Annotated in this window: 56 protein-coding genes and 2 tRNA genes (2 of these 58 running past the window's edge); 25 read left to right on the forward strand and 33 right to left on the reverse strand. The window is 66.0% G+C overall.

The annotated features are described in order from the left end of the window. From ppc to JAO74_RS09955, 8 genes are all read right to left on the reverse strand, one after another. A protein-coding gene (gene ppc / locus JAO74_RS09920; RefSeq protein WP_199037513.1) for a phosphoenolpyruvate carboxylase crosses the window boundary here: on the reverse strand, positions 1 to 1,769 show its 5' portion. Its footprint begins 901 nt before the window's first position; 1,769 of the gene's 2,670 nt are visible here — the first part of the coding sequence; the start codon lies at positions 1,767 to 1,769; the stop codon falls past the left edge of the window. Between the two features lie 149 nt (positions 1,770 to 1,918). Further along, positions 1,919 to 2,269, reverse strand: a complete 351-nt coding sequence (locus JAO74_RS09925; RefSeq protein WP_199037515.1) for a hypothetical protein — start codon at positions 2,267 to 2,269, stop codon at positions 1,919 to 1,921. Positions 2,270 to 2,533: 264 nt separating this feature from the next. Further along, a complete protein-coding gene (locus tag JAO74_RS09930) occupies positions 2,534 to 3,391 on the reverse strand; it encodes a flagellin (protein WP_199037517.1) in 858 nt (285 codons plus the stop codon). Between the two features lie 293 nt (positions 3,392 to 3,684). Beyond that, a complete protein-coding gene (locus JAO74_RS09935) occupies positions 3,685 to 4,542 on the reverse strand; it encodes a flagellin (RefSeq protein ID WP_199037519.1) in 858 nt (285 codons plus the stop codon). A gap of 182 nt (positions 4,543 to 4,724) precedes the next feature. Continuing rightward, complete coding sequence (gene flgH / locus JAO74_RS09940) at positions 4,725 to 5,462, reverse strand: flagellar basal body L-ring protein FlgH (protein WP_199037521.1); 738 nt, start codon at positions 5,460 to 5,462, stop codon at positions 4,725 to 4,727. 17 nt (positions 5,463 to 5,479) lie between these two features. Next, positions 5,480 to 5,920 (reverse strand): flagellar basal body P-ring formation chaperone FlgA, encoded by a 441-nt coding sequence (flgA, locus tag JAO74_RS09945; protein ID WP_199037523.1) that lies wholly within the window; start codon positions 5,918 to 5,920, stop codon positions 5,480 to 5,482. After that, on the reverse strand, positions 5,917 to 6,705 hold the full coding sequence (gene flgG, locus JAO74_RS09950) for a flagellar basal-body rod protein FlgG (RefSeq protein ID WP_199037525.1): 789 nt from the start codon (positions 6,703 to 6,705) through the stop codon (positions 5,917 to 5,919). The genes flgA and flgG overlap by 4 nt, the downstream gene beginning before the upstream one ends. Before the next feature lie 26 nt (positions 6,706 to 6,731). Beyond that, entirely contained in the window at positions 6,732 to 7,475 is a 744-nt protein-coding gene (locus tag JAO74_RS09955; protein WP_199037526.1) for a flagellar hook-basal body complex protein, read from the reverse strand. Between the two features lie 128 nt (positions 7,476 to 7,603). Here JAO74_RS09955 and JAO74_RS09960 point away from each other — a divergent pair, with 128 nt between their 5' ends. From JAO74_RS09960 to JAO74_RS09975, 4 genes are read left to right on the forward strand one after another with little or no spacing between them, the layout of a single operon-like run. After that, on the forward strand, positions 7,604 to 8,158 hold the full coding sequence (locus JAO74_RS09960; protein WP_332908776.1) for a flagellar basal body-associated FliL family protein: 555 nt from the start codon (positions 7,604 to 7,606) through the stop codon (positions 8,156 to 8,158). Beyond that, positions 8,155 to 9,177, forward strand: a complete 1,023-nt coding sequence (gene fliM, locus JAO74_RS09965; RefSeq protein WP_332908777.1) for a flagellar motor switch protein FliM — start codon at positions 8,155 to 8,157, stop codon at positions 9,175 to 9,177. The genes JAO74_RS09960 and fliM overlap by 4 nt, the downstream gene beginning before the upstream one ends. 10 nt (positions 9,178 to 9,187) lie before the next feature. After that, entirely contained in the window at positions 9,188 to 9,538 is a 351-nt protein-coding gene (locus JAO74_RS09970; protein WP_199037530.1) for a DUF6468 domain-containing protein, read from the forward strand. After that, positions 9,535 to 10,080, forward strand: a complete 546-nt coding sequence (locus JAO74_RS09975; protein WP_199037531.1) for a MotE family protein — start codon at positions 9,535 to 9,537, stop codon at positions 10,078 to 10,080. The genes JAO74_RS09970 and JAO74_RS09975 overlap by 4 nt, the downstream gene beginning before the upstream one ends. A gap of 100 nt (positions 10,081 to 10,180) precedes the next feature. Here JAO74_RS09975 and JAO74_RS09980 read toward each other — a convergent pair whose 3' ends face one another. The 15 genes from JAO74_RS09980 to JAO74_RS10050 form a co-directional block, all read right to left on the reverse strand. Then, positions 10,181 to 10,807, reverse strand: a complete 627-nt coding sequence (locus tag JAO74_RS09980) for a PilZ domain-containing protein (protein WP_199037533.1) — start codon at positions 10,805 to 10,807, stop codon at positions 10,181 to 10,183. Positions 10,808 to 10,826: 19 nt separating this feature from the next. Beyond that, positions 10,827 to 11,258, reverse strand: coding sequence for a hypothetical protein (locus JAO74_RS09985; RefSeq protein ID WP_199037535.1), 432 nt, complete (start codon positions 11,256 to 11,258; stop codon positions 10,827 to 10,829). 6 nt (positions 11,259 to 11,264) lie between these two features. Beyond that, a complete protein-coding gene (locus tag JAO74_RS09990; protein WP_199037537.1) occupies positions 11,265 to 12,146 on the reverse strand; it encodes a flagellar motor protein MotB in 882 nt (293 codons plus the stop codon). Then, positions 12,146 to 12,436, reverse strand: a complete 291-nt coding sequence (locus JAO74_RS09995) for a hypothetical protein (RefSeq protein WP_199037539.1) — start codon at positions 12,434 to 12,436, stop codon at positions 12,146 to 12,148. Before JAO74_RS09995 ends, JAO74_RS09990 begins: the two co-directional genes overlap by 1 nt. A gap of 25 nt (positions 12,437 to 12,461) precedes the next feature. After that, complete coding sequence (locus JAO74_RS10000; RefSeq protein WP_199037541.1) at positions 12,462 to 12,977, reverse strand: chemotaxis protein CheD; 516 nt, start codon at positions 12,975 to 12,977, stop codon at positions 12,462 to 12,464. A gap of 2 nt (positions 12,978 to 12,979) precedes the next feature. Further along, positions 12,980 to 13,369, reverse strand: a complete 390-nt coding sequence (locus tag JAO74_RS10005) for a response regulator (protein ID WP_199037543.1) — start codon at positions 13,367 to 13,369, stop codon at positions 12,980 to 12,982. Between the two features lies 1 nt (position 13,370). Then, positions 13,371 to 14,420, reverse strand: coding sequence for a protein-glutamate methylesterase/protein-glutamine glutaminase (locus JAO74_RS10010; RefSeq protein WP_199037545.1), 1,050 nt, complete (start codon positions 14,418 to 14,420; stop codon positions 13,371 to 13,373). Beyond that, the gene (locus JAO74_RS10015; RefSeq protein WP_416194301.1) at positions 14,417 to 15,307 is read right to left on the reverse strand and encodes a CheR family methyltransferase; all 891 of its coding nucleotides are present in this window, start codon (positions 15,305 to 15,307) and stop codon (positions 14,417 to 14,419) included. The genes JAO74_RS10010 and JAO74_RS10015 overlap by 4 nt, the downstream gene beginning before the upstream one ends. After that, a complete protein-coding gene (locus tag JAO74_RS10020) occupies positions 15,304 to 15,798 on the reverse strand; it encodes a chemotaxis protein CheW (RefSeq protein ID WP_199037547.1) in 495 nt (164 codons plus the stop codon). Before JAO74_RS10020 ends, JAO74_RS10015 begins: the two co-directional genes overlap by 4 nt. Next, positions 15,795 to 17,978 carry a chemotaxis protein CheA gene (locus JAO74_RS10025; protein ID WP_199037548.1) on the reverse strand — a complete coding sequence of 728 codons (2,184 nt, stop codon included), beginning with the start codon at positions 17,976 to 17,978 and terminating at the stop codon, positions 15,795 to 15,797. The genes JAO74_RS10020 and JAO74_RS10025 overlap by 4 nt, the downstream gene beginning before the upstream one ends. After that, the gene (locus JAO74_RS10030; RefSeq protein ID WP_199037550.1) at positions 17,975 to 18,340 is read right to left on the reverse strand and encodes a response regulator; all 366 of its coding nucleotides are present in this window, start codon (positions 18,338 to 18,340) and stop codon (positions 17,975 to 17,977) included. Before JAO74_RS10030 ends, JAO74_RS10025 begins: the two co-directional genes overlap by 4 nt. Continuing rightward, on the reverse strand, positions 18,337 to 18,681 hold the full coding sequence (locus JAO74_RS10035) for an STAS domain-containing protein (protein ID WP_199037552.1): 345 nt from the start codon (positions 18,679 to 18,681) through the stop codon (positions 18,337 to 18,339). Before JAO74_RS10035 ends, JAO74_RS10030 begins: the two co-directional genes overlap by 4 nt. Beyond that, positions 18,656 to 19,540 carry a flagellar motor stator protein MotA gene (gene motA, locus JAO74_RS10040; RefSeq protein ID WP_199037553.1) on the reverse strand — a complete coding sequence of 295 codons (885 nt, stop codon included), beginning with the start codon at positions 19,538 to 19,540 and terminating at the stop codon, positions 18,656 to 18,658. The genes JAO74_RS10035 and motA overlap by 26 nt, the downstream gene beginning before the upstream one ends. An 86-nt stretch (positions 19,541 to 19,626) precedes the next feature. Next, positions 19,627 to 20,454 carry a class I SAM-dependent methyltransferase gene (locus JAO74_RS10045; RefSeq protein WP_199037554.1) on the reverse strand — a complete coding sequence of 276 codons (828 nt, stop codon included), beginning with the start codon at positions 20,452 to 20,454 and terminating at the stop codon, positions 19,627 to 19,629. Next, complete coding sequence (locus JAO74_RS10050; protein WP_199037555.1) at positions 20,451 to 22,850, reverse strand: HAD family hydrolase; 2,400 nt, start codon at positions 22,848 to 22,850, stop codon at positions 20,451 to 20,453. The genes JAO74_RS10045 and JAO74_RS10050 overlap by 4 nt, the downstream gene beginning before the upstream one ends. A gap of 126 nt (positions 22,851 to 22,976) precedes the next feature. Between JAO74_RS10050 and JAO74_RS10055 the strand changes: the two genes are divergently transcribed. Next, positions 22,977 to 23,336, forward strand: coding sequence for a flagellar biosynthesis regulator FlaF (locus JAO74_RS10055; RefSeq protein WP_199037556.1), 360 nt, complete (start codon positions 22,977 to 22,979; stop codon positions 23,334 to 23,336). 348 nt (positions 23,337 to 23,684) lie between these two features. Here the strand turns inward: JAO74_RS10055 and JAO74_RS10060 are convergent, their stop codons facing one another. Next, the gene (locus JAO74_RS10060; RefSeq protein WP_199037935.1) at positions 23,685 to 25,544 is read right to left on the reverse strand and encodes a methyl-accepting chemotaxis protein; all 1,860 of its coding nucleotides are present in this window, start codon (positions 25,542 to 25,544) and stop codon (positions 23,685 to 23,687) included. A gap of 219 nt (positions 25,545 to 25,763) precedes the next feature. Between JAO74_RS10060 and JAO74_RS10065 the strand changes: the two genes are divergently transcribed. The 7 genes from JAO74_RS10065 to JAO74_RS10095 all read left to right on the forward strand — a co-directional run bounded on the left by JAO74_RS10065 (position 25,764) and on the right by JAO74_RS10095 (position 32,174). Then, positions 25,764 to 25,919, forward strand: coding sequence for a hypothetical protein (locus JAO74_RS10065; RefSeq protein WP_233150872.1), 156 nt, complete (start codon positions 25,764 to 25,766; stop codon positions 25,917 to 25,919). Positions 25,920 to 25,934: 15 nt separating this feature from the next. Beyond that, complete coding sequence (locus tag JAO74_RS10070) at positions 25,935 to 26,681, forward strand: 16S rRNA (uracil(1498)-N(3))-methyltransferase (RefSeq protein ID WP_199037937.1); 747 nt, start codon at positions 25,935 to 25,937, stop codon at positions 26,679 to 26,681. Between the two features lie 75 nt (positions 26,682 to 26,756). Then, entirely contained in the window at positions 26,757 to 28,130 is a 1,374-nt protein-coding gene (locus JAO74_RS10075) for a glutamate--cysteine ligase (RefSeq protein ID WP_199037557.1), read from the forward strand. A 43-nt stretch (positions 28,131 to 28,173) separates the two neighbouring features. After that, positions 28,174 to 28,247 (forward strand) — tRNA-Gly (locus JAO74_RS10080). A gap of 392 nt (positions 28,248 to 28,639) precedes the next feature. Beyond that, positions 28,640 to 29,527 carry a phosphotransferase gene (locus JAO74_RS10085; RefSeq protein WP_199037939.1) on the forward strand — a complete coding sequence of 296 codons (888 nt, stop codon included), beginning with the start codon at positions 28,640 to 28,642 and terminating at the stop codon, positions 29,525 to 29,527. A 189-nt stretch (positions 29,528 to 29,716) separates the two neighbouring features. Then, positions 29,717 to 30,835 carry a glycosyltransferase gene (locus JAO74_RS10090; protein ID WP_199037558.1) on the forward strand — a complete coding sequence of 373 codons (1,119 nt, stop codon included), beginning with the start codon at positions 29,717 to 29,719 and terminating at the stop codon, positions 30,833 to 30,835. 349 nt (positions 30,836 to 31,184) lie between these two features. Further along, positions 31,185 to 32,174, forward strand: a complete 990-nt coding sequence (locus JAO74_RS10095; RefSeq protein WP_199037559.1) for a class I SAM-dependent methyltransferase — start codon at positions 31,185 to 31,187, stop codon at positions 32,172 to 32,174. Positions 32,175 to 32,246: 72 nt separating this feature from the next. Here the strand turns inward: JAO74_RS10095 and JAO74_RS10100 are convergent. Further along, positions 32,247 to 32,332 (reverse strand) — tRNA-Tyr (locus JAO74_RS10100). A gap of 132 nt (positions 32,333 to 32,464) precedes the next feature. Between JAO74_RS10100 and JAO74_RS10105 the strand changes: the two genes are divergently transcribed. The 3 genes from JAO74_RS10105 (at position 32,465) to JAO74_RS10115 (ending at position 35,298) form a co-directional block, all read left to right on the forward strand. Beyond that, positions 32,465 to 34,072 (forward strand): M20/M25/M40 family metallo-hydrolase, encoded by a 1,608-nt coding sequence (locus JAO74_RS10105; RefSeq protein ID WP_199037560.1) that lies wholly within the window; start codon positions 32,465 to 32,467, stop codon positions 34,070 to 34,072. Beyond that, positions 34,072 to 34,818, forward strand: a complete 747-nt coding sequence (gene rlmB / locus JAO74_RS10110) for a 23S rRNA (guanosine(2251)-2'-O)-methyltransferase RlmB (RefSeq protein ID WP_199037561.1) — start codon at positions 34,072 to 34,074, stop codon at positions 34,816 to 34,818. Before JAO74_RS10105 ends, rlmB begins: the two co-directional genes overlap by 1 nt. Before the next feature lie 123 nt (positions 34,819 to 34,941). Further along, a complete protein-coding gene (locus tag JAO74_RS10115; RefSeq protein WP_332908787.1) occupies positions 34,942 to 35,298 on the forward strand; it encodes an endonuclease domain-containing protein in 357 nt (118 codons plus the stop codon). Between the two features lie 14 nt (positions 35,299 to 35,312). Here the strand turns inward: JAO74_RS10115 and JAO74_RS10120 are convergent, their stop codons facing one another. Next, the gene (locus JAO74_RS10120) at positions 35,313 to 35,630 is read right to left on the reverse strand and encodes a 2Fe-2S iron-sulfur cluster-binding protein (protein ID WP_199037941.1); all 318 of its coding nucleotides are present in this window, start codon (positions 35,628 to 35,630) and stop codon (positions 35,313 to 35,315) included. 75 nt (positions 35,631 to 35,705) lie between these two features. On the opposite strand from JAO74_RS10120, the gene JAO74_RS10125 reads away from it, so the two are divergent. Continuing rightward, positions 35,706 to 36,341 (forward strand): DNA-3-methyladenine glycosylase family protein, encoded by a 636-nt coding sequence (locus JAO74_RS10125; protein WP_199037563.1) that lies wholly within the window; start codon positions 35,706 to 35,708, stop codon positions 36,339 to 36,341. Between the two features lie 152 nt (positions 36,342 to 36,493). Here JAO74_RS10125 and JAO74_RS10130 read toward each other — a convergent pair whose 3' ends face one another. The 3 genes from JAO74_RS10130 to JAO74_RS10140 are packed head-to-tail and all read right to left on the reverse strand — an operon-like array spanning position 36,494 to position 38,244. Next, positions 36,494 to 37,261 carry a hypothetical protein gene (locus JAO74_RS10130; protein WP_199037564.1) on the reverse strand — a complete coding sequence of 256 codons (768 nt, stop codon included), beginning with the start codon at positions 37,259 to 37,261 and terminating at the stop codon, positions 36,494 to 36,496. A 53-nt stretch (positions 37,262 to 37,314) separates the two neighbouring features. Continuing rightward, on the reverse strand, positions 37,315 to 37,773 hold the full coding sequence (locus JAO74_RS10135; protein ID WP_199037565.1) for a hypothetical protein: 459 nt from the start codon (positions 37,771 to 37,773) through the stop codon (positions 37,315 to 37,317). A gap of 48 nt (positions 37,774 to 37,821) precedes the next feature. Then, positions 37,822 to 38,244: a DUF2147 domain-containing protein gene (locus JAO74_RS10140; protein ID WP_233150873.1), complete on the reverse strand. Its 423-nt coding sequence runs from the start codon at positions 38,242 to 38,244 to the stop codon at positions 37,822 to 37,824. Between the two features lie 97 nt (positions 38,245 to 38,341). Here JAO74_RS10140 and JAO74_RS10145 point away from each other — a divergent pair, with 97 nt between their 5' ends. From JAO74_RS10145 to treA, 8 genes are all read left to right on the forward strand, one after another. Beyond that, positions 38,342 to 39,640, forward strand: a complete 1,299-nt coding sequence (locus JAO74_RS10145) for an Nramp family divalent metal transporter (protein ID WP_199037566.1) — start codon at positions 38,342 to 38,344, stop codon at positions 39,638 to 39,640. Positions 39,641 to 39,655: 15 nt separating this feature from the next. Further along, positions 39,656 to 42,151: a glycogen/starch/alpha-glucan phosphorylase gene (locus JAO74_RS10150; RefSeq protein WP_199037567.1), complete on the forward strand. Its 2,496-nt coding sequence runs from the start codon at positions 39,656 to 39,658 to the stop codon at positions 42,149 to 42,151. Beyond that, positions 42,148 to 44,316, forward strand: a complete 2,169-nt coding sequence (gene glgB / locus JAO74_RS10155) for a 1,4-alpha-glucan branching protein GlgB (RefSeq protein ID WP_199037568.1) — start codon at positions 42,148 to 42,150, stop codon at positions 44,314 to 44,316. Before JAO74_RS10150 ends, glgB begins: the two co-directional genes overlap by 4 nt. A 109-nt stretch (positions 44,317 to 44,425) precedes the next feature. Continuing rightward, positions 44,426 to 45,688: a glucose-1-phosphate adenylyltransferase gene (gene glgC, locus JAO74_RS10160; protein WP_199037570.1), complete on the forward strand. Its 1,263-nt coding sequence runs from the start codon at positions 44,426 to 44,428 to the stop codon at positions 45,686 to 45,688. Between the two features lie 113 nt (positions 45,689 to 45,801). Next, entirely contained in the window at positions 45,802 to 47,238 is a 1,437-nt protein-coding gene (gene glgA, locus JAO74_RS10165) for a glycogen synthase GlgA (RefSeq protein ID WP_199037571.1), read from the forward strand. Continuing rightward, positions 47,235 to 48,848: an alpha-D-glucose phosphate-specific phosphoglucomutase gene (locus tag JAO74_RS10170; protein WP_199037572.1), complete on the forward strand. Its 1,614-nt coding sequence runs from the start codon at positions 47,235 to 47,237 to the stop codon at positions 48,846 to 48,848. The genes glgA and JAO74_RS10170 overlap by 4 nt, the downstream gene beginning before the upstream one ends. Positions 48,849 to 48,901: 53 nt before the next feature. After that, the gene (glgX, locus tag JAO74_RS10175) at positions 48,902 to 50,734 is read left to right on the forward strand and encodes a glycogen debranching protein GlgX (RefSeq protein WP_199037945.1); all 1,833 of its coding nucleotides are present in this window, start codon (positions 48,902 to 48,904) and stop codon (positions 50,732 to 50,734) included. Next, positions 50,731 to 52,254 carry an alpha,alpha-trehalase TreA gene (gene treA, locus JAO74_RS10180; protein ID WP_199037573.1) on the forward strand — a complete coding sequence of 508 codons (1,524 nt, stop codon included), beginning with the start codon at positions 50,731 to 50,733 and terminating at the stop codon, positions 52,252 to 52,254. The genes glgX and treA overlap by 4 nt, the downstream gene beginning before the upstream one ends. 9 nt (positions 52,255 to 52,263) lie before the next feature. On the opposite strand, the gene cyoD is transcribed toward treA, so the two are convergent. Genes cyoD through cyoA form a run of 4 tightly spaced genes read right to left on the reverse strand, consistent with a single transcriptional unit; the run spans position 52,264 to position 56,171 of the window. After that, positions 52,264 to 52,659 (reverse strand): cytochrome o ubiquinol oxidase subunit IV, encoded by a 396-nt coding sequence (gene cyoD, locus JAO74_RS10185; protein ID WP_199037574.1) that lies wholly within the window; start codon positions 52,657 to 52,659, stop codon positions 52,264 to 52,266. After that, complete coding sequence (locus JAO74_RS10190; protein ID WP_199037575.1) at positions 52,656 to 53,300, reverse strand: cytochrome (ubi)quinol oxidase subunit III; 645 nt, start codon at positions 53,298 to 53,300, stop codon at positions 52,656 to 52,658. Before JAO74_RS10190 ends, cyoD begins: the two co-directional genes overlap by 4 nt. Continuing rightward, the gene (gene cyoB, locus JAO74_RS10195; RefSeq protein WP_233150875.1) at positions 53,297 to 55,354 is read right to left on the reverse strand and encodes a cytochrome o ubiquinol oxidase subunit I; all 2,058 of its coding nucleotides are present in this window, start codon (positions 55,352 to 55,354) and stop codon (positions 53,297 to 53,299) included. Before cyoB ends, JAO74_RS10190 begins: the two co-directional genes overlap by 4 nt. Next, a complete protein-coding gene (gene cyoA / locus JAO74_RS10200; protein WP_199037947.1) occupies positions 55,293 to 56,171 on the reverse strand; it encodes a ubiquinol oxidase subunit II in 879 nt (292 codons plus the stop codon). The genes cyoB and cyoA overlap by 62 nt, the downstream gene beginning before the upstream one ends. A gap of 105 nt (positions 56,172 to 56,276) precedes the next feature. Between cyoA and JAO74_RS10205 the strand changes: the two genes are divergently transcribed. Next, positions 56,277 to 56,952 carry the 5' portion of an HpcH/HpaI aldolase/citrate lyase family protein gene (locus JAO74_RS10205; protein ID WP_233150876.1) on the forward strand. 176 nt of this gene lie beyond the right edge of the window, so 676 of the gene's 852 nt are visible here — the first part of the coding sequence; it begins with the start codon at positions 56,277 to 56,279; its stop codon lies beyond the right edge, outside the window.

Consider the following 56,952-nt stretch of genomic DNA (forward strand, 5'->3'; position numbering starts at 1 on the left):
AACAATTGCATGCCGACGCCCGCCGCCTCGAACACCGGCGTCAGCGCGGTCGATCCCTTCGACAGGCCCCAGGTCGATGTCAGGTAACCGCCGTCCTTGTTGGAATCGGAATAGCCGATCATCACTTCCTGATGGCCGCGCCCCTGCGTGATCGCGGCGATCTCCGGCAACGCCAGCCAGTCGCGCATGATTTCGGGCGCGGCATCCAGATCCTCGATCGTCTCGAACAGCGGCACCGCCATGATCGCCGCCTCGGGCGAGTCGCCGGGGCGGTACAGACCCGCTTCCTTCAGCAGCAGGTTGACCTCCAGCAGGTCGGACACCGACTTGGCCATCGACACGATATAGACGCGGATCGCCTCCACCCCGAACCGGCGATGCGCCGCCGCCGCCGCCTCGACGATCGCCAGTTCGGACGCGGTCTCGTCGGAATATGACTGGAACCGGCTGGTCAGCGGCCGCGCATTGGCCAGTTCGCGCCGCAACAGCGCCACGCGCGCGTCCTCGTCCAGCGCCAGATAATCCGCCTCGACCCCCGCCGTCTTCAGCAGTTCGGCGACGACGCGTTCGTGCACCGCCGAATTCTGGCGCAGGTCGAGCGTGGCGAGATGGAACCCGAACACGTCGACCGCCCGGATCAGCCGCGCCAGCGCGCCGCTCGACGCCAGCGCCCCGCCGCCCCGCGTCGCCAGCCCGCGCGCGATCGTGACCAGATCCGCGCGGAACGCCGCCGGATCGGGATACGCCTCTCCCTGCAACCGCCCCGGCCGCGCCGCCGGCCGGCCGCTCAACGCCTCGTGCGTCGCGGCGAGCCGTGCATAGACGCCCGACAGCGCCCGGCGGAACGGTTCGTCGCGCCGGCTCGGCGCATCGTCGCCGCTCGCCTCGGCCAGCGCCTCGACCCCCTCGTCGACACCCACCCGGGCAGAGGAGATCGACAGCTCGGCGCCCAGCGCATGGACGGTATCCAGATAATGACCCAGCACCGCCTCGGCCGACCGTTCCAGCGCCAGCGTCAGCGAGGCGGCGGTCACGTTGGGATTGCCGTCGCGATCGCCGCCGATCCAACTGCCCGGCTTCAGGAAACTGGGGCAGCGCCGCCCGAGCGCGCGGTCCCATCGCTGATACAGCGCCGGCACGGTCGGCAGGAACACGTCGCGCAGATACGACAGCGCGGTTTCCACTTCGTCCGCCACGCCCAGCCGCTCGCGACGCAGCACCCGCGTCTGCCACAACAGCGCGACCTGCCGGCGGATGGCGTCCTCCACCGCATCGCCATCGGGCGTCTCGATCATGCCGGTATCGCGCACCAGCATCAGTTCGGCGATGCGGTTGCGGTGATCGATCATGCTCTTGCGGCGCACCTCGGTCGGATGCGCGGTCAGCACCGGTGCGACGAGCGCCCGGTCGAGCAGCGCCACGACCGCGTCCTTGTCGACCCCCTCGGCCGCCAGCCGGTCGAGTGCCGCCGACAGTTCCGCACCTTCCTCCATCGAAAAGCCCTGACGATCCTCGGCCAGATTGGCGAGCATCGAGAACAGCATGAAGCCGCGTACGAATTCCAGCGTATCGTCCAGATCGAGCTGTTCGAGTTCCAGATCGATCGCCGCACCGTCGCCCAGCCCGCGATGCCGCTCGACCGAGGCGCGCCGGATCGTCTCGGTCGCCGCGAACAGCTTCTCGCCGCCATAATCGCGGATCACGTCGCCGAGCAGGGCGCCGAGAAACCGGATGTCGGGATTGTTCGCGATCGGAGGAAGAGTAGCCATCCCGCAATGCTGCGCTGCGGCACCGTGCAGGTCAACCGGCTGCTGGTATAACCAGATCAAGCGTGCGGTTTTTGTCGGTCGCCCCGACTGGTCGAGCTGTCTGGTCGGGCTGTCCGGTCGCCTGTCGGATGGTCCGGCGCGGGAACCGATCAGATCTGGATGGCGCGCGTCATCGCCGGCGGTGCCTTGGCGACCATGCGACCAAGCCCGTCGATCACGCGGCCGGCGCCCTTCCGGATCGGTTCAATGCCACCAGTATCCGCGGTGGTCACGGGCACGCAAGAGACATGCTGGACAACCCCGCCCGGCAGGGTCGGCGGCAGCAGCAACGTCGTCAGGCAATCGGCCAGATTGGGTGCTTCGCGGTGACCGAGCGTATCGGTGATATCCTCATCCGACAGTGTCGGTGCCAGTGCTGCCAGCGCGGTGGCGGCAGCCTGCCAGAGCGCGTCATGGTCGGTGACCGACACCGAGAGGTTCAACACGAAATCGGAATGCACATCGCTTCCTGTCTTCAATTGTCTGGAGAGACGCGAAAGCGATGCCGCGCGATACTGCGGCTTCTTCTCCTCCTCGGCGGACCCACCCTTCGACTGTTACAACCGAAATGGCATCATCTTTTTACGACGATGGATATATTTAATACCATATTAACCTTGGTATATTTTTCGATGCGTTGGTTCATCGAAAAATGGCCGGGGTGACACGGATGGTCACTCCGGCCATGACCGCCGGGGATCGAAATCCCCGGCGGATGCAGTTCCTTAACGGAACAGCGAGGTGATCGTCTGCGGCGCCTGATTGGCGATCGACAGCGCCTGCACGCCAAGCTGCTGCTTGACCTGCAAAGCCTGCAGCTTCGCCGATTCCTTCGCCAGATCGGCATCGACGAGATTGCCGATACCGCTCTCGATCGTGTCCGACAGCTTGCTGGCGAACGTCGACTGCGCGTCGATCTTGCGCGAAGCCGAACCGAGGTCGCTGAGTGTGACCTTGATGTCCTTGCTCAGCGTATCCAGCGCGCCGACCATATTCTTGGCCTTTACAGCCGTGTCGATTTCAGAGTCCTTCCCCACCGCGGTGGTGGAACCCGTTGTCGCCAGATCCATGGCCTGGTTTTCGACGCTCAGCGTATCGGGCGTGTACGTGCCACCGCTGGAAACGCTGCCCAGCGACTGCAATGCACTGACCGTACCACCGCTCGTCTTCAGCAGATTAGTACCGTTGAACTCGGACGAGTTGACGATCGTGGTGATCTGGTCGCGAAGGGCCTTGAAGTCCTTGTTGTACGCAGTGCGACTTGCGTCATCGACACCCGTATCCGATGCCTGCGTCGCAAGCGTCTTCATCTGGTTGACGACGTCGGAAATCTGCTCTGCGCCCGCTACCGCAACGTCGGTGACGCTCTTCGCCCGGCTGAGCGACGAGGACACCGCCTTCAGTCCGCCCAGATCGCCGCGAAGTTTCTCGGCGATCGTGTAGGCGGCTGAATCGTCCTTGGTCGAACTCACGTTCATGCCGCTGTTGATGCGGTTCTGAACGGTCGAAAGACCCTTGCTGGTGGAATTGAGCGCCTGAAGCGCGGCCATCGCACCAGTGTTCGTGTTTACGGACATTGCCATCGTATGTTTTCCTTCTGGAAAGTTCGGCTGCTTCTGCGGCCGTGGACCGGATCGGCGGTCCCCCGGCGACCCGCCTGAAAGGCAGCTCGCCCTTCATCATGGAAAGAAACATCGGCGGCCGGGCGCGGGCACGAAGATTATTGATGGTTAGCAATGGCTTAACGGGTAGGCGCGGAGGATTTTACCGGGATATCAGGCGGATGGTCCCGGTCCGACGACGGCGCCCAGACGCCAGAAAACCGGGGCGGAGGATGTTCCGCCCCGGTTTCCGGGTCGCCGGGTGATGGCCGGGCTTATTTGAACAGCGACGTGATCGTCTGCGGCGCCTGATTGGCGATCGACAGGGCCTGCACGCCAAGCTGCTGCTTGACCTGCAACGCCTGCAGCTTCGCCGATTCCTTGGCCAGATCGGCATCGACGAGGTTGCCGATGCCGCTTTCGATCGTATCGGTCAGCTTGCTGGCGAAGGTGGACTGCGCATCGATCTTGCGCGACGCGGAACCCAGATTGCTGAGGTTGGTCGAGATCGCCTTGCTCAGCGTGTCCAGCGTGCCGACCATCGTGGTGGCATCAGAGGGGGACGAGATCGTCGACGTCGTGTTCAGCTTGCCCGCCGTACCGGCCGCGGCCAGGTCCATTTCCTGATTGGGCACGGTCAGCGTATCGGGGGTATAGGTGCCGCCGCTGGAGATACTGCCCAGCGACTGCAATGCCGACACCGTACCGCCGCTGGTCTTGAGCAGGTTGGTCCCGCTGAATTCGGACGAGTTGACGATCGTGGTGATCTGGTCGCGAAGCGCCGTGAAGTCCTTGTTGTAGGCATCGCGGCTGGTCTGGTCGACGCCGGCATCGGATGCCTGCTTGGCCAATGTCTTCATCTGGTTGACGACGTCGGAAATCTGCTCGGCACCCGCGACCGCGACGTCGGTAACGCTCTTGGCACGGCTCAGCGAGGTGGTAACGGCCTTCAGCCCGCCCAGATCGCCGCGCAGGTTCTGCGCGATCGTGTAGGCGGCCGAATCGTCCTTGGTCGAGCTGACGTTCATGCCGCTGTTGATGCGGCTCTGCGTCGTCGCCAGACCCTTGCTCGTCGCGTTCAGGGCCTGAAGAGCGGCCATCGCGCCGACATTGGTGTTTACGGACATCCCCATGACGTGTGTTCCTTCTGGAAAGTTCGGCAGCTTCTGCGGTCGCGGACCGTGACGGCGGTCCTTCGGCGGCCGTTCAAAAGCGCTGGCCACATCCTTATTCTGGGAAGAAATCCGGGCCGGCGGACAGAGATTGCGAAATTATTCACGCCAATGGTTACCGGCGTGTTTCCCCTGTTTTCCGATCAGAACGGAAACAGCGCGTCATAGATCTGCTGGCCCCAACGCGCCTGTTGCGCCTGCGTCAACTGGCCGCGCCCGCCGTAACTGATGCGTGCCTCCGCGATCTGGGTGTGGCGGATGCTGTTGTCGCGGGCGATATCCTGCGGCCGGACGATGCCGGTGACGATCAGCTCGCGCAGCTCGTAATTGACGCGAATCTCCTGCCGGCCGCGGATCACCAGATTGCCGTTGGGCAGTACGTTGGTGACGATCGCCGACATCGTCATGTTGATCGTCTCGCTGCGGCTGATCGTGCCGCCGCCATTATATTGGGACTTTGAATTGCCCGCGACCAGCTTCGACGGATCGCCGCCCGGCAGCTTCGTCTCCAGCCCGAGCAGCGACGACAGGCCGGCGGACTCCGACCCGCCCCGCGTGCGGGCGGTGTTGTTGCCCATGTCGGCCTTGTCGGCGACGTTGATCTTCACGGTCAGGATGTCGCCGTTCCGCGCCGCCCGCTGGTCGCCCAGAAACGCGCCAGCCCCCGCCCGGAACAGCGAGGCACCCGCCGGTGGCGGCGCCGTCGCCTCGCGACGCTGGACGATGCCGGGGCGGCCGAGCGACTCCTCGATCGACGGCGCATCGGCGGTATCGATCGCGGTCATCTTCGGCGCCTTGCCGACCTGAGCCAGCCGGTCGGTGACGGCGCAGCCGGACAGGGCAACCGCCCCGACAAACAAGACGGGAATGGTGGATTTCATCGAATTTCCCCGTCCGATCATGGTGCCGTCACCCGAACCGCGCCGGAGCCTTCGACGACGCCGTCCAGCGTCCGGTTGGTCGATGCGGTGACGACGCGGACCAGATCGCCCATCCCGCCGCTGGTCAGGGCGCGGGCACCGGTGGCGATCACCAGCCCGCCGCTGCGCAGCGTCACGGTCACCGGCTCACCGCGCCGCACCAGTCGCGGCGTCATGACGTCACCGGCGCGCACGACCGCGCCGATCGCCAGATTGCGCACCGCCTCGCGCCCCGCCGCCTGCCCCGGCGGCAACGCCCCGCTGGCCAGACCGGGGCTGCGCGGTTGCAGCTCGAAATCGGTGGTGGACAATATCTCGCCGCGTTCGATCGGGCGGACCAGCACGGGCGCGGGCGGCGGCTCGACCGCCGCCGGGGCGGCACTGGCAAGCGCCAGCAACAGGGAGGCGACGATGCTCACCGCAACTGGCTCGACGTGGCGAGCATCTCGTCCGCCGTCTTCACGACGCGGCTGTTCATCTCATAGGCGCGCTGCGCGGTGATGAGCGAGGTGATCTCCGCCACCGGATTGACATTCGACGCCTCGACGAAGCCCTGCAACGTCGTGCCCAGCCCCGGATCGCCCGGCGCCCCGACCGTCGGCTGGCCCGATGCTGCGCTGGCGAGCAGGATGTTCTGCCCCTGCGCCTCAAGCCCCGCCTCGTTGACGAAAGTGGCGACCTGCAACTGACCGACCGTCTGCATATCGGTGGCGCCGGCGGTCTTCACCTGCACCTGTCCGGTCTTCGAGATCGCGACATCGACCGCGTCGGCGGGGATGGCGATGCCCGGCTGCACCGGATAGCCGTCCGACGTCACCAGTTCGCCCTGATCGGAAAGCTGGAACGACCCGTCGCGGGTATAGCCGGTCTCTCCGCTCGGCATCGTCACCTGAAAGAATCCGCGTCCCTGGATCGCCAGATCGTACCGGTTGCCGGTCTGGTTGGGGGCGCCCTGTTCGGTGATGCGGTACACGCCACCCGTCCGCACGCCCGCGCCGATCTGGATGCCGGTCGGCACCTTGGCCTCGCTCGCGCCGCCCGCCGAGGTGCCGGGGCGGGTTTCCTGCTGATAGAGCAGGTCCTGGAACGCCGCCCGCTGCCGCTTGAACCCGGTGGTGTTCATGTTGGCGATATTGTTCGAGATGACATCGACATTGGTCTGTTGGGCCAGCATCCCGGTGCTGGCGATCGAAAGCGTCCGCATCGCGCAATTCCTATTCTAGAGTGAAATCAGCCGAGCTTGCCCAGGCGGTCGATCGCGCGCCGGCGCAGATCGTCCATGTCCTGCGACATCTTCATGCTGGATTGGTAGGCGCGCAGGATCTCGACCATCTGCGTGGTCTCGACGATCGGCTCGACGTTCGATGCCTCGATCCCGCCGTTGCGCAACCTGGTGTCGGCCGCCGCCAGTTCACGGCCGTTGCTGGCGGTCATCAGGCCATCGCCGCGCGGCGTGACCATGCGTTCGTCGTCGAACACGGTCACCGCGATGCGGCCGACCGGGCCATCCTTGGTTGCGACGGTGCCGTCGTTGCCGATGGTCAGCGTCGCCAGCTGGTCGGCCGGCACCGCGATCGGTCGCCCGCCCTCGCCCAGGATGCGCTGCCCGCCGGCGGTGGTCAGTTCGCCCGCCTGATTGGTCTTCACGAAACCGGCGCGGGTATAGGCGGTGCCGCCGTCCGGCGCCTCGACCGCCAGATAACCGGGGCCGTCGATCATCACGTCCATCGGATTGCCCGTCGACTGGAACGATCCGGCGGCGGTGTCGTGCATCGCGCCGTAATCCAGCACGAACGACGTCTTGCGCGCGGCCTCGACCGCGTTCTCCGTCGATTGCTCGACAAACTCGCGAAACACCGGCCGCTCCCGCTTGAACCCGGCGGTGCTCATATTGGCCATGTTGTTGGCCGCCACGTCCAGCTTGCGCCGGAGCGCCTGCTCCTGGCTCAGCAATACATAGGAGGATATGTCCATCCCGGCCTCGTTTCCCTCGACGTCGCTTTTCCGTCGCTAGGCAAAAACTGCCTGCCGACCGTCCTATAATAGGTGGGAGAATGGGGAGCCGGTCGGTCGCCCCATGGTTTCGGAAAGGGAATGGCCCAGTGTCGAACGGACTGGATATCGAGGAGGTGGACGGTGCAAAGCCACCGCCGGCCAGGAACAGGAAGAAGCTCGTCATCATCGGCGCGGCGGCGGCGGTCCTGCTGCTCGGCGGCGGCGGTGGCGCGTATATGATGATGGGCGGCACCCCCGCCGCCGCCGAGGAAGGCGGCCATGGCGACGCCAGGAAAGAAGTGGCCGCCAAGGAGGACGGCGGCGAAGGCGGTCATGGCGGTGGCGAGGGCAAGGACGCCGACACCCCGTTCGATGTGCCGCCGCTGCTCGTGAACCTGCGCACCGCCGATGGCACGCCGCACTTCCTGAAGGTGCACGTCATGCTCGTCCCCGGCCCCGACAGCTCGCTGGAGGGGATGAAGGACAGCCTGCCCGTCCTGCTCGACGCCTATCAGCCGTTCCTGCGCGAATTGCGACCGGAGGACCTGTCCGGGTCCGCCGCCGTGTTCCGCATCAAGGAGGAACTGCTGGTCCGGTCGCGCGCGGCGATCGGCGAGGGCAAGGTCAAGGAAATTCTGGTACAGGACCTGATCCAGCAGTGAGCGATCCCTTCGAAGAATTCGACGATTTCGCCCTGCCCGAACCGCCGATCGCGGCGATGGGCGACGGCGTCCTCGATCAGGCCGGCATCGACGCGCTGTTCGGCGATGTCGGCGGCCCCGCCCGCCCGCGCAGCGGCCTGAAGGCGGTCATCGAATCCGACGTCATCAGTTACGAACGACTGCCGATGCTGGAGGTGGTGTACGACCGGATGATCCGCTCGTTCGCCACGTCGATGCGCAACCTGACGTCCGATGCGATCGACGTCAGTCTGGAAGAGATCACCTCGATCCGCTTCGGTGACTTCGTCAATCGCATCGCCCTGCCGGCGATGATCGGCGTGTTCCGGGTCGAGGAATGGCGCAACTATGGCCTCATCACCGTCGAATCGAGCCTGATCTATTCGGTGGTCGATGCGCTGCTCGGCGGTCGCAAGAGCAGCGGCCGGACGATGATCGACGGTCGCGCGTTCACGGGGATCGAGGTGGGGCTGGTCGGCCGGATGCTGACGCTCGCGCTGTCCGATCTCGGCCAGTCGATGGCGCCGATCACGCCGGCGACGATGGAGCTGGAACGGATCGAAACCAGCCCCCGCTTCGCGTCGATCGCCGGGCCGACCAACATCTGCGCGGTCGCCACCTTGCGCGTCGACATGGAGGGACGCGGCGGGTGTTTCAGCGTCCTGTTGCCCTATGCCACGATCGAACCGGTCCGCCGCGTGCTGGGCCAGCGCTTCATGGGCGAGAAACAGGGGCCGGAAAATATCTGGGGCGCACACATGGCCACCGAGATCGCCAAGACCGAGGTGTCGGTCGAGGTCGTGCTGGGCGAAACCCAGATGACCCTGGGCGAGGTGCAGGCGTTCCAGGTCGGACGCACGCTGACGCTGGGCAAACGGCCCGATGATCCCCTAGAGGTCCATGTCGGCGGCATCCCGCTCGGCCTGGCCCAGATCGGCCAGCGGAGCAGCAAGGTGGCCGTCCGGCTATCGACCGACATCGCCAAAGGCCCCCTGACATGAGCTTCCTGCCATGAATTTCGCGACGCTCACCAACCTCGTCACCATCATCCTGTGCGCCGCCGTGCTGGTGCAGAGCGTGCGGATGATGAAATCGCTGAAGGTGGTACAGCCCAGCGCGCTGGCCGAAATGGTCGGCGCCCTCGACAACAGCACCGCGCAGGCGCGCACGGTGCTGGCCGAACTGCGTCGCGCGCTCGCCGAATGCTCTGGGTCCGCGCGCGTGCTGACCGACGGCAAGGCGATCTGCGACGAGCTGACCGTGATGGTCGGCATCGCCAATGCCTCCGCCGACCGGATGGCCGATGCCGCAGAGGCCGCGCGCCGCGCCCGTGCCGACGATCAATCCGGCGGCTGGGCATGAGCCGGCGTCCCTCGCTCCTGCTGCTCACCGCCTTTTCGGCGGCGGTCGCGACGGTGGGCAACACCGTCGGCCTCGCCGCGACCGCGCCCGGTATCGGCGATGCGCCGACCTCGCGTCTGGGCGTGGCGATCGGCGACGACATGAAGGCGCGCGATCAGGCGGCGGCCCGCCGCGGCCGCGCGCTCGACCTGCGCGAACAGGCGGCACGCGCGGCGGAGGCGCGGCTGAAACCAGCCGACGGCACCACTCCCGCCGCCGCCCCCGGCACCGCCCCGCCCCCGACGGGCGAGGCCGCGAGCGCGGGGCCGGACCAGTATGACGACCTCGCCCGCATCTATCAGGTGATGAAGCCGACCGCCGCCGCCGTGGTGCTGGAACAGCTCGATCTCGACGTACAGATGCGCGTCGCGCAAAAGATGCGCGAACGATCGACCGCGATGATCCTGGCGGCGATGACGCCCAAGGGCGCCGCCGCCCTGACCATGGCCATGGCCCGCCGCCGCGCCGCCCCCACGGTCGCGGCCGTGCCGGCCCGCCGCTAGCCCGACCCGTCATTGCGAGCGTAGCGAAGCAACCCAGAGTACCGCACGGCGCCCCTGGGTTGCTTCGCTACGCTCGCAATGACGGGTGACTAGACCGCCGTCACTCCGCCGCGAAGCGCGCGGACAGATCGGCCTGCCACGCCGACAGTTCGTCGAACGACAGCATCTCGGTAAACGCGAACCCCGCCTCGCCGTCGCAAGACCAGCGCAGCGTCGCGTGGCGTGCCGCCAGACCGGGGATGGTGACGCGCACCTGCGTGCCGACCGGCGGCGGCGACGTGATGCCCAGCCGGCATCCCGATTGCGACAGGTCGCGCAACAGCGGCACCGTCGTCTGGCCCAGATGCCACAACAGCACCGGGCAGGTCGCCGACAGTCGCGGTGCGCGGGGTCGCCGCTCCGGGTCCTGCGCGCCGCCATGCAACAACGTGGGCACGTCGATGGGATCGGAGAACATCATCCCCGCCCGCCGTGGCTGGGTCCAGGTCACCGCGCCTTGCAGTACGCTCAGGTTGCGCAGTTCGATGCGGACATGCTCGCCCACGGTCAGCGGCGCATCGCATTCCGCCATCAGCCCGCCCGACGACAGGTTGCGCACGCGGCATACCCAGTCGCCGCCCGCCGTCACCATCCGCCCCAGCAGCAGGATGGTCGTCAGTCGCGGCTCCCGCGCCACGGAGACGGGACGCGGGACATAATCGTCGTCGGCGGCGGTGAAGGTCGTCATCGGCCTGTTTCCTGTGTCGTCACGCCGGCTCGGCACGGGTGATGGCGACGCGCCTGACCACGCCCTTGCCCATCGCCTCGGGGGCGGCGGCCTGCACCACCCGGCGCAGGCCATCGATATTGGGGAGCATCCCGTCCGGCCCGGCGGCCAGCGGCGTCCGGTAAGTCCGCATGTTGATCGCATGCAGCAGCAGCGGCAGCTTCAGCGTGACCGCGGCGACCTGATCCTCCGGCACCTCCAGATCCAGGTCGAACGACACATATCCGGCCAGCCGGCCATCCTGCAGCACCATCGGCGCGCTGATCTTCTGCGCCGGCACGAACGCCATCACCGGCTCGACCGGGGCCCTGGGCGCCGGCGGCCCGAGCACGCGCAGCGTCGCCACCGCCGCCCCGCCGCCGACACCGCCGCCCAGCACCAGCATCACCAGATACAGGATGATCTTCTTCATCGCCGGTCAGAACCGGAAACTGGCATCGATCGGCAACGACGGCGCCGCGCCCTTGGCCACGATCGTGATGCGGCGGTTCTCCGGCCGGTCGGGCTGGTCGGGATAGACCGGCCGCGTATCCGCCATCGCCACCATCTCGGCAAAGCGACCCACCGGCAGGCCCGCCGCGATCATCGCGATCCGCGCGGCCAGCGCGCGTTCGCCCGACAATCGCCAGTTCGCCTCGTCGCCGCCGTTGCCGACGCCGTTGGTATGCCCCTCGATCACGATCTGCGCGTCGGACTTGACCAGCTTGCCCGCCACCCGCGCCAGCATCTCGCGCGCGAAGGGGTTCAGGATCGCGGTGCCGTCCTTGAACATCGACCGCGCGGCGGTGTCGGTCAGGCTGATGCGCAATCCGTCGCGATCCTCCTCGATCCGCATCTGGCGGCGGCCCTGATCGTCGGGCGGCAGGCTGTCGATCGCGACGCGCAGTTCCTGCGCCGCCACCCGCAGCGACGCATCGGGGATGTTGGCGCTGCCCCCGCGCGATGTACCGGCGGTCGCGGCCTTGGTGCTCGGCTGGCCCTTGGGCGCCTGCACCGATTCCGATTGCGCGCGCCGGCCATGGCCGCCCGCGCCCGGCATCCCGCTGACGCCGCTGATCGACGACGACGCATCCGTGGTCTGCGACAGCGACGTGGCCGACGATGGCGAGAAATACTCCGCCAGCCCCTTTTGCCGCTGCTTGTCGGGATTGCTGATGAGCCACAGCAACAGAAAGAACGCCATCATCGCCGTCACGAAATCGGCATAGGCGACCTTCCACGCGCCGCCATGATGCCCGCCCACGATCTTCTTGACGCGGCGGATGACGATCGGGCGGGTGTTGGCGCCGGTCGCGGCCATTATGCCGCCGCGGCCAGCGCGACGCGCAGGCGTTGCTGCACCGTGCCCAGCCGTACCGAATCGACCGCGTCATGCGGATCGCGGCCGACCGCCAGCCGGTCGAGCAGCGCCGCGCTTTCGTCGGTGCACTGGACCAGCATGTCGAACGCCTGGAACTGTTCCAGATAGCGGTTCACGAAATCCTCGTCACCGACGAGCATTTCCGCCAGCCGTTCGATCGCCGTGCGGACATGGCGAAGCTCGGCCGCGATGGCGGCCTGCAGGGGGGCGACGAGATGCGGGTGAGCCATGGGTTGCGGGACCATCACGGGGGTTTCAGAAGAGTTCGAGTTCGCCGCCGTCGACCGGCTGCGGAACACGGGGTGGCGGCAACGGCTCGGCCACGAACGTGGCGCGGGCCTTGCCGTCGAACGGCAGGAATTCGACCTTGCGGGCGCGGGTACCGCCGACATCGACATGGCCGATCGCGATCCCCTCGGTCTCGATGAAGCGGCGCGCGAAGGCGGCATTGCCATGGCCGATACCGCCCAGCCCGGCGATGATGTTCGCCCCGCCATAGATGTGCGCCCGCAACCGCGATCGCGCCGCCCCGCGCTGCATCATCGCGTTGATGAGCAGTTCCATCGCATGGACGCCGTATCGCTGCATGTCCTGCGCGCACACCTGTTGCCCGGCATCGGGCTGGCCGAGCAGGAAATGGTTCATGCCGCCGACATGCGCCACCCCGTCGTGCAGGCACACCGCGATGCACGATCCGAGCAGCGTCGACAGCAACGTGTCCGGCCGATCGGTGGCTAGGTGTTCGCCCTGGACCAGGTTGATGCGCCGCATGGTCAGGACAGCTCGCCGAAGACGCGTTCGATCTTGTCCTTCAGCGCCGCCGGCGCGAAGGGTTTCATCAGGTAGTTGTTGACGCCCAGCGCCGCCGCCTTCTGCACCACTTCGCGATCGGCCGATCCGGTCAGCATGATGAACACGGTCTTGCCGATCACCGGGTCCTTGCGGACTTCCTCCAGAAACTGGAGGCCGTCCATGTCGGGCATGTTGTAATCCGATACGATCAGGTGGACGCGATCGGATTTCACGGACGCCAATGCATCGACGGCGGCACCCTTGTCGCGCACGTCCTTGAATCCCAGGTCCTGCAACGAACGACGGATCATTGCGCGCATGCTCGCCTGGTCGTCGACGACCATCACCTTGATCTGAGCCGCAGCCGGCATCTTACGCTCCCACTCTTGCTTGGCGCATGCCGCATGCTGCGAGGATCGCCTCGGGCATCGCCGACAATGTCATTTCCTTATCGACCGCGCCCAGTTCCATCGCCGCGCGCGGCATGCCGTACACGACGCAGCTTTCGCGCGACTGGCCGAAGGTCCGGGCGCCGGCACGACGCATCGCCAGCAACCCTTCGGCCCCGTCCGATCCCATGCCGGTCAGGATCGCACCCACCGCCGCCGGTCCCCGCCTTGTCGCGACCGACCGGAACAGCACGTCGACCGACGGGCGATGGCCGCTGGTCAGCTCGCCGGGGCGCACGCGGATCGACGATCCGGCCGCGCCCACCAGTTCCATGTGCTGTTCGCCGCCCGGCGCGATGTACGCATTACCCATCGCCAGCGTCATGCCGTCACGCGCTTCCTGCACATGGATGCGGCATTCGCGGTCCAGCCGGTCGGCGAAGCTGCCGGTGAAGGCGCCGGGCATATGCTGCACGATCAGGATCGGCGGGCAATCGACCGGCATCGCGCCCAGCAGCGCGAACAGCGCCTCGACCCCGCCGGTGGACGATCCGATCGCGATCACCGCATCTTCGCGCGCCTTGCCCGTCGTCGTCGCCACCACCGGCGGACGCGCGCTGCGGCTCGGCCGCACCGCCGATCGCGCCGCCGCCTTCACCGTCGCGCGCAGCAAGGCGCCGTTGCGCGCCAGTTCCTCGGCGCTGCCCTTGGGCTTGGCGATGCAATCGACCGCCCCCAGCCGCAACGCCTCGATCGTCACCGCCGCGCCGTGCGCGGTCAGCGTCGAACACATCACGACCGGCATCGGCCGCAGGCGCATGATCCGTTCCAGAAAGGACAGGCCGTCCATGCCCGGCATCTCGACGTCCAGCGTGATGACGTCCGGCTCCAGGTCCTTTATCATCTGGCGCGCGGTGTTCGGCTCGGGCGCCTGTCCGACCACCTCGATCTCGGGATCGACGGACAGGATGCGGGTCAGCACCGCGCGGATCGCCGCGCTGTCGTCGACCACCAGGGCGCGTATCGGTGTCATCGCGTGCCACCTTCCTGCTTGACGTAGATGGTCTGGCCGCAGCCCTTCATGACCGCCGCCGCCGGCCCGACCAGTCGTTCGGAATGGCCGATATACAGATGGCCGCCGGGGGCGAGCTGATCGACCAGCCGCGCCTCCAGTTCCGCCTTTGCGCGATCGTCGAAATAGATCATCACGTTGCGGCAGAAGATGGCGTCATATTGCTGCCGCATCGGCCACGCCTCGAACAGGTTCAGGACGTGCGCGGTCACCAGCGCGCGCGCTTCCGGCGCCATCTCGTGATCGCTGCCGGCGGCGGGGCGCAACCACGCCTTGCGATAATCGGCCGGAATCGCAGCCACGACATTGTCCGGATAGGTCGCCTGCCGAACGCTGTCGACGACATGCGGCGCCAGATCGGTCGCCAGCAGCTTCAGGTCGGCATCGCGCAGCCAGCCGGCCTGACCGCGATCCTTGCCCAGCAGGCACATCGCGATCGTATAGACCTCCTCGCCGCTCGAACAGCCTGCGGACCAGATCCTGACCGGCCGGCGACGCACCGCGTCCTTCAGCGTCGGGATCACCTTCTCGCGGAAATGCTCGAAATGGTGGTTCTCGCGAAAGAAATGCGTGTGGTTGGTGGTCAGCGCCACCACCATCGCCGCGCGTTCCTCACCCGGCGACTGCACCATCCGCACGTAATCGCGAAAACTCGTCAGGCCGTGCATCCGCAACCGGCGCGACAGGCGGCCATGCACCAGCGTCTTCTTGATATCGGTCAGGTGGATGCGGGCGTCGCTCTGCATGATCGCGGCGATCGCGGCGAATTCGGCACTGCCGAGCGGCGGCCCGTTGGCGCCGCTCTCCACCGACCCGTCCGGTCCCGCCAGGACGGACGCTGTGCTCACGCGGCCATATCCAGCTGACGGGTCAGGCCCAGCGCGTCGAGATCGAGCAGCAGCACCATGATGCCGTCGGTGCTGCCATGCGCCGCCTCGATCGTGCGCGACGTGGTCTTGACCAGACCGGCGATGACGCTCGCCTCGCCGATCTCGACATCGGGAGCGGGCCGAATGTCGGAATCCTTGATGAGCACGATGTCGGCGACCTCGTCGACCAGAAATCCCGCCTGCTTGCCGTCGACGTTGACGACCAGGATGCACGACCGCGCATGGACCACGCTCGGCGCCCAGCCCAGCCGCTCGGCCAGGCCGACGACGGGAACGACGGTGCCGCGCAAGTTCGTCACGCCCTTGATGTACGATGGCACGCCCGGCAGCGGGGTCGGCTCGTCCCATTCGCGGATTTCGATCAGCGCGGACATGTCGATCCCGAAGATCTGCTGGCCGAGCGAGAAGGTGACGATCTTGCGCTCGTCGGAATTGTCGATGCTGCTCATGCGGCCAGTCCTTTCGGGGTATAGCGGGTAAGGGGGGCGGAGGGGCCGACCAGCGCCTCGATATCCAGGATCAGCGCGATCGATCCGTCGCCCAGGATGGTGGCGCCGCCCAGGCCCCGGATCGGGTGGAGATTCTGGTCGAGGCTCTTGATGACCACCTCGCGGCGGTCGTCGATCGTGTCGACCATCAGGCCGACATGGCCGGCGGTCTCGCTCTCGACGATGATGACCAGCGACTCCTCGGGCGTCAGCGCATCGTTGTCGGCAAGGCCGAAGGTGCGGGTCAGGCGACGCACGGGCAGGTAATCGCCGCGCAGTTCGATGACCTCGCCGGTCGTCGTGGTCGGGCGGACCTGACCCGGCTCGGGTTGCACCGTCTCGATCACATTGGCCAGCGGCAGGACGAAGCGCTGTCCGGCCAGCCGCACGATCATCCCCTCAAGGATGGCGAGCGTCAGCGGCAGCACCATGGTGAAGGTCGTGCCCTTGCCCGGCACCGACGATATCTCGACCCGGCCGCCCAGCGCCTCGACGTTGGATCGCACCACGTCCATGCCGACGCCGCGGCCGGAGATGTTCGATATCGTCTCGGCGGTGGAGAATCCCGGCGCGCAGATCAACTGATCGATCTCCTCGTCGGTCAGCACCGCGTCGGCGGCGACGATACCCTTCTCGATCGCCTTGGCTCGCACGCGGGCGCGGTCGATGCCGGCGCCGTCATCGGCGACCCGGACGAAGATGCGCGCGCCCTTCTGTTCGGCTGACAGCCTGATCGTGCCCTGCACCGGCTTGCCGGCCGCCAGGCGTCGTTCGGGGCTTTCGATGCCATGGTCGACGGCGTTGCGGATCATATGGGTCAACGGGTCGCCGATCTTCTCGATCACGCCCTTGTCGACCTCGGTCGTCTCGCCGATCGTCTCCAGGATCACCTGCTTGCCGGTTTCGACCGACAGGTCGCGCAACATGCGCGGCACGCGGCTGAACGCCTGCCTGATCGGCTGCGCGCGCAGCGACATCACCGTGTCCTGGATCTCGCGCGTCAGCCGCGACAGTTGCGGCAGTTCGACCCGCTCCTGATCCTTGGGGCTCAGGCGGTCAGCGAGGATCGACCCCCGGATCACCAGTTCCCCGACCAGGTTCAGCAGCATGTCGAGCTTGGTCAGATCGACCCGGATCGTCTGCGCGACCGGCTCTCCGGCCCTTACGGGTTCGGGATGTTCCTCGGCCCGCGCGGCAGGTGACGATGCGGGCGGCGGTGCGGTCGGTCGCGCGACGGCCAACGGCGCGGGCGGCGCGATCGGCGTGGCGACCAGCATCTCCACGACCGGTGCGGCGACCGGCGCGTCTTCCGGCACGACGACACCACGCGCGTATTCGACGATCGAATTGGGCGCGACGAAATCGAAACAGTCGGCGATCGCCTGTTCCTCGACATCGCCCGGCAGACTCAGCGTCCAGCCGATATAGGCGTGCTCCGGCTCCAGATCGCGCAGCGGCGGCAGGCGCGACAGGTCGGCCGCGACGACGGTGCCGCCCAGCATCTCCAGCTCTCGCACGATCAGCATCGGCTCGCCGCCATTGGCCAGCGCCGCGTTCGACGGCACGAACGTCACCGTCCACGGCACCGGTTCGGCCACGCTATCGTCAAGCAGGTCGAGCGCGACGGTGACGGGTTCGAATCCGAACGGATCGAAACTCTCGACTTCGGCGACGACCGGCTCGAATCCGAACGGATCGTCATCCATCGGCGCGACCACGGCCACGGCCATCGGCTCCGCCACGATATCGGGCGCGCCGCCATCGACCAGTATCTGGTCCAGCGCCGCCAGCACCGCATCGTCGGCGGGCACCGGCTTGGTCCCCTGCGACGCGGCGACATGGTCCGACAGGATGTCGAACGCGGTCAGCATGACGCGCGTGACGCCCGGCGTCGGCGCGATGCGGCCGGCGCGCACCTCGTCCAGCACATTCTCGAACCGGTGCGAGAACGCGGTCAGCGCGACATGGCCGAACGCACCCGCGCCGCCCTTGATCGAATGGACCGCGCGGAACACGCCGGCGATGACCTTGGCCGACACGTCGCCGGCCGCCATGGCCGACAGGCCGGATTCGGCGGTGGCCAGACCCTCGGCGCATTCCTCGAAGAAGATCGCCTGGATATCGTCGAGATCGTCGCTCATGGGCAGACGCGGCGGATCGCCGTTCCCAGTTTGGCGGCATCGAACGGCTTGGTGATCCAGCCGGTGGCGCCGGCGTCGCGCGCGCGCGCCTTCTTCTCGTCCGAGAATTCGGTCGACAGCACCAGGATCGGCACGCCGCGGAATTCCGGCTTGGCGCGCACCGCCTCGATCAGTTCGAACCCGTCCATCTCGGGCATGTTGATGTCGGTGATGAGCAGGTCTGGCTTCACCTCGCTCATGCGTTCCAGCCCGTGGCGGCCATCATTGGCCGCCTCGATCCTGAACCCCTGCGCGGTCAGCGACGCCTTCAGCAACATGCGCATGCTGGCCGAATCGTCGACGGTAAGGATGGTCTTGCTCACGAATATGCTTCCTTCTGGCGTTCGAGACCGATCGCATCGGCGAGCCGGCACTGGGTGACGCGTTCCACGAATGCGGGGCTGGCGTCGGTGATGGCGAAGCGCTGGCCGGTGGCCGCCGCCTCGGCATGGGCCGCGACGAGCAGCTGGAGCGTCGCCTGCCCCACGCTTTCGACGGCAGAGGCGTCGACCGCCATCGCGCCGTCGAAATCGGCGGCCAGCACCAGCCGCACCCGGATGTCCTCGGCGGTCACCGTGGTGCAGTGGGCGGGCAATCGGATCATGCGATCGATCCGACCGGGCTCGGATAGGGCCATGTCAGGCAAGGACAGTGTTGAAGTCATTTTTCGCCTCTTCGAGTGCGGTCTCGAGTTGCTGGAAGGATGGAGCCTTGGCGGACGGCGTCATGCGCCGCGCGACCTCGATCGCGACCTGGGTCGGCAGACCCTGCGCGTGGGCGACGATCGCGGTCTTGACGATGGTGAACGGCTTGCTGTCGCTCTCGATCGTCTCCTGCAGCTTCGCCGCCAGCGGACCGACCAGACAGTATGCGAGCAGCACGCCCATGAACGTGCCGACCAGCGCGCCGCCGATCATCGCGCCCAGCACCTCGGTCGGCTGGTCGATCGAACCCATCGTCTTGATGACGCCCAGCACGGCCGCGACGATGCCGATGGCGGGCAGGCCGTCGGCCATCTGCTGCAGCGCGTGCTGCGGCGCGAGCTCCTCGTGGTGGTGCTTCTCGATGTCGTTTTCCATCGCCTCGGCGATCTGGTGAGGATCCTCGAAGCTGACGGTCATCATGCGCAGGTAATCGCACATGAAATCGGACAGGTGATGGTCGGCGATCAGCCGCGGATACCGCGAGAAGATCGCGCTCTCCTTGGGGTTGTCCAGATGCGGCTCGATCGCGGTCGCGCCACCCTTCTTGAAGGTCGAGAGCAGGCCGTACAGCAGGGTCAGCAGATCCTTGTAATCGCTGTCCTTCCACCGCCCGCCCTTGAACGACCGGATCAGGCCCTTGCCCGCCAGCTTCACCGTCGGCATCGAATTCGACACGATGAACGCACCGATCGCGGCGCCGCCGATCGCCATCATCTCGTGCGGCAAGGCATGGAGCACGATGTCCATCTTGCCACCGGAGATGATGAAGCTCCCGAACACGCAACCGAGAATGATAAGAAGGCCGACGCCGTTCAGCATGGTTCTGGACCAATCTTCCTGCCGCTAGGGATGTATCGATTAGTTATAGGTGGGCGCCGACACCGCCGGTCGGCGCCCACCGGGTATTAGGCGGCGCGCGCCAACGGCGTCGGCTGCTGCAATTCGACCGTCGCCAGGAAATGACGCAGGCGGTTCTCCTCCAGCCTCGCGATCAGGCGATTGTCGTGGAACGGCAACAGCATCGCGGCCAGGTCGGGCGCCCATGGTGCCGAGCTGTCGAACACGACGCCAAGACCCAGCACGGCCGGTATCAGCGCGAAGGCGACATCGCGGCCCTCGGTGCGAAGATCGGCGACGAAATCCTCGACCGCGGTCAATACGCCGTTGCGCGGGCCGCCCGAATGTTTGGCGAAGGCGAAATACCCCTGACCATGAAAGCCGGCCCCGTGGACGAGTTCCACATCGTCGAGCGTGACGCCGCCTTCGTAACTATAGGGCTGACGCCACTCCGCCGGGATCCGCTTCGGCGCATAGTACATGTCACGCCGCGCGCAGGGCCAGCTGACGTCGTGAAGGATGGCCAGCAACGGCTTGCCGTCGCGCTGACCGATCTGATCGGCGATCGCCAGTTCGTTGCGGACCGTATAGTAATTGTGATCGCCGTCGATCACCCATGCATCCACGTTCGCCAGACCGGGCATGGCTTCCAGACTCGGCGCCGGGATGTGCCGCACGTTCCGGCAACCGATGACCCAGCGCAGAAATTCTTCGGCAGGCTCGGGATCGATGCTGGTCAGGCTGCCGCCGACATCGGCCATTTGATCCGCGAGCTTCTTGGACATGCCGCCAAGATCGGCGCCGATTTCCACGACATCGCGGGCGCCGGCGATCTTCAGGCAGTCGAGAATGGTATCGGCCATCTCGGACATCGAATGGATATACAGGTTGTTCATGCTGTGGCTCCTGTGAGGACGGACATGGTGGTCGGTGTTGATGAGGGGGCGGCGCAACGCTTGACGAGCGGGCGGAACGTGATGGCGAGCATCATCGAAACCCTGTCCTGCACGGGTGGCGGTGCCACCATCAGGAATGACTCGGCGTTGCCGCAGCGGAAGATATCCGGTGCGATCTGCTCCATATCCTCGAAATACGGTGTGGCGTTGGTCGTCAGACGCGTCGCCGCCTCGCCGTCGAGGAAAGAGCTGACCGGCAGGAAACAGGCCGATTCGATCTGGACCAGTTCGAAATCGCGTCCGAACTGGACGCCGACGGTGTATCGGCCGGCACCGATCGGCACGGCGGCGACATAATAGCCCTGATGCGTCGGATGTGCCTGAACCACATCGGTAAAGGCCTTGTTGCCGTCCGTCATGAGCACGGTGACCGGCAGCGTGTGATCGGCAAAATCGGGAAAGCGAAGGTCCAGACCAAAGCGCCGCTGCGTCAACAGCGTCAGGCTGGTCGGCAAACCCTGCCCCCTCAATTCGGCGGGCAGGAAAAGCCGCCGCGAATTCTTCAGGTAGAACAGGCCCCGTTCGCGCAGACCCCGTTCGGCGGCGTCCGGGTCGAACAGCAGCGCAACGAAATCCCCGCCGAGATTCCAGTCGTGCTCGAACCGGGTCATCACCTTGATTTCGTCCGCCAACGGCAGATACAGCAACCGGGCCAGCGCACTCACCGCACCACGGTGCGCCGCGTCGGGCGATACGGCCGTACGCCGGATCATCGCCGTGCCGTCGGTGCGGGCAAAGGAAAGGCACCCTGCCTGCACCGCCTCGCGGATCGAATTCTGTTCCCTTCTGATCTGGACGGCGGCGCGAACCGTCTGACCGCCCTCGCGGTAATCCACCACCGATCCCTGGGGCAGCGTACAGAACTGCTCCAGCACGATGAACGCGCTCATCAACGTTTCCAGCGTCGCGACATCGTGGTTCCGCAGCGCGAGCATGCCGCGCTTGTCCAATCCGCTGATCTCGTCCTCCAGCAGCAGAAGATAGCGGCCGGCGACCTTGACGCCGAAGGTGTCTGCGATCTGCGCTGCGATCTTGCCCTGGACCGTGCCCTTGTAACCGACATCGACGAGCATCAGCGTGTCGCCCCGGGCCGGATCGATCTTCACCCGGATGTAGTCGGCCAGCCGATCCGCATAAGCCTCGCCGCGCGCCGAGATCTTTTCGACCCACTCGTCGGTCTGCAGCGCATCGGCCAGCGCATGCGGATCATCCTCCGGCAGACCGTCGAGCAGTTCGTGCGCCTCGTCACCGACGACGTGCAACTGGCGAAGGAAATCGATCCCCGCACCATGCCCGATTTCCTCGATGATGAACTTGCGGATGGCTGCGGCATCGGTCAGCGACGCACTGGTCGCGGCAAAACGGCTGATCTCGATCGCATGGGTGTCGATCGTCGGATGGATCGCCGCGAACACCTCCTGTGGCAGGTATCCGTCGCGCATCAGGAACATCAGGTGGACCTTGCCGCCATGCGCCTGGTTCAGTTCCGCGGCTTCCGCCGCGATCCAATGGGCGAAGTTGGTCATGATCGGACCGACTGCGGCGAAGCCCATCGCCTCGGCAGGGCCGGTGATCGCACCTTCGTTCAGCGACAGCGTCGCCCGATGCGGCTGGAATGCCGTACCGCCTCCCATCATCAGGGCACCGGCCGTCCGTTCCTGACGCAGCCGCTGGACGGTGGCGTCGGCGAACTGGACGAGATGGAGCGCCTGAAGGCCATGGCGCATGCCGGAGATCGCATCGGCATGTTTGTTGTCGCCGATATGAAGGATGCCGTCGGGACGCATCGCGGTGTGCTTCAACACCGTGTCGAACAGCCGTTCGCTCTTGGACGATCGATACTCGCACGAGCAGAAGATCGTATCGATCATGTCGGCGACCTCGTCGCCCGCAGCGGCACGGATCAGCCCCTCCAGCTGGTCGCGTTCGAGATAGGAATCGCTGACGATGATGACCGGCAAACCCCGGCGCTTCGCTTCGCGCATCAATTCGACCGTCGGCGCGAATGCATAACAATGTCGCGCTTCGGCGGCGATCTCGCGCTCGACATAGGCTTCACGCGCCGCTGCATCGAGATTTGGCAGCAGTTTGGCGTAGATCTCTCGCAAGGTCACTTCGTTGGACGCGCCGTACGCCAGCTTCCGGTCCTTGCGCGCGGCCTGATCGGCCCATCTGCGCTGACGCGGCGTGACGCCATCCAGAAGTTCGAAGATATCGTGCGAAGCGTGAACGTCGCGCCACAGCAGCGTATCGAAGCAATCCAGCGACAGCATCTTGATGCCGCGATGACCGTCCAAGGCCTGGGCGAGCCGGTGCGGCTGGATGGTCTGGGGCATGCGACGGCGTCCTTTATGGATAGATGCGGTCGATATTGCCCGCTCGATCATCTTATAGGACGCCGTCGGACCCGCCGGTGACGGATCGTCCTAGAATGATGCCAACGACATCATCACGGAGCGACCATGTCCCTGTCCGCCTATCAACGCGCCCGCACCATGACCGAACATCCTCGATCGACCGAAGTGCGGTTGCTCCGTGAGATCACCGGCGACATGATCGCCGCCCGCGACGGCGGCGTGACCGGCGTCGCGCTGGCGCCGATCCTGTTCCGCAACCGGATGATGTGGAACGCCTTCAGCACCGACTGCGCCTCGCGCGGCAACCAGTTGCCGGTCGAACTGCGCGCCTCGATCGTGTCGCTCGGCCTGTGGGTGGACCGCTACACCAGCGACGTCGCCACCGGCCGCGACACGATCGACGCCCTGATCGAGGTCAACCGCTCGCTGATCGAGGGCCTTCAGCCCGGCCGCATCGCCGCCTGATCCCTCCACCCGGACACGAACGAAAAGAGCCGGACGGTGATACCGTCCGGCTCTTTTTTTGGTCGTTGCGCCGGACCCGTGACAGGCGGCGATGTCCTACACGGCGGGCTTGGGGTATCCCGTCGGGAAACCGCTCTTTCTCACTGTCGATCGACCAGCGCACGATCGCGCGCACGTAGGAGGGTGTGACTTTCGAGACTTTCGGGCCGCGGACATGCTCTTGAGCACTTTACGAGAACGATCTTCTGCCGTTCGGCCTGAGCGCAGTCGAAGCCTGCCCTGAGCGAAGTCGAAGGGGCCACCTTTCCACAGGTGCTTCGACTGCGCTCAGCACGAACGGTTCGGTGTCTAGAACGACTTCCAGTCGTCATCCGCCCGCACCATCGCCGGAATGGCGGCGGCCGGCAGCGGCCTGATCGGCGAGGTATACGCCCCCGGCGTCACATAATCCGGCTTGCGAGGGGCCGGTGCGGAACGACCGCCCTGCGCGACCTTGAACCGCCCCGCCTGATCGGCGAGGTTGCCGACTTCGCTGGCCAGATTGCGCGCCGCCGCCGATGTCTCCTCGACCATCGCCGCGTTCTGCTGCGTCGACTGGTCCATCGTCCCGATCGCCGCCGAGATCTGCGTGATCGCCGCCGACTGCGCCTGATTGTCCGCCGCCATCGTCGCCAGCAACTCGTGCACCTGCGCGACATCGCCCGAGATGTTGGCCAGCGCCCCGTCGACCTTCGTCACCGCCTCGACCGCGGTCACGATGTCGGTCTGCGTCACCGTCAGCTGGTCCCGCGCCCGCTTGGCTTCCTCCTCGGCGCGCATCGCCAGTGCCGACACCAGATCGGCGACCACCGCAAAGCCGCGACCGGCGTCACCGGCACGGCCCGCCTCCACCGCCGCGTTCATCGCCAGCACCCGGGTCTGGAACGCGATCTTGTCGAGACCCTCGATGACGCTGTCGATGCCCTTGGCGCTTTCCGACACCCGACCCATCGCCTGCACCGCCTCGTCGGCCACCGCCCGGCCGCCGCCGACCGTCGCGATCGCCTGATCCGCGCGCTCCACCGTCCGCGCCGCCGCACCCGCCGATGCCCGCAGCCGGCCATCCATCTGCGTCACCGAGGCCGCCGTCTCCTCCAGCGAGGCCGCATTGCTCTCCGTCCGCCGCGCCAGATCCTCCGACGCCTGCGCGATCTCGCCCGATCCCGTCCGGATCGTCGTCGCACTCTCCGACACCGCGCCGATCAGGTCGCGCAGCTTGCCCAGCGCCTCGTTGAAGTTCGACTTCAGCCCGGCATATTCGGGCGGGAACTCCTGTGCGATCGTCACCGTCAGATCGCCGTCCGACAGGTCGGACAGATGGCCCGACACCGTATCGACCACCATCTTCTGTTCGGCATCGGCGCGCGCCTTCGCCGCATCGGCCGTCTCCTTGGCGATCCCGTTCTCCCGGAACACCGCCACCGCCTTCGCCATCTGGCCCACCTCGTCGCCGCGGTCCTGGCCGGGCACGTCGATCGAATACCGGCCCACCGCGAGCAGCTTCATCACCTCGGTCAACAGCGTGATCGGCCGGCCGATCGCCCGCGTCAGCAGCACGCACAACCCGATGACCGACACCATCAGCAACAGCCCGCCGATCAGCATCGCCCGGGAACTGTCGGCGACCGCCACATCCTGTTGCGCCTTGTAGGTTTCGACCAGTTCCACCTGCCGCGCCCGGAGCGCGCGCAGCGGTATCAGAACCGGCGTCAGCAACTGGACCTTATTGTTCGCCCGGACAATCGACATGGCCTGCTCGATGCGGCCGGCCCGGGTCAGCGTCATCAATCGCGTACCCCATAATGGCTGCCACGCCTGCATCAGGTCGCGGGTCGCCCTGACTTGCGCCAGATCCGCAGGGTCGCTCAACAACTCGCCGAGCTTTGCCAGCGCTTCCGCCATCTGTCCGTCGGCTTCCTTGTAGATGCCGGCATAATAATCGTCGCCGGTAATGACATAGCCGCGCACCTGCGCACTCAACCGCTGCGCGGCCATTTCGTACGCGATCGTCTCACTGTATATTTCCTGCGCACGTGATGACTTTCGCGTCGCCTCCTCCACGGTCGTGGATGCATTCCACAGAAATATCATCGTTATCGCCGCGATGGCGATATTGATGGAAAACGCGGCGATCAGTTTCGCGGAGATAGACCAGTTGCTCAGATGCATTTTAACCAACACCCCCCATCCAGAGAATTTTGATGGCAACATCGCGAGACCCGGTGCCGTTCTCCGCGATTGCCGTCCTCTATTGTAGGAGCGGTTCGATTGCTCGGTTGACATGGATCAGCCAATATTTCTGGCTGATCCATGTCGTATTGAAATCCCCGGTTGGTGCTGGTCGCGGCGACCTGTATCCCGGCTATCGATGCTGCGGCGCTTTTCCCAATGATCGGCCTGTCGGTCGCGGTCGGCCGGTTCGTCGAGGCGTTGTTCTGGGCTATCTTCCGCGTCGCGGGCGCCGTGGCCGGGGCCGTCGTGCTGGCGGTACTCGTCGCGGTCGTTGCCTGGATCGTCATCCGCCGCATCCTGCGCCGCCGCTGAACGATGGAGCCTACCCTGCCCGCCACCCCCGCCTGGCCGCCGCAATCGACGCCGCGCCTGTTCGTCGATGCCCCCCTCGCCGCTGGTCCACTCAGGATCGATGGGCCGCCGGCCCATTATCTCGCCACCGTCATGCGGGCGAAGCCGGGCGATCCGGTGAAGCTGTTCGACGACCGCACCGGCGAATGGCTCGCCACGATCGCTACCACCGGCAAGCGCGACCTGATGCTCGACGTCGTGGCACTGCTGCGCCCGCGTGAGCCGGTGCCAGACCTGTGGCTCTGCGCCGCGCCGCTGAAGAAAGGCCGGGTCGACTGGATGGCGGAGAAGGCGTGCGAACTGGGCGTCGCCCGCCTCGTACCCGTCGTCACCCGCCGCACCGTGGTCGACAAGCCCAATGGCGACCGCCTGCGCGCGCATATGATCGAGGCGGCAGAGCAATGCGACCGCACCGCGCTCCCCGAACTGGCAGATCCGGTGAAGCTGCCGGCGCTGTTGCGTGACTGGCCGACCGATCGCGCGTTGTTCTTCGCGGATGAGACCGGCGGCCTGCCCGCACTGGACGCGATGCGCGCCCATCCCGGCCCCGCCGCGATCCTGATCGGGCCGGAGGGTGGTTTCGATGCGGACGAGCGCGCCGCGATCCGCGCCGTGCCGCAGGCCGTCGGCATCGGCCTCGGCCCTCGCATCCTGCGCGCCGACACCGCGGCGGCGGCGGCCGTGGCATTATGGATGGCGGCGGCGGGCGACTGGCGATCGTGACACGGTCGCTGCCTTTATCCGGCGACAGCTTATCCTGTCTGGCGCGCGGTATCGCCCGCGCGTAAGGCGCGGTTCATGACGACCAAGACCGCGCCCGTACCCTCCTCGCCGATCATCGAATCGCGCGACCAGTTGATCGCAAGCTTCGCCCGTGGCGAGAAGCCGGCCGAACGCTGGCGGATCGGCACCGAGCACGAGAAGTTCGTGTACCGGACCGCCGATCACCGCGCGCCATCCTATGACGAGCCCGGCGGCATCCGCGACCTGTTGATGGCGCTGACCGAACATGGCTGGCGCCCGGTCGAGGAGAACGGTGTCGTCATCGCGCTGAACGGCAGCGACGGCAGCGTCAGCCTGGAACCCGCAGGCCAGTTCGAGCTGTCGGGCGCGCCGCTCGACAATCTGCACCAGACCTGCGCTGAAACCGGCCGCCATCTGGAACAGGTGAAGGCGGCGGGGGAGCGGCTCGGCCTCGGCTTCCTCGGCCTCGGCATGTGGCCGGACAAGACCCGCGCCGAATTGCCGGTGATGCCCAAGGGCCGGTACGACATCATGCGCCGCCACATGCCGCGCGTCGGAAACCTCGGCCTCGACATGATGCTGCGCACCTGCACGATTCAGGTGAACCTCGACTACGCATCCGAGGCCGATATGGCCAAGAAGTTCCGCGTCGGCCTCGCCCTGCAACCGCTCGCCACCGCACTGTTCGCCAACTCGCCCTTTACCGAGGGCAAGCCCAACGGGATGCTGTCCTTCCGCAGCCATATCTGGTCCGACACCGATCCGCAGCGCACCGGTATGCTGCCCTTCGTGTTCGAGGATGGCTTCGGGTACGAACGCTACACCGACTATATGCTCGATGTGCCGATGTACTTCGTCTATCGCGAAGGTCGGTACATCGATGCCGCCGGCCTCAGCTTCCGTGATTTCCTGCGCGGCGACCTGTCGGTGCTGCCGGGCGAGAAGCCGACGCTGGACGACTGGACCGATCATCTGTCCACCGCCTTTCCAGAAGTACGGCTGAAGACATTCCTCGAAATGCGCGGCGCCGATGGCGGGCCTTGGAACCGTATCTGTGCGCTGCCCGCCTTCTGGGTCGGCCTGCTCTATGACGACGCCGCGCTCGACGCCGCATGGGATCTGGTGAAGCACTGGACGCTGGAGGAGCGGCAGGCGTTGCGCGACGCGGTGCCGAAACTGGCACTCGGCGCGCCCCTGCCCGGTGGCGGCACGTTGCGCGATATTGCCGGCCCGGTTCTCGACATCGCCCATGCCGGCCTCGCCGCCCGTGCCCGTTTCAACAATGCCGGCGATAACGAGACCGGCTTTCTGGAACCGCTGCGCGAGATCGTCCGTACCGGCAGGACACCGGCCGAATCCCTGCTAGATCGCTATGCCGGCACCTGGAACGGCGACCTGAGCCGCGTCTATGCCGAAGAGAGCTTCTGACCGGCTTGCACCGCGCGCCGCGTGGCGCTAGTCGGATGGTCACGCGGGTATAGCACAATGGTAGTGCAGCAGCCTTCCAAGCTGAATACACGGGTTCGATTCCCGTTACCCGCTCCAGCTTTTTCGAATCGCGATATTCCGAACCGTCGATGATGCGCCGGTCGAAGCGGCTGGCTGCGCTGGCTGACGCGCCTGATCCTGCTAGCTTCGAGATACCGTAGCGTCGGCAAAGCTGTGCACCGCTGTCCGGACCTCTGGACATCGCGAATCCGCCTGTGGCTTCATGGCAACACTTTATCTATTCGAGACCATCTTCCCGTTGTTATTATTCGATAATATTCCAATTCATTCATATCGGTTGAATAACATATGTAAGGTAAAGGAAATGATGCAAAATATTAAGAGTTTAACATTGTATTAACAAATTTGTAATATTATCAAATGGTATGCTCGCTGTTGCATACTCGTCGGAAAACGCGATTCTTGCCGACGGGTCGCCGGAAGCGACGATGATCGACGTCATCTCCCCGACCATTTATGGGCCGGACAGCGGACGAAGAATCCAGAACATCGAGGTTGTACGGCGTGAGTCCATCGTGGCCGATGGTGCCGCGATATTTCTGGTGGATAGCGATTACATTCTGTTCGTATCGCCGGAGGCATTTCCCGATTCAGCCGCGATACAGCGGGACGCCATGGTCGATATGGCGCAGGAACTCGGCGATCAACTGGGACAGATGATCCTGCCCGTGATCGGAACGGGCCATCTGCAGGACAGGTCGTTCCTGATACTTCCCCGCTGCAAGCCATTGAAACCCGGCCGACTGGGGCGACTGTTCCAGAAACCGATGGTCGTCGGCAAAATCCTGCCCTGGCTTCGCGCGCTGGTACTGCATGGCACGCAGGGTCAATCGGCCGATCGCGAGTTCTGCGCGTCGCTGGACGCGCTGATCGATATGCCGGAATTGCCGGAGGCGATGCGCGACGCGGCGCGACGATCCAGAGACGCGATCGATACCGGCCGGATCGTCGTGCGGCACGTGCCGATGCATGGCGACCTGTGGCGCAACAATGTCATGCAGAACGACGCCGGCAATCTGGCGATCATCGACTGGGCCGGCAGCGCGCGACAGGGTTACGCGATATACGACCTGGTGCGATTTCATCAGTCGTTCGGCATGGCACACGCGAAGTTCGCCGCGGAACTGGACTGGTATTGCGAGACGTTGGGGGGCGTGGACGTGGTGATCGCTCACCTGTTGGGCGCTCTGGGCCATTACGCCAATCGGCTCGGCGAATTTCCGAAGCAGCGGTTCATCGCCCTGGCGAACGAATGTTACGACCTGCTTCGTTCGGGGCTTACTTCCGCCGGGCGCCTGACCGGCGACTCTCGGTAACGTCATCGACCGGCGTGTCCGCCCATGTCCGCAGGGCGTCGACGCGCCGCCGATCCTTCAGATGCTTGATGAAATCGGCCATGAACCTGAACATTCTCACTGTGAGTCCAACAGAGCATCCACGTATTGACCGATCGACGTTACCATTTGGTGACGAGGAAATGAAATGACTCCCGCGGGCTTATACGCGTGAGGCCGCGTGTTCTGGTCTGCTCGCCGATCCCGGTCGTCCGGGTCGGTTCCGCATGGCATACGCTCGATCTGTGGGCGCACGATATCAATGCTCAGGCGGACGTCGCCGATATCACGCTCCGATGCGCCGCCGTCGATACGACAAGCGATGCGCTGGCCCCGCTTGCGCCCGGCATCGCTCTCGTCACGGAAGACGACGATCTGGCCAGCGTGATCCCGCAGACGGACTTCATCCAGATTCCCGGCAATGCCGGCTGGCTGACATCCAGGCCGTATCTGCCGATCGTGCAGTGGGCAAAACGGTTCGGCAAACCGGTGTTTCTCGGCATCTCCAGCAACCGCGCCCGCACCTATACGATGAATGCGAAGGGCAAATCCCTGTTCGCCCGAACGAAGGCGTTGCTGCAATTCGTCGATATCCGGATGACGCAGCTGTTTCTGGCATCGCGATGCGCCGGCGTCTTCGTGGTGGGCGAAGGTCTGCGCAAGCTGGTCTGGCCGGTCGCCCGCGATGTGCATGTCGGTGTGGCAAGCTGGGTCGACGCCGACGATATCGCCCCGCCCCGCGCCGATCATGACCGACCGTTGCGCGTCTGCATGGCCGGCCGGCTCGAACCGATGAAGGGCTTCCACATCGGCATCGATGCATTCGCGCTGGCCGGGCAGGAACGGTTCGCATCGCTGACCATCATCGGCCGGGGCGCCGAACAGGACGCCTTGGCGCGTCAGGCTGAGCAAGGGCAACTGGCCGACTTCGCCATCCTGCCGCCGGTGGGCTATCCGACCGCGTTCTTCCACTTTCTCGATAATCAGGACATCGTCCTGATGACCAACCTAAACGACGAGCAGCCTCGCCTGATCTTCGATGCCATCAGTCGTGGCTGCATCCCGCTATGTCCCGACACGCCGCCCTATCGGGCGTTGGGTCTCGATACGCGGATATTGTACGAACAGGGTTCCGCCGCCTCGCTGGCCGATCGTTTGCGCAGCCTCGCCGATCCGGCGTTACGCCGGCAGGTGGGCCACGTGATCGCTGCCAAGGCGACGACCTATACCGTTCACACCATGCACCGCGCCCGGTTGGACTGGATGGCCGAAATAGCGGCGCGGCGTTGATCCAGGCCACGTACGAAGGCGTCTATTTCCTGCCGCTTCCGCTCTTTTGCATGATCGCCCATCCCTCGTCGTTCAACCGGCATTCCTCCTGGTGTCCGTTCGCTGCCAGCGTGGAAACCTTGCCGTCGATCAGGCGATCATAGGATCGTCTGACGAAGAGCGAGTTATCGCTGTCACCGATACGCGGCGGATCCCTTGGTCGCATCGCCGCGCGGAAGACTATCGCGAACTCCCATGTGCCAGTCACGCGTCCGGGCGATGACCCAAATCAGGAGTTATCCCGCATCGAAACGGGTTGTGCCCGTAATGAATCTCCGCAAGTCTCAACTCAATTAATAAGGGGGTGGCGATGATCAACGAAGATATCATTTGTATGCCAGTTGATACGTGCGCCTGCTGTTCTGCACGCGGGACCAAGATACACGACGATATTCAGGATCGGATATTCGGCGCACCAGGGAAATGGTCGATAATGCGTTGCACCAATGGCCGATGCGGACTTGGTTGGTTGAACCCCCAACCTGAAAAGTCCGAACTATATAAATTGTATGCAACATATTATACGCATGCGAATGATGTCGGTCCCGATCCGGCGCCGCCACTGACCTCACAATCTGAAAAATCGGTCGAGCCGGATAGCGGCGGAAAAGTGCGCGATCTGCTCGCCCGCATCATGCCTTGGCGTCACAGACAGTTTCGCTCCGGTCTTTGCTATCTCGAAGACCGCACACCCGGCAAAGTGCTTGAGGTGGGCTGCGGTGACGGTGCATTTCTCGCCCAGATGGCACAGGCAGGCTGGCAGGCCGTCGGCATCGACTTCGACGAGAAGGCCGTCGCGGCAGCGCGCCGTCACGCCGGGATCGATGTCATGCAAGGCGATCTGATCGCCTGCGCCTTTCCGGACGCCAGTTTCGATGCGATCGTCATGAACAACGTCATCGAACATCTACCCGATACATTGGCCGTGATGAAGGAATGCGCCCGCATTCTCCGACCCGGCGGTCGCGTCGTAATGGTCACGCCCAATCTGGATGCGCCCGGTCACCGCAAGTTCGGCCCTGATTGGCGGGGACTGGAGGTGCCGCGCCACCTGTACCTGTTCACCACCCGGACGTTGAAACGATACGCCCGCGCCGCCGGCTTCGCGACCGTGCAGTCCTTCTCGCCGATCGGTGGCGGCGGAACGGACGGGATCGTCGCCATGTCGCAGATGATCGCCGAACGCTCCGGCCGCGTCCCGCCACCGGCCGATCCGTGGAAGATGCAAAGGTATAGCCGGATCGCGACCCTGCTCGGCAAGCCCGCCGGCGAATGGGTGGTGCTGATCGCCGAGCATTGACGCGATCTCGGGAACCCCGAAGGGGAAGTCTTCATAAAACATCGGGAGGAAGTCGAACCGCATCGAAGCGGTTGGTGGACAGGGCTGGATTCGAACCAGCGTACGCTTGCACGGGCAGATTTACAGTCTGCTGCCTTTAACCACTCGGCCACCTGTCCAGATGGGCCGCCAACGGCGAGGCGGCTCCATGGCCAAGCGGGGAAGCCGTGTCAACCACCGGTTCGACGCTTGCACACATCCGCCCACCCGCATAGCACGCCGCCACAGGGATATTCCGGGAGGCTAATCACTTGCGCCGTCACTTGCTGCTCGCCGCCACCGCGGCGCTGATCGCCTCGCCCGCCATCGCGCAGGACGGCACGACCGCGCGCATCATCGACGAGGGGCTGAACCACAGCCAGGTGATGGTGACGGCACAGGGGCTGACCGACGTGATCGGTCCCCGCCTCACCAATTCGCCGGCGATGCGCAAGGCAGAAGGATGGACGCAGGACAGGTTCCGCGAATGGGGCCTGAAGAACATCCATAAGGAAGGCTTCCCGTTCGGGCGCGGCTGGTCGATCGAGCGATCCAGCGTCCGCATGGTCACGCCGCGCGCGATCCAGCTGACCGCCATCCCGATCGCGTGGACGCCCGCCACCACCGGCGCGCTGACCGCCCCGGTCATCGTCGCGCCGATCGGAAAAATCCGCGATTTCGACAAATGGCGCGGGCAATTGCGCGGCAAGGTGGTGATGCTCACCGCGCCCGGCACCGGCGACGAGCCCGATGAGGCACCGTTCCGCCGCCTGTCGGGCGAGGATCTCGGCAAGCTCGACCAATATCAATTGCCGCATAACGACCCGGAGGCGACGGATCGCCGCCTGAAGCGGCTGGATTTCCAGCAAAAGCTGGACGCCTTCCTGAAGGCCGAGGGCGCGGTCGCCTTCGCCACCATATCGTATCGCGATGGCAAGCTGCTCCACGGCGAAGGATATATGTTCGGCGTCGGCGAGACGCCGTCGATGCCCGGCGTGCAGATCGCCGCTGAGGACTATCGCCGCCTCGCCCGCCTGGCGAAGATCGGTCCCGCACCGACGCTGGAGATCGTCAGCGACGTCCGCTTCGACGACAGCGACGTGAACGCATACAACGTCTTCGCCGAAATCCCCGGCACCGATCCGAAGGCCGGCTACGTCATGGCCGGCGCGCATCTCGACAGCTGGGTCGCGGGCGACGGCGCCGCGGACAACGCGGCGGGCAGCGCGATGGTGATGGAGGCCGCGCGCATCCTCGCCGCCACCGGCGTCCGGCCGAAACGCACGATCCGCTTCGCGTTGTGGGCGGGCGAGGAGCAGGGCATCCTCGGCTCGATGGCCTATGTCGAAAAGCATCTGGCGACGCGCGGCGCCGGCACGGCGCTAGGCAATGGTCAGGGGATGCAGCGCTATTACGGCTTCGCCAATCGCTGGCCGGTCACGCCGCTGCCCGGCTATCGCGACCTGACCGCCTATTTCAACATCGACAACGGGTCGGGCAAGCTGCGCGGCCTGTATGCCGAGAACAACCCGGCGGCCGTGCCGTTGCTGCGCGACTGGCTCAGCCCGTTCGCGACGATGGGCGCGGGCACGGTGGTGGTGCGGCCGACCGGCGGCACCGACCATGTCTTCATGCAGTCGGTCGGCGTGCCCGGATTCCAGTTCATCCAGGACCCGCTCGATTACGGCAGCCGCATCCATCACAGTTCGGCCGACACGTTCGATCACCTGAAGGGCGACGACATGCGCCAGGGGGCGACCGTGCTGGCCGGCGTCCTGCTGGCCGCCGCCGATAGCGACAAGGTCTTGCCCCGGCCGCCATTGCCGACCAAGCCCGCCGTGACCGATCCCTTTGCCTATTCCGACGGAGATGACGACTGATGGCACGCCGTGGCCACCGCCCCTCGACCGGCACCGCCAACCGCCCCCGCCTCTGGGGCCGGCACGCGGTGACCGCCGCGCTCGCCAATCCCGACCGCAATGTGCGCAAGCTGTGGCTGACGCGCGAGGCGGCGGCGGCGATCCCCGTGCCGCCGGAGATTCCGGTGACCTATGCCGATGTCGCCGATCTCGGCCGCCTCGTCCCCAGCGATGCGCCGCATCAGGGCGTGATCGCCGAGGTCGATCCGCTGGAGGACATTTGGCTGGCCGACCTGCTGATGGCGGGCAAGGACGACCAGCGCCCGCTGGTGGTGCTCGATCAGGTGACCGATCCGCACAATGTCGGCGCCATCCTGCGCTCGGCCGCGGCGTTCGACGCGCTCGGCATCGTCACGCAGGACCGCCACTCGCCGCCGGAATCGGGCACGGTCGCCCGCGCCGCGTCGGGCGCGCTGGAGACGGTGCCCTGGGTCCGCGTCGTCAATCTCGCCCGCGCGCTGGAGGAAATCGCCGAGGCCGGTTTCTGGCGCATCGGCCTGACCGGCAGCGCCGACCAGACGCTGGTGCAGGCGATGGGTACGCAGCGCATCTGCATCGTGCTGGGCGCCGAGGGCGAAGGCATGCGCCAGAACACGGAAGCGCATTGCGACCTGCTGGCGAAGCTGCCGATTTCGGACCGGGTGGAGAGCCTGAACGTATCGAACGCCGCAGCGATCGCGTTGTATGCGGTGGCGGCGCGGGAATGATCTGACCGGAAAATCCTCCCCCGGCGGGGGAGGTGGCGCGCGCAGCGCGACGGAGGGGTAGCTATCCAAATGCTCCACGGCCCGAAACAGACGCAACATCGTGCCAGCAAGCTCCGCCGCACGATGACATTGCCAGAGGTCATTCTATGGCAGGAACTTCGCAAGCGGCCGGCAGGTCTGAAGTTTCGCCGCCAGCATCCTGCGGGCCGATACGTCCTCGATTTTTTCTGTGCGAGCCATCATCTCGCTATCGAGGTGGATGGGGAAGCCCATAATCGGAGCGATCGACCACAACGCGATGGCGAGCGCGACGCGTGGCTTGCGGCGCAGCACATTCGCGTATGCCGGATTCCGGCTATGAACGTCCTCACCGATCTCGATGCGGTGATCGTTCATATCCTGTCATGGTGCGGCGTGCGTGGAAACCTACCCCTCCACCAGCCTTCGGCCGGTCCCCCTCCCCCGCCGGGGGAGAATTAGGAAAAGAGCAGCCATCAATCCTCCGCCGCGATCCGCACCCGCAAGCCATCAAGCGCCGGCCCGAACTGGATCTGGCACGACAGCCGCGACGTCGCATCGCGCTCGCCGGCTGAATCGAGCAGGTCGTCCTCGTCCGGTCCCATCTTCGGCAGCTTGTCGAGGAACGCCGGATCGACATGGACATGGCACGTCGCGCAACTGCAACAGCCGCCGCACAGCGCCAGCAGCTCGTCGATGCCGCCGTCGCGAATCACTTCCATCACCGACAGGCCGGTCTCGCCGGCCAGTTCGCGTTCTTCCCCTTCGCGTGTCGTGACGATAAGCGTCGGCATCATGCAATCTCCTGTTCCCGATCGCCGCCATGACGGTGCGCGTCACCCGGATCAAGCCTCGAAAGGCCGACAATCATGGGCTTGAGCGAAAACCAGCTGCGCACCAGCCTCGACGCGCTCAGCGATATCGAACCCGCCTTCGCCGCCGCGATCGGGCGGATCGGCTATCCGGCACCCCGCGTGCGCGATCGTGGGTATGCCACGTTGCTGCGTACGATCATCGGCCAGCAGGTCAGCGTCCAATCCGCCAATGCCGTGTGGCTGAAGCTCGACACGATGCTGGGCAACGCCAGCGATCCCGTGGTCGTCGCGGCGGCCACCGACGAACAACTGCGCGCCGCCGGCCTGTCCCGGCAAAAGGCCGGCTATGCCCGCAGCCTCGCCGACGAGGTGACGAGCGGCCGCCTCGATCTCGCCGCGCTGCCTGTCGATGACGAGGAAGCCATCGCCGCCCTCGTCCGCGTGAAGGGCATCGGTCGCTGGTCGGCGGAGGTATATCTGTTGTTCGCCGAAGGTCGCCCGGACATCTGGCCCGCCGGCGATCTCGCCGTGCAGATCGAGGTCGGCCGCATCCTCGGCCACGATACCCGCCCCTCCGAACGCCTTACCCGCGAACTGGCCGAGGCATGGCGCCCCCATCGCGGCGCCGCGGCGATCTTCACCTGGCATCATTATGGCGCCGGACCGGACGTGGTCGCCGCGCCGGTGTGATATCGGATTCAGTAACCCAATTCACAATCATCGCGAGCGCAGCGAAGCAACCCAGCGTCCCGCGCGCTGCCCTGGATTGCTTCGCTGCGCTCGCAACGACGGACCTTGACACATCTCTATCTAAAGTCTTCGTCCATCAGCCGGATGAACGCTCAATCCTCCGGCTTGTCCGTGAAATCCATCCGGATACGCACCCACGCGCCGACCATCTTCTTGCCGCCGATCCGTGGCGGCCGCACCCGGAACTGCCACGCCGCCTCGCGCATCGCCCGGCCGATGCCGGACCCCAGCGGCGATTCACCCAGGAACCGGCAATTGTCGACCCTGTAATCGTCGATCGTCTGGCAGGCGATCATGCCCCAGCTCTTCGGCGGCGCCCCGCGCGGCAGATAGGACTGCAGCACGCCGCGCGGCGGCCGGGTGTACCATTCCGCATTGTACAGCCGCTGCCCGCCCGGTCCTTCGCCCGGTCCATAGGTGCTGCCGCTGTCCTTGCCCGAATCGTCGCCTTCGCCCTCTCCCTCGCCGCGACCGGCGTCGGCACGGCGGGTCGCCATCGCCGCGCCGACGCCGTCGAACATCTCCTTGCCGCCGATCATCGACGGGAGTTCGATCGGGGGCGTCGGTGGCGGCGGCGGCAGATCGGTGGGCGGTGCCACGCGCGATGGCGCGGCCGCCGGCGCACCGCCCGCCGCACGGGCCGCCCTGGCGACGGCGGGCTTCGGCGATGCCTTGGGCGCGGCGCCCGGTTCCGGCGCCAGGCCGAACGTCACCGGCATCGATTCCGGTTCGCGCGGCGGCGACGCGGCCGGCGCCAGCCGCAACAGCAACAGGATGATGAGAATGTGCGCGGCAATCGTCAGCAACAGGGAGACGAGACGCCGCCGGTCCAACGAAGGCTGATAATAGGCGGACCGCATGAAGCGCCGCGCCTAGACCCCGGCGCAGGCCGCGGCAAGATGGCCCGCGGGCTTTATCCGGTGACCGTGATCCGCGTGGGCGACACCGGCCCCGGTGCCATCCGCAGCGTCTGCGAAAATTCATGCCGCTCGCGCATCACCGCCCCGCGCAGACGTGTGGTGATCGCCAGCATCGCCCGGCGATAGGTGATCCAGTCGTCCGCCACGTCCACCCCGCTCCAGCGCGCCACATGCGTCTGGAAATCCTCGCTCAGCAGGATGCAGTCCGCCTTCATCAACCGCGCCCGCCGGCGCTGGTCCGGGTCGCCGCCGGCGATCATCGGATCGAACAGCTCGCGGTGCTTGAACAACTGATATTCGCGCAGCCGCCGCGCCATTTCCCAGCGGCTCGTCGCCAGCCCGGCACGATTGCGATCGGGATCGCCATGGATCAGGTTCGTCGCACGGTCGAGGATCGTCAGGATGCGATCCTGATGCTCGTGCAGGCGGGCGAGGCTGGCGGATACGTCCATGCCACCATCGCTAGCCGGAACGGTATTACCAGCGGGTTAGCGATCCGGTCAGCGCGCCGCCGTCCACCGCTGCGTCCGGCAGAAGAACGCGATGCAGCCCTGCACCTTCAAGCCGCCATCCGCCTCGCGCTTCAGGATCGACTTGTACGTCTTGCCTGATTTCGGGTCGTAGATGCGGCCGCGCCAGTCGTCGCCACCGTCCTTGAATTCGGTCAGGATCACCAGCCCCTCGATCGGCCGGTCGCGCAGCCGGGCATCGGGATTGTTGCGATCGAGCGGCGGGCCGGAGGGCGGCCCCTTGATGAGCTTCGTGATCCGCCCGCACGTCGCCGCGCCGCAGGGCGCGATGGTCACGATCGCGCTGGCCTCCTCGGTCAGCCAGCGACCCGCAATCGGCGTCGCCGCATCGGCGGCCGAAACCATGGTCAGGGCAGCGACCATCGTCGCCAGCGGCAGGATAAGCATACGCATATCCCGCCTCTGTCGTGCCGACGTCACAAAGGCAATGGCCTCCTGTCGAGTGCACAATGCTTGCCGGCCCTGACCGCATACGGCAGGAGCAGGTACGATGACGCCGACACCCGCCCGTTCCCTCGCCGATAGTTACCGCAGCGTGGCCGTTCCCAAGGGGACGGGCGTGTTCCGCCGCTTCCTCGCCTTTGCCGGTCCCGGCTATCTGGTCGCGGTCGGCTATATGGACCCGGGCAATTGGGCGACGGACATCGCCGGCGGATCGGCCTTCGGCTATACCCTGTTGTCAGTGATCCTGCTGTCGAACCTGATGGCGATCGTGCTTCAAGCATTATCCGCGCGGCTGGGCGTCGCGGCCGGCCTCGATCTGGCGCAGGCGTGCCGGGCGAATTACTCGCGGCCGGTAACGCTGGTCCTGTGGGTGCTGTGCGAGATCGCGATCGTCGCCTGCGATCTGGCCGAGGTGCTGGGCACCGCCATCGCCCTGAAACTTCTGTTCGGCCTGCCGCTGACCTGGGGCGTGATCGTCACCGCGGTCGACGTGTTCCTGATCCTCGCGCTGCAACGCTATGGTTTCCGCCGGCTGGAGGCGTTCATCATCGCGCTGCTGGTCGTCATCGCCGGCTGCTTCGTGTTCGAACTGGCGCTCGCCCGCCCCGATCCGGGGGCGATCATGCGCGGTCTCGTGCCGACCACGGAGATCCTGACCAACCCGGCGATGCTGTATATCGCGATCGGCATCCTCGGCGCGACGGTGATGCCGCACAATCTCTACCTCCATTCCTCGATCGTTCAGACCCGCGCGTTCGATCAGGACGTCGGCGGCAAGCGCGAGGCGGCGAAGCTCGCCACGATCGACAGCACGGTCGCGCTCGGCCTCGCGTTCTTCATCAACGCCTCGATCCTGATCCTCGCCGCCGCCGCGTTCCACACCGCCGGCCGCACCGACATCGCCGAAATCGACGAGGCGTATCGCCTGCTCGCCCCCTCGCTCGGCATGGGCGCGGCCAGCGTCGTGTTCGCGGTCGCGCTGCTGGCGTCGGGCCAGAACTCCACCGTCACCGGCACGCTGGCCGGGCAGATCGTGATGGAGGGATTCCTGAACCTGCGGCTGCCCGTCTGGGCACGCCGGCTCGTCACGCGGGCGCTGGCGATCGTGCCGGCGGTGATCGTCGTGGGCGCCAGCGGCGATGCCGGCGCCACGCAGTTGCTCGTTCTCAGTCAGGTGATCCTCAGCCTGCAGCTGCCGTTCGCGGTCGTGCCGCTGGTCGCCTTCACCGGCCGGCGCGACCTGATGGGCGATCTCGTCAGCCCGATGTGGCTGCGCGTGCTTGCCTGGGCGATCGCGGCGATCATCATCGTGCTGAACGGCACGCTGCTTTACGGAATGTTGTGAGACCTCTGCATACGAATGGCGCGTGACTTCGGCCCGGCCGCAGGTACACATCAAACCGGACCAACTATTCGGGGCGCCCCTTTGGCCACTTCACCTGCCGCATTGCCTGTCGCCGACGCCAATCCGCTCGCCGATGCCATTCTCGAAACCCTCGTCCACCGGATCGGGAAGGATCAACGGGCCGCCCGCCCGCATGACTGGCTGGCCGCCACGATCCTGACCGTCCGCAACGACATCATCGAAAAATGGATGACCTCGACGCGCGAGGCGCATGCGAAGGGCGCCAAGCGCGTCTATTATCTCAGCCTCGAATTCCTGATCGGCCGCCTGTTGCGCGATGCGCTCGCCAATCTGGGCCAGACGCACGACATCGCCGGCGCGCTGAAGTCGCTGGGCGTCGACCTCGCTGTCATCGAGGAGATCGAGCCCGACGCCGCGCTGGGCAATGGTGGCCTCGGCCGGCTGGCGGCGTGCTTCATGGAAAGCCTCGCGAGCCTCGACCTGCCCGCCTATGGCTATGGCATCCGCTATGTGAACGGCATGTTCCGCCAGCGGCTGGACGATGGTTTTCAGGTCGAACTGCCGGAAAACTGGCTCCAGCACGGTAATCCGTGGGAGTTCGAGCGTCGCGAGAGCGCCTATTTCGTCGGCTTCGGCGGCGAGGTGATCGGCACCGACACCGGCCATGTTCATTGGAAGGTGGGCGAGGCGGTCGAGGCGATGGCCGTCGACACGCCGATGGTGGGCTGGCGCGGCAAGCGGGTCAACACGCTGCGGCTGTGGACCGCCCGCGCGCTCGACCCGATCCGTCTCGACCGGTTCAACGAGGGTGATTTCACCGGCGCGCTGTCCGGTCAGCTGCGGGCGGAGACGCTCACCCGCGTCCTCTATCCCAACGACTCCACCGCCGCCGGTCAGGAACTGCGCCTGCGTCAGGAATACTTCTTCTCGTCGGCATCGATCCAGGACATCGTCCGCCGCCACGTCCAGTATTTCGGCGACATCCGCACCCTGCCCGACAAGGCGGCGATCCAGCTGAACGACACGCATCCGGCGGTATCCGTCGCCGAGCTGATGCGCCTGCTGATCGACTTCCACGAATTCGGCTTCGACGAGGCGTGGGACATCACCAAACGGACGTTCGGCTACACCAACCACACGCTGTTGCCGGAGGCGCTGGAAAGCTGGCCGTTGCCGCTGTTCGAACGCCTGCTGCCCCGCCACATGCAGCTGGTCTATGCGATCAACGCCAAGCTGCTGCGCGAGGCACGCGCGGCGGGCAGCGACGAGACGGCGATCAAGGCGATCAGCCTGATCGACGAGGGTGGCGAACGGCGCGTCCGCATGGCCAATCTGGCCTTCGCCGGCAGCCACAGCGTCAACGGCGTCGCCGCGCTCCACACCGACCTGATGAAGCAGACGGTTTTTGCCGACCTGCACAAGCTGTATCCGGACCGGATCAACAACAAGACCAACGGCATCACCCCGCGCCGCTGGCTGCAGCAATGCAATCCCGGTCTGACCAGCCTGATCCGCGAAGCGATCGGCGACGCGTTCTGCGACGACACCGAAAAGCTGGACGCGCTGGCCGCCCATGCCGACGATGCCGCCTTCCAGCAGAAATTCGCGGCGGTGAAGCGCGACAACAAGGTGGCGCTGGCGAAACATCTGAAGGACCTGATCGGCCTGCGCGTCGATCCCGACGCGATGTTCGACGTGCAGATCAAGCGCATTCACGAATACAAGCGCCAGTTGCTGAACATCGTCGAGACGGTCGCGCTCTACGACCAGATCCGCAGCCATCCCGAACGCGACTGGGTGCCGCGGGTGAAGCTGTTCGCGGGCAAGGCGGCGTCGAGCTATCACAACGCCAAGCTCATCATCAAACTGGCCGGCGACGTCGCCCGGCGGGTCAATGCCGATCCGGCGGTGGGCGACCTGTTGAAGGTCGCATTCGTGCCCAATTACAATGTGTCGCTGGCGGAGAAGATTATCCCCGCCGCCGATCTGTCCGAACAGATCTCGACCGCCGGCATGGAGGCATCCGGCACCGGCAACATGAAATTCGCGATGAACGGCGCGCTGACGATCGGCACGCTGGACGGCGCGAACGTGGAAATCCGCGATCATGTCGGTGCGGAGAACATCGTGATCTTCGGCATGACCGCCGACGAGGTCGCGGCCAAGCGCGCCGGTGGCTACAATCCGCGCGAGGCGATCGAGGCGTCGCCCGAACTGGGTCAGGCGCTGGCGGCGATCGCGTCGGGCGTGTTCTCGCCGGACGATCCCGATCGGTACAAGGGGCTGATGGGCGGCCTTTATGATGGCGACTGGTTCATGCTCGCCGCCGATTTCGACAGCTACGCGGCGGCCCAGCGAACGGTCGACCGGCGTTGGTCGAACCGTTCCGACTGGAATAGTGCGACGATAAGGAACGTCGCGCGCGTCGGTTGGTTCTCCTCAGATCGCACGATCCGCGAATATGCCAAGGACATCTGGGGAGTCCTGTGAAACCACCAAGTGACGCCATCTCCGCCCTGTTGGAAGGGCGTCACGACGACCCCTTCTCGCTCCTTGGTATCTTTCCGGGACCGGAGGGCAGTTTCGCGAGGACCTGGATTCCGGGGGCGGACAGCGTCGAGGCGCATGACCTGTCCGGCGCCAGCCTCGGCACCCTGACCCGCGTCGACGATGCGGGCCTGTTCGAGGGGATCGTCAGCGGCGATCCCCAACCCGTCCGTTACAGCGCGGCGGGACACGGCGCCGAATGGTCGGTGACCGATCCCTACAGCTTCGGCCCCATCCTCGGTCCCACCGACGATTACCTGATGGGCGAAGGCACGCACCTGCGCCTTTGGGACAAGATGGGCGCGCATCTGGTCGAGCATCAGGGCGCGACCGGCACGCATTTCGCGGTCTGGGCGCCCAATGCCCGCCGCGTTTCGGTCGTCGGCAACTTCAACGGCTGGGACGGCCGCCGCCACGTCATGCGCCGTCGTGGCGGCGTCGGGGTGTGGGAGATTTTCCTGCCCGATCTGAACGCCGGTCATGCGTACAAGTTCGAAATCGTCGGCAGCGACGGCCAGCTGCAGCCGCAAAAGGCCGATCCCTTCGCCTTCGCCGCCGAGCTGCGCCCCCGCACCGCATCGCTGACGACCGGGCCGATGACGCATGAATGGCAGGACAAGGGCCACCGCGAACATTGGGCCTCGGTCGATCCCCGCCGCGTGCCGATCTCGATCTACGAGGTCCATGCCGGATCGTGGGACAAGGACGCGAACGGCTGGTTTCTCAGCTGGGACGCGCTGGCCGACAAGCTGATCCCCTATGTCGTCGAAATGGGCTTCACCCATATCGAATTCATGCCGATCACCGAACATCCCTATGATCCGTCATGGGGATATCAGACGACCGGCCTCTACGCCCCGTCCGCCCGGTTCGGCGATCATGAGGGGTTCGCCCGGTTCGTGGATGGCGCGCATCAGGCCGGCATCGGCGTGCTGCTCGACTGGGTGCCTGCGCATTTTCCGATGGATGCGCATGGCCTGATCCGGTTCGACGGCACCGCACTCTACGAACATGACGATCCGCGTCTGGGCTATCACCCTGACTGGAACACCGCGATCTATAATTTCGGGCGGCGCGAGGTGTCGAGCTACCTCGTCAACAACGCGCTGTTCTGGGCGGAACGCTATCACCTCGACGGCCTGCGCGTCGATGCCGTCGCGTCGATGCTGTACCGCGATTACAGCCGCAAATCGGACGAATGGATTCCGAACGAGGATGGCGGCCGCGAGAACTGGGAGGCGGTGGAATTCCTCCGCGCCACCAACCGCGCCGTCTATCGCGAGCATCCCGGCATCTTCACCATCGCCGAGGAATCGACCTCATGGCCCGGCGTCTCCAGCCCCGCGCCGGCACCGGGCGAGCGTGAAGGCGGCCTCGGCTTCGGGTTCAAATGGAACATGGGCTGGATGCACGACACGCTCCAATACATGGCGCGTGAACCGATCCACCGTCAGCATCATCACGGCGAGATCACCTTCGGCCTCGTCTACGCCTATTCCGAGAATTTCGTCCTGCCGCTGAGCCATGACGAAGTCGTGCACGGCAAGGGGTCGATCCTCGCCAAAATGCCCGGCGACGACTGGCAGAAATTCGCCAATCTGCGCCTCTACTATGCGTTCATGTGGGGATATCCCGGCAAGAAGCTGCTGTTCATGGGTCAGGAATTCGCCCAGCGCGAGGAGTGGGCCGAGGATCGTGCCCTCGACTGGCACCTGCGCACCAGCCACGCGCATGAGGGCGTCCGCAGCCTCGTTCGCGACCTGAACAGGCTCTACCGTGAGAAGCCCGCGCTGCACGCCCGCGATTGCGAGGCCGACGGGTTCGAATGGCTGGTCGGTGACGATGCGGCCAATTCTGTCTTCGCCTGGCTGCGCAAGGCACCGGGCGAAAAGCCGGTCGCGGTGATCGTCAACATGACGCCGATCGCCCGCGCGCCTTACCGCGTATCGTTGCCCCATGACGGGCGCTGGACCGAGGTGATGAACTCCGACGCGCAGGAATATTGGGGTTCCGGCCTTGGCAATCTCGGCGGGGTCGAGGCGAAGGATGGCGCGGCTTGGGTCACGTTGCCGCCGCTCGCCACGATCATGCTGGAATATGACGGATAATCGAACCGAAACCGTTGCGACGGCCTTGTCGGGAACGACGGGCTGTCGCACACTCGCGGTGAACGGATGACAACGCGCCGGGATAACGGCGCATCATAGGGAGAGAGCCGTGGATCATCGTCGGGGCCAGCCGCTAGCGCGTGACGCCATGGCCTATGTACTCGCCGGTGGTCGCGGCAGTCGATTGTTCGAAATGACCGACACGCGCGCCAAGCCGGCGGTGTATTTCGGCGGCAAGAGCCGGATCATCGATTTCGCGCTGTCGAACGCGATCAATTCGGGCATCCGGCGCATCGGCGTGGCGACGCAGTACAAGGCGCATTCGCTGATCCGCCACCTGCAACGCGGCTGGAATTTCCTGCGCCCCGAACGCAACGAGAGCTTCGACATCCTGCCCGCGTCGCAACGCGTATCCGAGTTTCAGTGGTACGAGGGCACTGCCGACGCGGTGTTCCAGAACATCGACATCATCGAAAGCTATGGTCCGGAATTCATGGTCATCCTGGCGGGCGACCACATCTACAAGATGGATTACGAGATCATGCTCCAGCAGCATGTCGACAGCGGCGCCGACGTTACCGTCGCCTGCATGGAAGTGCCCCGGATGGAGGCGACCGCGTTCGGCGTGATGCATGTCGATGAACAGGACCGCATCATCGATTTCGTCGAGAAGCCCGCCGATCCCCCCGCAATCCCCGGCAATCCCGAGGTCGCGCTTGCCAGTCTCGGCATCTACGTTTTCGCCACCCGTTTCCTGTTCGAGGAACTCCGCCGCGACGCCGCGACCGAGGGGTCGAGCCGCGATTTCGGCAAGGACATCATCCCCTACCTAGTAAAGCACGGCAAGGCGCAGGCCCACCGCTTCAGCGCCAGCTGCGTCCGCTCGTCGGAGGAACCACAGGCATATTGGCGCGACGTCGGCACGATCGATGCCTATTGGGAAGCGAACATCGACCTTACCGATGTCTTGCCCGAACTCGACCTGTACGAAACCAGCTGGCCGCTATGGACCTATTCGGAGATCACGCCGCCGGCCAAATTCGTCCACGACATCGACGGCCGGCGTGGCTCGGCGGTTGCCAGCCTGGTGTCGGGTAACTGCATCATCTCCGGCGCGTCGATCAACCGCAGCCTGTTGTCGACCGGCACACGCGCGCACAGCTTCTCGATGCTCGATGAAGCGGTCGTGTTGCCCAACTGCCAGATCGGTCGCGGCGCACGCCTGAGGCAGGTGGTGATCGATGCCGGCGTGAAGATTCCCAACGGCCTCGTCGTCGGCGACGACCCCATCCTCGACGCCTCCCGCTTCCGCCGCACCGACAAGGGCATCTGCCTCATTACCCAACCCATGATCGACCGGCTGACGGCGTGAACCAGACGACACCAATCCTCCCCGGCACGGGGAGGGGGACCGGCGCAGCCGGTGGAGGGGGGCCAGCCCCGAACGCAACGGTCGCGTCTCGCAATCACCGGACTGCCTGAACCATGCGCGTCCTCTCCGTCGCCTCCGAAGCCTATCCCCTCATCAAGACCGGCGGCTTGGCGGACGTGGTCGGCGCCCTCCCCGCCGCGCTGGCGGATCAAGATGTCGCCACCACGACGTTGCTGCCGGGCTATCCCGCCCTTGCCCCGACCATGGCCGCCGGCTGCGCCATCCACGAGTGGCCCGATCTGTTTGGCACCGAAGCCCGCCTGATCGAAGCAGGATTGGATGGCCACCCGCTCCTGATCCTCGACGCCCCCGCGCTGTTCGATCGCGACGGCGGTCCCTATGGCGACGCCACGGGCAGGGACTGGGACGACAACTGGCGCCGCTTCGCCGCGCTCGCCCGCGCCGCCGCCGACATCGCCGACGGCGCAGTGAAGGGCCATCGCTTCGACATTCTCCACGCCCATGACTGGCAGGCCGGTTTAGCCCCCGCCTATGTCCGCGCCCTCGGCGCGCCGGTGAAGACGGTCATGACCGTCCACAACATCGCCTTTCAGGGCCGGTTCGACCTGAGCCTGTTCCCCGCGCTCGGCCTGCCGGACTGGATGGCGAGCATCCACGGCGTCGAATATTATGACGGCATCAGTTACCTGAAGGCTGGCCTGCAAGCCGCCGACGCGATCACCACCGTGTCGCCCACCTACGCCCGCGAAATCCGCGATCCCGCATTCGGCATGGGCCTCGAAGGACTCATCGCCTCGCGCGCCGCCGATGTGAGCGGGATCGTCAACGGCATCGATCCGGCCGTTTGGAACCCCGCGACCGACGCCGCCCTGCCTGCCCCCTACACGGCCGATACGCTGGCGGACCGCGCCGCCAATCGCGCCGCCGTCGATGACCGCTTCGGCCTCGCCCCCGGCGACGGCCCGATCTTCACCGTCGTCAGCCGCCTGACCTGGCAAAAGGGCATGGACGTCCTCGCCGCCATTCTCGACGATCTCGTCGCGGCCGGCGGCCGGCTCGCGCTGCTCGGCTCGGGCGACAGACCGCTGGAGGCCGCCTTCCTTGCCGCCGCCGATCGCCATCCCGGCCGCATCGGCGTGCGTATCGGTTATGACGAAAACCTGTCGCATCTGTTGCAGGGCGGCGCCGACGCGATCCTGATCCCGTCGCGGTTCGAACCATGCGGCCTGACCCAGCTTTACGGCCTCGCCTATGGCTGCGTCCCCGTCGTCGCCCGCACCGGTGGCCTCGCCGACACGGTGGTCGACGCCAACGAGGCCGCGCTGGCGGCCGGGGTCGCCACCGGCATCGTCCATGACGGTGTCACCCCCGACGCATTGCTCCACGCCATCCGCCGCGCCATCGCGCTGCATGCCCAACCCGATGCGTGGAAACGCCTGCAGACGAACGGCATGAACGCCGACTTCTCTTGGCGGGAGAGCGGTCGGCGCTATGCTCGCCTGTATCACGACCTGATGGAGCCGGCATGATCCGCGACTACCCCACGACCCCGTTTACCGACCAGAAGCCCGGCACCTCCGGCCTGCGCAAGAAGGTGAAGGTCTTCCAGCAGCCGAACTATGCCGAGAATTTCGTCCAGTCGGTGTTCGACGTCATCGACGGCAAGCAAGGCGCCACGCTGGTCATCGGCGGCGACGGCCGTTTCCTGAACCGTGAGGTGATCCAGGTCGCGATCCGGATCGCCGCCGCGGCCGGCTTCGCGCGCGCCATCGTCGGGCGTGGCGGCATCCTGTCGACGCCCGCCGCCAGCAACCTGATCCGCATCCGTGGCGCACTCGGTGGCCTCGTCCTGTCGGCCAGCCACAATCCCGGCGGCCCGGACGAAGATTTCGGCATCAAGTACAACATCGCCAATGGCGGCCCCGCGCCCGAAAAGGTGACCGAGGCGCTCCACGCCCGCACCCTGACGATCGACCGCTGGCGCGCGGTGGAGGCTGACGACATCGATCTCGACGCATTGGGTGAAGTGAAGGTCGGCGAGATGATCGTCGAGATCGTCGATCCCGTCGCCGATTACGCCGCGCTGATGGAGAAGCTGTTCGACTTCCCCGCGATCCGCGCCGCCAACCTGACGATGGCGTTCGATGCGATGAGCGCCGTCACCGGCCCCTACGCGCACGACATTCTCGAAAACCGGCTCGGCTTCGCGCCCGGCACCGTCCGCAACGGCACGCCGCTGCCCGATTTCGGCGGTCACCACCCCGATCCCAACCTCGTCCACGCGCACGAACTGTACGAGACGATGATGGCCCCCGACGCGCCCGATTTCGGCGCCGCATCGGACGGCGACGGCGACCGCAACCTCATCATCGGCCGCCATCGCTTCGTGACCCCATCGGACAGCCTCGCGATGCTCGCCGCCAACGCGCATCTGGCACCGGGCTACAAGGACGGCCTGAAGGGCATCGCCCGATCGATGCCGACCAGCGCCGCCGCCGATCGCGTCGCCGCCAAACTCGGCATTCCCGCCTATGAGACGCCGACCGGCTGGAAGTTCTTCGGCAACCTGCTCGACGCCGGCATGGCGACGATCTGCGGCGAGGAAAGCGCCGGCACCGGTTCCGACCATGTCCGCGAAAAGGACGGTCTCTGGGCGGTGCTCCTGTGGCTCAACATCCTCGCGGCAACCGGCAAGTCGGTCGATACGATCGCGCGCGAACATTGGGCCGCCTATGGCCGCAACTATTATGCGCGCCACGATTATGAGGGCGTCGAAAGCGACCGCGCCGACACGCTGATGGCCGAACTGCGCCGCAAGCTCGCCACCCTGCCCGGCGAACGCTTCGGTGATCTGGAGGTCGAGACCGCCGACGACTTCGCCTATCACGACCCCACCGACGGGTCGGTCAGCCGTAATCAGGGCGTGCGCGTGCTGTTCGTCGGCGGCAGCCGCGTCGTGTTCCGCCTGTCGGGCACCGGCACCAGCGGCGCTACGTTGCGCGTCTATCTCGAACGGTTCGAGGCCGACGCGATCGATGGCGATACTACGGACATGCTCGCCGACATCGTCGCCGCGGCCGACGCGATCGCCGGCATCGTCCGTCACACCGGCCGCACCGAGCCCGACGTCGTCACGTGACGGCGTTGTCACGCGGCGCACCCGGCGGCTGGTTGCGCCGCGTCGCCGACCTGATCCGTCCCGCCGCTCCTTCGCCTGCCGACCGGACTTGCGGCGCGCATCTTCGCGACGGCGGGACGAGCTTCACGGTACGCGCACCCGAGGCGACCGCGCTGCATCTGTGCCTGTTCGACGGAGCGCAGGAGCGCCGCATCCCCATGCAGCGCGACGGCGACTATTGGCATGTCGAAGTGCCACTCGTCGGCGCCGGCCAGCGTTACGGCTACCGCGCCGCTGGTCGCCACGATCCGGCCAACGCCCATTGGTTCGACCCGGCCAAGTTGCTGGTCGATCCCTATGCCATCGAACTCGACACCCGCTTCGCGTACGATCCCGCCCTGTCGGTCTTCGGCACCGACACCGCCGCACTGATGCCGAAAGCGATCGTCCAGCGCGCCTCGGCCGCGCCGCTGCCGGAACCGCCGTTGTTCGCACCCGGCGGCCTGATCTACGAACTCAACGTCCGCAGCTTCACGATGCGCCACCCGGACGTGCCGCCCGAACAGCGCGGCACGATCGCCGCCCTCGCGCATCCCGCCATCGTCGCGCATTTCCGGAAACTCGGCGTCGCCGCGATCGAACTGATGCCGATCGTCGCCTGGATCGACGAACGCCATTTGCCGCCGCTCGGCCTCGTCAACGCCTGGGGCTACAACCCCGTCGCACCGATGGCGCTCGACCCGCGCCTCTGTCCCGGCGGCGTCGCGGAACTGCGCGCGACCGTCGCGGCCCTGCGCGACGTCGGCATCGGCGTGCTGCTCGACCTCGTCTTCAATCACACCGGCGAAAGCGACATCGGCGGCCCGACGCTGTCGCTGCGCGGTCTCGATCCCCGATCCTACGCGCACGCCCCCGACGGATCGCTCATCAACGATGCCGGCACCGGCAACACGCTCGATTTCGCCCGCCCGCATGTCCGCGACCTGACCCTGGCGACGCTGCGCCATTTCGCGATGCTGGGCATCGACGGCTTCCGCTTCGATCTCGCCCCCGTCATGGCGCGCTCGCCCGGCTTCGACCCCGCCGCGCCGATCTTCGCCGCGATCGCCGCCGACCCGGTCCTGTCGACCCGCATCATGATCGCCGAGCCATGGGACATCGGCCCCGGCGGCTATCAATTGGGCAAGTTCCCCGACAACTGGCTGGAATGGAACGACCGCTTCCGCGACGACGTCCGCCGATTCTGGCGCGGCGATGGCAGTTCCGGGGCGCTCGCCACCCGTATCGCCGGTTCGTCCGATACCTTTGGCGGCACCCACACCCGCAGCGTGAATTTCGTCGCCGCGCATGACGGCTTCACCCTCGCCGACATGCTCGCCTATGCCGGCCGCCACAATCACGCGAATGGCGAGAACAACCGCGATGGCCATGGCGAGGAAGTCTGCTGGAACAACGGCACCGAAGGCCCCAGCGACGATCCCGCCATCCGCACCGCCCGCGATATCGACGCCCGCGCCTTGCTCGCCACGTTGTTCGCCGCCAGGGGCACGCCGATGCTGACCGCCGGCGACGAATTCGGCCGCAGCCAGCGCGGCAACAACAACGCCTATGCGCAGGATAACGACGCGACGTGGCTCGACTGGACGAACCGCGACGTTGCGCTGGAGGATTTCGTCGCCCGCCTGTCGCAGTTCCGCCGGGGCGGGCCGCTCGCCGATCAGGCGTGGCTGCAATCGGCGGACTGGCGCGACATGACCGACCGGCCGATGACGCCCGATCGCTGGAACAGCACCGGCGGTTTCCAGCTTCGCCTGCCGACGCCGCACCACACCATCTACATCCGCATCGATCGTGGCGAACGTCGCGTCACGCTCGCCCGCGCGGATTTGCTGGAGAGCCGACCTTGATCGCCCGCCTGCTTCTCGCCGCCGCCACCCTCCTCACCGTCGCCGCGACGCCGCTGTCGCCCGCGCAGCGGTTCGGCAAGCTGTACCACGACGTCCAGATGCGCCGGCTTTTCCCTGACGGAAAGACCTTCGCCGACGCGGTGCCGAAGCGACCCGGCGCCCGCATCGTCGCGGCCTATCGCGTCTGCAAATGCGGCACCGACGCCACCCTCCGCCGCTTCGTCCTCGCCAACTTCACCCTGCCAGAGGCGCCCGTCACCCGCCCGCAACCGCGCCGGTCGCTGACCGAACATATCGATCAGCTATGGCCGCAACTGACGCGCACCACCACCACCGTCCCCGCCGGCTCCTCCGCGCTGACCCTGCCGCGCCGCTACGTCGTCCCCGGCGGGCGTTTCCGCGAGATGTATTATTGGGACAGCTGGTTCTCGATGCTCGGCCTGCCTGCCGCCGGGCGACAGGATCTGGTAGAGGACATGGTCGTCGATTTCGGCAGCCTGATCGATCGCTACGGCCACATCCCCAACGGCACCCGCACCTATTATCTCAGCCGTTCGCAACCGCCGTTCTTCTACCTGATCGCCGGCATGTCGCGCGACGCCGCGACGCTCGCCACCCGTACCCGCCAAATGCGCGCCGAGCACGCCTGGTGGATGCAGGGCGCCGCGACGCTCGCCCCCGGCCATGAAAGCGCCCGCGTCGTCCGCCTGCCCGACGGCGCGCTCCTCAACCGCTATTGGGACGATCGCGCCGACGCCCGCGACGAAAGCTATCGCGAGGATACCGAACTCGCCGATGCCACCCCCGGCCGTCCCCGCGCCGAACTGATGCGCGATCTGCGCGCGGCGGCGGAGAGCGGCTGGGACTTTTCGTCACGCTGGCTGGCGGACGGCCGCAGCCTTGCCACGATCCGCACGACGCGGCTGGTGCCCGTCGATCTCAACAGCCTGATGGTCGGCATGGAACAGGCGATCGCCGCCAATTGCCGCGCGCTGCGCGACACGCCCTGCGCCACCAGCTTCACCGCCCGTGCGGAGGCGCGCACGCAGGCGATCCGCCGCCATCTGTGGAATGGCCGCTTCTTCGCCGACTACGATCTCGACACCGGCCAGCCGAACACGGTCGCCACCGCCGCGATGACCTTTCCCCTGTTCGCCGGCGTTGCCACCGCCGATCAGGCGCGCGCCACCGCCCGCGCCTTCGCCCCCTTCGTGGGAGAGGGCGGCGTCCGCACCACGCTGACCGGGTCCGGCCAGCAATGGGACGATCCCAATGGCTGGGCGCCGCTGCAATGGATCGCGATCCAGGGCCTGCGCCGCTACGGCGAACAGGCGCTCGCGACCCGGATCAAAGCCGCATGGCTCGCCACCGTCACCCGCGAATATGAGGCGTCGGGCAAGCTGCTGGAGAAATACGACGTGGTCGAACGGCGCCCCGGTGGCGGCGGCGAATATCCCAATCAGGACGGCTTCGGCTGGACCAACGGGGTCACCCGCGCACTGCTGACCGAGAAACCCTGATTCTGGTCGCTAACGCTGCCGCTGCATCATCTCGGCCATCGGCATCAGATTGTGGTGCAGATGGCCCATGATCCACAGCGATCCCACCAGCACCAGCGCCACGATCAGCACGCCGAACGCCAGCGCCAGCACGTTGTTGGTGTTGTCCGGCCCGGTCGTCACGTGCAGAAAGAACACCAGATGCACGCCCATCTGCGCCACCGCCAGCGCGATCAGCGCAACCGGGATCGCCGGGCCATAGATCAGGTTGCTGCCCGCCGCCGCGAACGACGCCGCCGTCAGCAACCCGGCCAGCACCAGCCCGATGACATAGGTGCGCACCCCCGCGGCGATCGATTCCCGCCCGCCTTCCTCACCCGGCGCATTCTGATCGTCCAGATCCTCGCCATGCTGCCGGTCGCTCATAGTCCCGCCCCCAGCAGATAGACCACGGTGAACAACGCCACCCAGATGATGTCCAGCGCGTGCCAGAACAGGCTGAAGCACGCGATCCGGCGCAGGATGTCGTCGCGGAAATCCTTCGCCCATACCTGCGCCATCATCGTCATCAGCCACAACAGCCCCAGCGCGACGTGCAGTCCATGACACCCGACCAGCGCGAAGAACGCGGACAGGAACGCGCTGCGCCCCGGCCCCGCCCGTTCGCCGATCAGATGCGTGAACTCATAGACTTCCAGACACAGGAACGCCGCGCCCAGCATCCCGGTCACCGCCATCGCGACCAGAAACCAGAACCGGTGGCGCGCGATCGTCGCGATCCCCGCCATGCCGCAGGCGAAGGACGACAGCAGCAATAGCACCGTCTCCCATCCGACCAGCGTCAGGTCGAACAGTTTCGCGCCGGATGGTCCCCCCGCAGTCTCGCCGACCAGCACCGCATAGGCCGCGAAGAAACCGGCGAACATGATGAAGTCCGACAGCAGGAATATCCAGAAGCCATAGGCGACGACGATGCGCTTGGGCGCCGGCCCCCGCTCGCTGACCGGCACCTCGCCATGCCCCAGCTTGTGCGGATCGTTGCTGCTCTGGGCCTGCGTGGCGCTCATGTCGTCGCCCCATCGGGTACGCCGAGCAGCGCCGCCTTGCCCTCGCGCCGCAACCGGTCGCGTCGCTCCACCTCATCCGCCGCAATCTCATATTCCGTCTCGTCCCGCCACGCGAACACGACGAACGTGGCCCAGGCACCGACAAAGCCTAGGATGACCAGCCACCAGATATGCCAGATCAACGCAAAGCCCATCGCCGTCGCGAAGAAGGCCGAAACGACACCGGTCGGCGAGTTTTTCGGCATCTCGATCGCGACATAGTCCGGCAAATCGGACAACCGTTGCTCCTCGCGCGCGGCCGATTTCAGGCCCCAATAGGCTTCCTCGCCACGCACATCGGGCAGCGCCGCGAAGTTGAAGATCGGTGGTGGTGACGTCGTCGCCCATTCCAGCGTCCGGCCATCCCACGGATCGCCGCTCTCATCGACCAGCGCCGCACGGTTGCGGATCGACACGACGAACATGACGATCTGGCAGGCTATACCGCACGCAATCAACAGCGCCCCCACCCCCGCCGCGATCAGCCATGGCTGCCACCCCGCGACGTTGTAATGCCCCAGCCGCCGCGTCATCCCCATCAGACCCAGCACATACAGCGGCATGAACGCGACGTAGAATCCGGTCAGCCAGAACCAGAACGACCGCTTTCCCCATTTCTCGTCCAGCGTGAAGCCGAACGCCTTGGGCCACCAGTATGTCAGCCCGGCAAACGCGCCGAACAGCACGCCCGGGATCACGATGTTGTGGAAATGCGCGACGAGGAACAGCGAGTTGTGCAGCACGAAATCGGCCGGCGGCACGGCGAGCAGCACCCCCGTCATCCCGCCGATGACAAAGGTCACGATGAACCCCACCGACCACAGCATCATCGACGTATATCGGATGCGCCCGCCGAACATCGTGAAGATCCAGTTGAACACCTTCACACCCGTCGGCACCGCGATAATCATCGTCGCGATCCCGAAGAACCCGTTGACGTCCGCGCCCGCCCCCATGGTGAAGAAGTGGTGCAGCCACACCATGAACGCCAACAGGCAGATCGCCATCGTCGCGACGATCATCGACCTGTATCCGAACAATGGCTTGCCGGAAAAGGTCGACACCACCTCGCTGAAGATGCCGAACGCGGGCAGGATCAGGATATACACCTCCGGGTGGCCCCACGCCCAGATCAGGTTCACGAACATCATCTGGTTGCCGCCCAGTTCGTTCGTGAAGAAATGGAACCCCAGATACCGGTCCAGCGTCAGCATCGCGAGCGTCGCGGTCAGGATCGGAAACGCCGCGACGATCAGCAGGTTGGTCGCCAGCGACGTCCAGCAGAACATCGGCATCCGCGTGTAACCCATGCCCGGCGCCCGCATCTTCAGGATCGTCGTGACCAGGTTCACGCCCGACAGCAGCGTACCGACACCCGATATCTGCAGCGCCCACAGATAATAATCGACACCCACGCCGGGCGAGAAGCGCAGCTCGCTGAGCGGCGGATAGACCACCCATCCCGTCTTCGCGAACTCGCCGATGACGAGGCTGACATTGACCAGCAGCGCGCCGCTCGCGGTCAGCCAGAAACTCACCGAATTCAGCGTCGGGAACGCCACGTCGCGGATACCCAGTTGCAGCGGCACCGCGAAATTCATCAGCCCGATCATGAACGGCATCGCGACGAAAAAGATCATGATGACGCCGTGCGCGGTGAACACCTGATCGTAATGGTCCGGCGGCAGGTAACCGGGATTGCCATAGGCGATCGCCTGTTGTGACCGCATCAGCAACGCGTCCGAAAACCCGCGCAGCAGCATTACCGCCGCCAGCACGCAATACATCACGCCGATCCGCTTGTGATCGACCGACGTGATCCACTCGCGCCACAGATATGGGAAATATCCACGCTTCCACACCCAGCCGAGCAGACTCAGGATCGCCAGCGCGACGATGGCGGAGGCCGCGATCGGAATCGGCTCGTCGAGCGGGATGGAGTCGAGGCCCAGTTTACCGAACACCCGAATTCTCCCGCCCGTCGGTCGCTTCCTCACGCACCGACGCACCCGCATTGGCGACGATGCGGTCGTACAGCCCCGGCGCGACCGCACCGAATGCCATCTGCTTCTCACTGCCCGGATGCCGGGCCAGCGTCAGGAAACGGGGCGTATCCAGCACCTGACCACGCCCCCGCGTTTGCGCCACCCAACCGGCGAACCGCGCCGGCGCGACCGCATCGACGGCGAAGTCCATATCGGCGAACCCCTCACCGCTGTAATGCGCGGACAGGCCATGGAAGCGGCCGGGCTTGTCCGCCTGCAAATGCAGTTTCGCGTCCATCCCCGACATCGCATAGATCTGGCTGCCCAGTTGCGAGATGAAGAAGCTGTTCATCACCGTACCGCTGGTGATGCGAAAACTGATCGGCGTTCCCGCGGGGATCACCAGCCGGTTGACCGTCGCGATCCCCAGTTCGGGATAGATGAACACCCATTTCCAATCGAGCGAGACGACCTGCACCTGCAACGGCCGTACCGACGACGCCAGTGGCTTCTCAGGGGCCAGCTCGTGCGTGCTGATCCACGTCAGCCCCGCCAGAAAGATCACGACAAGCGCCGGGATCGACCACACCAGCAATTCCAGCCGCCCGGAATAAGACCAGTCAGGCCGATATTCCGCCTTGTCGTTTCCCGCCCTGAACCACCAGCCGACGGCCAGCGCCAGCAGGATCGTTGGCACGACGATGCACAGCATGATCGCGAGCGCATTGAACAACACGGTCCGCTCGCCCGCCGCCACCGGCCCCGCCGGATCGAGCACGCCGCGCGAGCATCCCGATAACGCAACCATGCACGCCGCGAAGCTGGATCGACCGATCACCCGCCGCATACGGCTCACAGGTACACATGCCCGGCAATGACCATCACCGGGAGACGTGCAGTGTCGGAACGGCGTGTCATCCCGCTTTCGGTCACGTCAACGAGACGCTACGCCATGCCGATGGTTCCGCCCCGCCCCCGCCGCAGCGCGCTTTTCCTCCCCGCCTCCAATCCGCGCGCCATCGCCAAGGCCCGCACGCTGCCCTGCGACGTCGTCATCCTCGATCTGGAAGACGCGGTCGCCCCCGACATGAAGGACGACGCCCGCGCCCGCGCCGTCGCCGCCGTGGCGGAAGGGGGGTTCGGCGATCGCGAACTCGTCATCCGCGTCAACGCGGCCGGTACGCCGTGGCATGCGGACGATCTCGCCGCATTGGCCAGTACGGCGATCGATGCGATCCTGTTGCCCAAGGTAGACGATGCCGCCGCCGTCTCCGCTGCACGCGATCGTCTCGGCCACGACGCGCCGGCCTTGTGGGCGATGATCGAAAGCGCACGCGGCGTGTTAAACCTGCCCGCCATCGCCGCTGGCGCGGCCGATGCGAGGCTCACCGCGTTGGTGGCCGGCACCAACGATCTCGCGATCGACCTGCGTTGCCGTCCCGGTCCGGATCGCGCGCCGCTATTGCCAGCGCTCGCCCGGATCGTCATCGCCGCCCGCGCGGCGGAAATGACGGCGCTCGACGGTGTCCTCAACGCGATCGATCAACCCGACCGGCTCGCGGCGGAATGCGACCAGGGTCGCGCCTGGGGCTTCGACGGCAAGACGTTGATCCATCCCGCCCAGATCG

The organism is Sphingomonas mollis (assembly GCF_016427505.1).
In the GTDB taxonomy this organism is placed as follows: domain Bacteria; phylum Pseudomonadota; class Alphaproteobacteria; order Sphingomonadales; family Sphingomonadaceae; genus Sphingomonas; species Sphingomonas mollis.

Bases quoted from the DNA above. Each gene is read 5' to 3' on its own strand.
- cyoD (WP_199037574.1), bottom strand. From the start codon at position 52,659: ATGAGCGACCGGCAGCATGGCGAGGATCTGGACGATCAGAATGCGCCG.
- JAO74_RS09995 (WP_199037539.1), bottom strand. From the start codon at position 12,436: ATGGCTCACCCGCATCTCGTCGCCCCCCTGCAGGCCGCCATCGCGGCC.
- JAO74_RS09975 (WP_199037531.1), top strand. From the start codon at position 9,535: ATGAGCCGGCGTCCCTCGCTCCTGCTGCTCACCGCCTTTTCGGCGGCG.
- motA (WP_199037553.1), bottom strand. From the start codon at position 19,540: ATGCTGAACGGCGTCGGCCTTCTTATCATTCTCGGTTGCGTGTTCGGG.
- rlmB (WP_199037561.1), top strand. From the start codon at position 34,072: ATGGCACGCCGTGGCCACCGCCCCTCGACCGGCACCGCCAACCGCCCC.
- JAO74_RS10005 (WP_199037543.1), bottom strand. From the start codon at position 13,369: ATGCCGGCTGCGGCTCAGATCAAGGTGATGGTCGTCGACGACCAGGCG.
- JAO74_RS10115 (WP_332908787.1), top strand. From the start codon at position 34,942: ATGACATTGCCAGAGGTCATTCTATGGCAGGAACTTCGCAAGCGGCCG.
- JAO74_RS10065 (WP_233150872.1), top strand. From the start codon at position 25,764: ATGATCGGCCTGTCGGTCGCGGTCGGCCGGTTCGTCGAGGCGTTGTTC.
- JAO74_RS10020 (WP_199037547.1), bottom strand. From the start codon at position 15,798: ATGAGCAGCATCGACAATTCCGACGAGCGCAAGATCGTCACCTTCTCG.
- cyoA (WP_199037947.1), bottom strand. From the start codon at position 56,171: ATGCGGCGGGTGATCGGTCGATCCAGCTTCGCGGCGTGCATGGTTGCG.
- JAO74_RS10025 (WP_199037548.1), bottom strand. From the start codon at position 17,978: ATGAGCGACGATCTCGACGATATCCAGGCGATCTTCTTCGAGGAATGC.
- JAO74_RS09990 (WP_199037537.1), bottom strand. From the start codon at position 12,146: ATGGCCGCGACCGGCGCCAACACCCGCCCGATCGTCATCCGCCGCGTC.
- JAO74_RS10000 (WP_199037541.1), bottom strand. From the start codon at position 12,977: ATGCGGCGCATCAACCTGGTCCAGGGCGAACACCTAGCCACCGATCGG.
- JAO74_RS09955 (WP_199037526.1), bottom strand. From the start codon at position 7,475: ATGGACATATCCTCCTATGTATTGCTGAGCCAGGAGCAGGCGCTCCGG.
- JAO74_RS10130 (WP_199037564.1), bottom strand. From the start codon at position 37,261: ATGCGGTCCGCCTATTATCAGCCTTCGTTGGACCGGCGGCGTCTCGTC.
- JAO74_RS10045 (WP_199037554.1), bottom strand. From the start codon at position 20,454: ATGAACAACCTGTATATCCATTCGATGTCCGAGATGGCCGATACCATT.
- JAO74_RS10010 (WP_199037545.1), bottom strand. From the start codon at position 14,420: ATGACACCGATACGCGCCCTGGTGGTCGACGACAGCGCGGCGATCCGC.
- JAO74_RS09930 (WP_199037517.1), bottom strand. From the start codon at position 3,391: ATGGCAATGTCCGTAAACACGAACACTGGTGCGATGGCCGCGCTTCAG.
- JAO74_RS10120 (WP_199037941.1), bottom strand. From the start codon at position 35,630: ATGCCGACGCTTATCGTCACGACACGCGAAGGGGAAGAACGCGAACTG.
- flgG (WP_199037525.1), bottom strand. From the start codon at position 6,705: ATGCGGACGCTTTCGATCGCCAGCACCGGGATGCTGGCCCAACAGACC.
- JAO74_RS10150 (WP_199037567.1), top strand. From the start codon at position 39,656: ATGGCGCGTGACTTCGGCCCGGCCGCAGGTACACATCAAACCGGACCA.
- JAO74_RS10035 (WP_199037552.1), bottom strand. From the start codon at position 18,681: ATGACTTCAACACTGTCCTTGCCTGACATGGCCCTATCCGAGCCCGGT.
- glgA (WP_199037571.1), top strand. From the start codon at position 45,802: ATGCGCGTCCTCTCCGTCGCCTCCGAAGCCTATCCCCTCATCAAGACC.
- JAO74_RS10075 (WP_199037557.1), top strand. From the start codon at position 26,757: ATGACGACCAAGACCGCGCCCGTACCCTCCTCGCCGATCATCGAATCG.
- JAO74_RS10060 (WP_199037935.1), bottom strand. From the start codon at position 25,544: ATGCATCTGAGCAACTGGTCTATCTCCGCGAAACTGATCGCCGCGTTT.
- JAO74_RS10170 (WP_199037572.1), top strand. From the start codon at position 47,235: ATGATCCGCGACTACCCCACGACCCCGTTTACCGACCAGAAGCCCGGC.
- JAO74_RS09980 (WP_199037533.1), bottom strand. From the start codon at position 10,807: ATGACGACCTTCACCGCCGCCGACGACGATTATGTCCCGCGTCCCGTC.
- JAO74_RS10095 (WP_199037559.1), top strand. From the start codon at position 31,185: ATGATCAACGAAGATATCATTTGTATGCCAGTTGATACGTGCGCCTGC.
- JAO74_RS10085 (WP_199037939.1), top strand. From the start codon at position 28,640: ATGATCGACGTCATCTCCCCGACCATTTATGGGCCGGACAGCGGACGA.
- JAO74_RS10140 (WP_233150873.1), bottom strand. From the start codon at position 38,244: ATGCGTATGCTTATCCTGCCGCTGGCGACGATGGTCGCTGCCCTGACC.
- JAO74_RS10145 (WP_199037566.1), top strand. From the start codon at position 38,342: ATGACGCCGACACCCGCCCGTTCCCTCGCCGATAGTTACCGCAGCGTG.
- flgH (WP_199037521.1), bottom strand. From the start codon at position 5,462: ATGAAATCCACCATTCCCGTCTTGTTTGTCGGGGCGGTTGCCCTGTCC.
- JAO74_RS10055 (WP_199037556.1), top strand. From the start codon at position 22,977: ATGTCCCTGTCCGCCTATCAACGCGCCCGCACCATGACCGAACATCCT.
- JAO74_RS10190 (WP_199037575.1), bottom strand. From the start codon at position 53,300: ATGAGCGCCACGCAGGCCCAGAGCAGCAACGATCCGCACAAGCTGGGG.
- JAO74_RS09970 (WP_199037530.1), top strand. From the start codon at position 9,188: ATGAATTTCGCGACGCTCACCAACCTCGTCACCATCATCCTGTGCGCC.
- JAO74_RS09985 (WP_199037535.1), bottom strand. From the start codon at position 11,258: ATGAAGAAGATCATCCTGTATCTGGTGATGCTGGTGCTGGGCGGCGGT.
- JAO74_RS10135 (WP_199037565.1), bottom strand. From the start codon at position 37,773: ATGGACGTATCCGCCAGCCTCGCCCGCCTGCACGAGCATCAGGATCGC.
- JAO74_RS10050 (WP_199037555.1), bottom strand. From the start codon at position 22,850: ATGCCCCAGACCATCCAGCCGCACCGGCTCGCCCAGGCCTTGGACGGT.
- JAO74_RS09935 (WP_199037519.1), bottom strand. From the start codon at position 4,542: ATGGGGATGTCCGTAAACACCAATGTCGGCGCGATGGCCGCTCTTCAG.
- JAO74_RS10125 (WP_199037563.1), top strand. From the start codon at position 35,706: ATGGGCTTGAGCGAAAACCAGCTGCGCACCAGCCTCGACGCGCTCAGC.
- cyoB (WP_233150875.1), bottom strand. From the start codon at position 55,354: ATGCGGGTGCGTCGGTGCGTGAGGAAGCGACCGACGGGCGGGAGAATT.